This window comes from Bradyrhizobium sp. KZN70725 (assembly GCF_055264925.1).
Genome location: NZ_JBUYWT010000007.1, coordinates 56,896 through 114,444 on the forward strand (window position 1 = coordinate 56,896; position 57,549 = coordinate 114,444).

A 57,549-nucleotide genomic window follows, 5' to 3' on the forward strand; every position below is an offset into this window, starting at 1 on the left:
GTGAACCAGCGGTGCGAAAAGGCCGGCGTGTTGGTGCGCCCGACAATGACCGCGCCCGCCTTGCGAAGATTCGCGACCACCGGGCTGTCCTCGGTGGCGATCACGTCGCGGAAGGCCACGACGCCATTGGTGGTGGCGCAGCCGCGCTGGTCGACATTGACCTTGATCGTGACCGGCACGCCGTGCAGCACGCCGAGCTCCGCGCCTGACTTCACCGCTTCGTCCGCCGCGTCCGCGGCGGCCAGCGCTTCATCGGCGAGCACAGCGACAATGGCGTTCAATGCCGGATTGACCTCGGCGATGCGATCGAGGCTGGATCGCACGGCTTCCCGGCTGGAAATCGCGCGCGTCGCGATCGCACGCGCCAGATCGACGGCCGACCAGCTCCACAACTCATTCTCGCGCCGCGTGTCCATTGTCGTTTTCTCCAGGGCGTGATGCAGCAGTCCGCCGATGCGGTTCAATCGAGCCGCAACGGCTGATGAAACACGGGCAGATCGATGCGCCGGTCTTCCGCGGGAACGACCACCGCTTCGGCGCTCAGCACATGATCGAGCATCACGCGCCGGGCGCGCGCGGCATTGCCGGAGCGGAACGCGGCCATCAGACGCTTGTGAAACTCGATATTCTCGCAGGTGAAGCTGGATGCGAATTCCTGCACGCCGAGCTTGCCGATCAGATGCCTGATGGCCTCGTTGACGAACCGGCACACCAGGCCGAGCAGCGGGTTGGGACAGGCCTCGATCAGGATGTCGTGGAAATCGATCTCGGCGTGGCGATGATGTTCCCAATCGGCATCGCCACGGGGATGATGCTCCTGGACCGCGATCGCCTTTTCCAGTGCTGCGAAATGCTCCGCCGTGAGGTGGCCGACCACGCTGAAGGCGAGCTCCGGCTCGATCAGCCGGCGGATCTGGTAGATCTGCGCGGTGCTGGTCGACTGGAAATAGAAGTAGTTGCTGAGCAGGCCGACGATCCGGTTGATCGACACCGGCGCCACCCGCGCGCCGCCGCCGGGACCGGTGGTGTTCTGCACCAGCCCCTGCACCTCCAGGGACTTGAGCGCCTCGCGAATGGTCGAGCGGCTGCAGCCGAACATCTCGATCAACTCGCCCTCCTGCGGCAGCCGGTCATTTGGCTGCAAGCCGGCCTGGAAAATGTGGCTGCGGATCAGGTCGGCGACCGCGTCCGAGCGCTTGCGCTTGATCGAGGCGCGGCGCGAAGGGTCGAGGGACGGGAGAGCCGATTTATCCATTTTATGATCATAAATAGGTCGGGCACGGTATGGCAAGACGTTTCCGCCGGCCGCCCGGGCGACATCGGTCAATAGTCCCGTTCCAGGAACGCAGAAATCGACGCTGCGGACTCAGGATCGATCAACATCTGATGCCTAGAATGCCACGGCAAATTCCAATGAGGCCGGCATGACAGGCGACGAAGTTCGAGATCAGGCTCAATCCGGTGGCGGCGTGGGACTGTCCGACGAAAACCTTGCGCTCCACCGAAGCGCCATCCAGAGCCGCATTACGTTTCAAGGCCTTGCGACCCGGCCATTCGAGGGGCTGTCGTGGGACTACTTCCTCGCGGATGTCGAGCTGGAAGCGCGCGCTGCGCGCATCGGGATGCGCGACACGACCATCGGTCGTACTGCGACACCATACAGTTGCTGCCTGCGGCCGCGATCGTCCGCCTGGATGCAGCGCTTTCCGTCTACTTCCTGCCTCCCGAGCCCGAGAGCGAGGCTCACGTCGATTACCTCTTGCGACCGCTGGACGCCGCGACGGCAAAGCGGATGCGGCAGCGTCGTCATGCCGTTCACGCCATGCAGGCCGTGGCGCAACAGCAGGAAGAGGCCAGAAAAAAAGCGGCTGCGCCGGACGAAGAACTCAAGTCGCAATATTGGCCGTGTCCGCATGCGGCGCTGAGTACCGAGCCCGACGACTTCCTGCTCTGGATCAAGGATCAGACGCCCGACACCTGGCACGTCATCGTCGAGAGCTGGGATCACAACAGCGACGATCGGGATAGCGTGATCGAATGGATCTTCGAGCAGCCGAACTGCGACCTCGGCACGGCCGCGCAATACTTTTTCATCGCGGCATTGGGGCTCGCCAACGAGGAGCCGGCGCAACTCAGTTCCGGCTATCGGCGCAAATGGCATCTCATGAAGCGCGTGGCCGACAACTGGCAACGCGGACATTATCTGCGCAATGAATTGCAGCCCTCAATTCAGCCGTCCGACGTCCAATACTACGACGAGTTGGTGGCGCGCCGGGAGGCCAGTGGTCGTCCGCTGCCGTGGACAGTGCCCGGACCGAAACTGCGCCGGTTTGGCGGACGGCAGGCGAATTCAGCGTATTTCTACGAGGACTGCCATTTGAGGCTGGGCTTTACGGCTTGGAAACAGCAGCGCGAGCAATTCGGGTGCGGCAGGGACTTTCCGCGCTGTTGCCAAGAATGATCACGCCTCCTCAATTCGACAGGCGCTGCGCCTCGAGGCCGCGGCTGTAGCGCGACATCGCAAAGCAGAACACGAAGTAGATCACGCCGACGAACAGCGTACCCCCCGGTCGCTTGGCATCGCCCCGAGGCAAAGCGCCTACGCGGTCAAAGGGCGACCGGACGCTGGACGATGGTGATGACGAGGAGCCCGCGGAACCGAGGCGGCGTCTCGCTTAAAGCGGACTATGGTTCACGGTGTGGCGCATCTGGCGACAAAAGCCCTCCACGAACTGCGCGAGCGCCTCGAAATTGACCAGCAGCCTTTCGGCCTGCTCCCGGTCAACCGAACCAGGGGCAAACGATTCCGCCAGACGCCGCTGGCGATCTGCGCGATCCCGGCACGCTGCGGCCCTGCTTTCGGCAAACTCCAGTTGCTCATGTCGGCGGCCGAGCTTGTCTTCTTCCTCAAGCAGCCGCTTGTTGAGCATCGATCTCGTGTTGGTTGGAACGTCCGGGCGCTTCAGCAGATCCAGATAGTGGTCGATGTTTGCGCGCGCGGTATACTCGTTCACGTATGTGCCTCCCGCCAGTCGCAGTCTCGGTCGGCGAGGCTTGGCTTCAACATTCAGGAGTTGCTCGATCTCCGCCAGGAGTTGGCGAAGCTCATCGGTCGAAAACCCTTGCAGGGCATCGTGGACCTGGTTTCGGGTACTCTCGGGATAGGAGGCGTTGTCTTCGGCCATTGGCGCACGGCAAAAATCAAAGTAACGCCCTGTCAGGGCCGAACCAAATCAACAAATCAACGGCAGCATTTGCGTTCAGTCCAGATCGAACGATGCCCGCGCGAACAATGATTTCTGTCATCGCGCGCGCTCGCGAATCCAATGGCGCTCAAGATAAGTTACGGGCGGAACATCGCCTAGTGCACTCTGTGCCAGCCGCGCCTTTGCGCCAAGCATCGGCCAAGTCTTGGTTGCCGCATCGTTAAAGCCAGAACAGGCCGCTCCAGAAATCAAAGCAGACGGCCGCGGATGCGAACAGGCGGCACCGAAGGATGCAGCATGTGAGGGAGGCAAGCGAGCGATGGGCCGCTATTGTGAAAACGCCCAGTAAAGGTGCTTCTCGTCTTCCGACAACAGCCTCACATGGTTGATAAAGTCCCAGACCATTTCTCCGAAGGCACTGCCGCCGCCCTGGCTCGACTTGGCGGATACCATATCGAGCTCGTACCAGCCCCTGTACATTTCCTCGTCGATGCCTTCCAAGCGGTCCTTCATGGCCTGAGCATTGAAAGCGCCGCAAGATTCGGTGAACAGGCTTCTGACCGGATGGATTTGCCACATGCCGCGATGGCGCTCTTCGCTGCCCTGCTGCCCGTAGACACCCGACTCTCCACTGAACGGAAACGCGCCGCGCGTCGCCTTGATCATCTCGCGGCGCTTGGCGTTGCCTTCCTTGATGTCGACATACACCGATATGACCATATCGTTGTAGTACCAGAGGTCCAGGCACGCCGGATATCCAGCGTTCAGGATCACTTGCACGAGCTTTTTGATACGCTGCCCCTTGTAGCCCTTCATGCCCTGCACAAGCGCAAGCAGGCGCATCAGAAACGTCTTGGCATCATTTGGAGTCCAGACGCAGATATCCTCGGCCTCGAAATCGATCGGATCATGATCGACGGGCGGGATGTAGATGATGCCGGGATTGGCCGAATTGCTGAACATCCAATTGTTGCCGCTAGGGCTGACTTTGACGCATCCCACATAGTGGCTGAGGTACCAGTTCACGACATCGGGTTCGTCGGTCATGAAGTTGAAATAGATCAGCTCCTTGACTCCGACACTGAACTTCTCGGCGACGGTGTGCCAGTCTTCCTGAGGCCGGGTATCTCCCGGTCGGACGGGCCCGTGGGGCCGGTAGGGAATGCCGCCTTGCATCAATCCCCAATTGCGTGGGACGGGCATGCCCTTTGGCGGTCGCTCGATCGGGTGAGGCGAGCGTTTCGGGGGCGCCATGGCATCGATCTCCTCATATGCGGCGTGATCGCATCACATGAGTGCAAGTTGCCGCTGCCGGGGTTCACACACTCACGGAGATGTTTTCCACTTTCTCAAGCTTGTCCGGATGGGGCATATCAGGTTCCGCGCAAAGCGGATCGATCCATCACGGCAGGCTCCAAAAACGTCCCATGCGACGAAGGAAAATGCGATGCGACCCAGACAAACGCATAGAGGTCGAGGCTTCGCGCTCGAACGTGATCACCACCTCAGCCGTGCGCGCGCTGCGCCTCGAGGCCGCGGCTGTAGCGCGACATCGCAAAGCAGAACACGAAGTAGATCACGCCGACGAACACATAGACCTCGACGCTGAAGGCCTGCCAGGCCGGATCGACGATCGCGGTCTTGGCGGTGGTCAAGAGATCGAAGATGCCGATGATCAGGACCAGGCTGGTGTCCTTGAAGAAGGCGATGAAGGTGTTGACCAGCGGCGGGATGACGTGGCGGATCGCCTGCGGCAGCACGATCAGCGCGTTCTTCTCCCAGTAGGACAGCCCGAGCGCGTCGGCGGCCTCATATTGTCCGCGCGGCACCGCCTGCAGACCGCCGCGCACCACTTCCGCAAGATAGGCGCCGGCATAGAGGATAAAAGCGATCTGGGCGCGCAGCAGTTTGTCGATGTTGACGCCGTCGGGCATGAACAGCGGAAACATGACGCTCGCCATGAACAACAGGCTGATCAGCGGCACGCCGCGGATCAGCTCGACATAGAGCACGCAGAGCGAGCGGATCGCCGGTAGCTTGGAGCGGCGGCCGAGCGCGACCAGGACTCCGAGCGGGAAACCGAACGCCAATCCGAAAGTCGCCAGGATCAGCGTCACCGGCAGCCCGCCCCAGCGGTCCTGCGTGACAAAGGACATGCCGAGAAAGCCGCCCCACATCAGGCACCCGATCGCGATCAAGGCCGCAGCCCACAGCAGGAACAGCTCTTTGCGCCAGAAGCTGCGGCGGCTCGAGACCACGAACAGCGCAATGAAGAACACGACCGCGAGCGCCGGCCGCCACTGCTCGCTGAACGGATAGGTGCCGAACAGGATGAAGCGGTACTTCTCGGGGATCACCGCCCAGCAGGCGCCGACGCCGCGCAGCGCGCGGCAGGCGCTGGTGTCGTTGCCGGAGACGATCCAGACCGCGTTGGCGATGCCCCATTGCCAGAGGCCGATGCACGCCTTGCCGAGCACGAACAGCAGCAGCAGCGTCATGATGCTCGACGTCACGGACGCGAACAGGTTGGCGCGCAGCCAGGCCACGATCTGGCCGCCGAGCGTGCGCTGCGCGCGGCGCCGGCCGATCGGCAGCGGATCCTGCGGGAGATGTGCGACCGAGCTCATGTCAGCGCTCCACCAGCGCGATCCGCGCGTTGTACCAGTTCATGAACAGGCTGATGCCGAGGCTGATGGTGAGGAACACCATCATGATCAGCGCGATCGACTCGATCGCCTGCCCGGTCTGGTTCAGCGTGGTGTTGGCGATCGAGACGATGTCCTGGTAGCCGACCGCGACCGCAAGCGACGAATTCTTGGTCAGGTTCAGATACTGGCTGGTCATCGGCGGGATGATGACGCGCAGCGCCTGCGGCAGCACGATGTGTTGCAGCACGAAGCTGCGCTTCAGCCCGAGCGCCTTGGCGGCGTCCGACTGGCCGCGCGGCACCGCCTGGATGCCGCTGCGCACGATCTCGGCGATGAACGCCGAAGTATACGTGACCAGCGCGATCAGCAGCGCGAAATATTCCGGCGCCAGGGTCAGCCCGCCGACGAAGTTGAAGCCGCGCAACTCGGGCAGCATGACGCTCCAGCTCGCACCCAGAAGCCACGACACCAGCGCCGGCAGCGCGATGATGAGGCCGAGCGCGTAGGGCCAGGCCGGCCGCGCCTTGCCATCGAGCATCTGCTGCGCGATCAGGCGGCGCCTGACGATGAGGAAGACGATCACGCCGGCGACCAGCGCAGCGAGCGTCCAGCCATTGGCCTCATGCAGCGGCACCGACGGCAGCACCAGGCCGCGGTTGGACAGATAGACCCCGTCGACCGGCTTCCACGCCTGGCGCGCCGCCGGTAGGCCCTGCATCAGCACGTACCAGAACAGGAGTTGCAACAGCAGCGGCAGGTCGCGCAGCACCTCGACATAGACGGCGGCGAGCCGCGCCAGCAGCCAGTTCGACGACAGCCGCGCGATACCGACCAGCGTGCCGATCACGGTCGCCAGCACGATGCCGATGACCGCGACGCGCAGCGTGTTGACGACGCCGACGATGAACGCGCGCAGATAGGTGTTCTTCGGCGTGTAGTCGATCCAGCTGTCGGCGATCGGCATGCCGGCTTCACGGCCGAGGAAGGCAAAGCCGGTCGAGATGCGCCGCACCGAGAGGTTATGGACCGCGTTGGACCACAGCCAGGCGACGACGGCGACTGCGATGGCGACCACCAGGATCTGCCAGAACAGGCCCGCGACGCGGGGATCGCTGAGCGAAAGCCGCCAGGGCCGGGCGGGAGGGCGTTTCGGCGTCGATGTCGTCACAGCACAAGGACCCCAGTGAGAAGCGATCTTCTGCCATGCGCAAGAGCGTTTTCGAGCGAAGCCTGTCCCGGACTTGATCCGGGATGGATACCCGGTTCGCGTGAAGAAGACGCGTCAACCTCAAATCCTGCGCGCGTCATATGTTGCACCAATTTAATATTTGTGCAACATATGTTTCATGGCCCAGGCCCAGCCGAAACCATCGCCCCTGAACGAATTGTGCAGCGCACTGCCGTCGCTGCCGATGCGCTTGCAGGAGGTCGGCCGGTTCGTCGCCGCCAATGATTACGACGCCACCACCCGCTCGATGCGCGAGCTCGCTTCCGTCGCCGGCGCTGATCCTGCCTCATTCACCCGTCTTGCCAAGGCGCTCGGCTATTCCGGCTGGGACGAATTGCGCGCCGCACTCACCGAGGCGCGCCGGCCGGCGCAGGGCTCGCCGTTCTCCGGCCGCGCCAGGAGCCGCCGCGCCGGGCCGAATGCCGATGTCAAACTGGTGCACGACAAATTGGAGGCCGAGGCCGCGGGCCTTGCGCGGATTTCAGCGAGCGCGATCGCGGAAGCCGCGCGTGCGCTGCACTCCGCTGACAGGATCTGGATATCGGGGTTTCGCAGCTGCCGCAGCGTCGCGGAACTGCTGACCTATCAGCTTCGCCTGTTCCGCCCCGATGCCGTGCAATTGGTCGGCGGCTCCGGCCCGTTCGATCTCGACCACGGCGCCTTCCGCTCAGGCGACGCCGTGGTCGTGATCGGCTTTGCGCCCTACACCCTGGTCAGCGTCGAGACGGCGCGCGCGGCGCATCAGGCGCGTGCTGCGCTGATCGCGATCGCCGACACCATCACAGCTCCGATGGCCGAAGGCGCCGATCATCTGCTGCTGTTCGAGGCCGCCTCCTCCCCCGGCTTCTTCCCGAGCCTGACCGGCGCGATCGCAGTCGCCCAGTCGCTGGCGGCCGTCGCTTTCACGCTGGGCGGCGCGAGCGCAAAACGCAAGCTGGAGGAGACCGAGGGCCGGCTTGCCGAGATGTCGCAATATTTCGTCGAGAAAGGATGACTGTCATGGCAGCCAACAAGAGCCGCGTGATGCATCGCAGCCTGCGCGAGACCCCGCCGAAAGCGGTCGGCGGCGACGGCGTCTGGCTGATCGCGGAGGATGGCCACCGGATTCTGGATTCCTCCGGCGGCGCCGCGGTGTCCTGCCTCGGCCATCAGCATCCGCGCATCCTGGCCGCGATCGCCAAGCAGGCTTCGAAGATCGCCTATGCCCATACCGGCTTCTTCTCCTCCGAGCCCGCGGAAGAGCTCGCCGAGCGGCTGGTCGGCCACGAGCCCGGCGGCCTCGGCTATGTCTATTTCGTCAGCGGCGGGTCGGAGGCGATCGAGGCCTCGATCAAGCTGGCGCGGCAATATTTCATCGAGCGCGGCGAGCGGAAGCGTGCGCGCTTCATCGCGCGCCGCCAGAGCTATCACGGCAATACGCTCGGCGCGCTGTCGGCCGGCGGCAATGCCTGGCGCCGCGAGCCCTACGCGCCGCTGCTGTCGCCCTCGTTCAGCCATGTCACGCCGGCCTTCGCCTATCACGAGAAGCGCGACGACGAATCGGAGGCGGCGTTCGTGGCGCGCCTTGCCGCCGAGCTCGAAGCCGAATTCCAGCGGCTCGGCCCCGATACGGTCGCGGCGTTCATCGCCGAGCCCGTGGTCGGCGCCACCGCCGGCTGCGTGCCAGCGCCGGAGGGTTACTTCAAGGCGGTGCGCGAGATCTGCAACCGCCACGGCGCGCTGTTGATCCTCGACGAGGTGATGTGCGGCATGGGCCGCACCGGCACGCTGCACGCCTGGGAGCAGGAAGGCATCTCGCCCGACATCCAGGCGATCGCCAAGGGGCTCGGCGGCGGCTATCAGCCGATCGGCGCGATGCTTGCCAGCGGCACGATCGTCGACACGGTGCGCGACGGCTCCGGCGCGTTCCAGCACGGCCACACCTATCTGGCGCATCCGCTCGCCTGCGCCGCCGCGCTCGAAGTGCAGAAGGTGATCGCTGAGGAGAAGCTGCTCGACCAGGTCAAGGAGCGCGGCCGCCAGTTCGAGCAGCGGCTCACCGAACGGTTCGGCAATCATCGCCATGTCGGCGACATCAGGGGCCGCGGCCTGTTCTGGGGTATCGAGCTGGTCGCCGACCGTGCCACGCGGCAGCCGTTCGATCCCAAGCTGAAGCTGCATCAGCGGATCAAGTCCGCCGCCTTCGCCGGCGGGCTCGGCTGCTATCCGTCGGGAGGCACCGCCGACGGCCAGCGCGGCGATCATGTGCTGCTCGCCCCGCCCTATATCGCAACGTCCGGCGACATCGACATGATCGTCGAACGACTAGGCGCCGCGGTGGACAGCGCGCTGAAGGATATCGGTCACGGAGCATGATCCGGAAAAACGGGCACCGGTTTTCCCGCGACAAACGCGAAGCGTTCGCGCAGGGATCATGCTCAAACGTTAGGAGGAGGAGGAAAGCATGCTGAGGGGTATCATCACTCTAACCGTTCTCGCCGCGGGCATCGCGGGCGCAAGCGCCGCGACGCTCGACACCGTCAAGCAGCGCGGCACGTTGGTGTGCGGCGTCTCGACCGGCTTTGCCGGATTCTCGGCGCCGGATTCGCAAGGCAACTTCAAGGGGCTCGACGTCGACTATTGCCGTGCGCTTGCCGCCGGCGTGCTCGGCGATCCCGCCAAGGTGCGCTACGTCGCGCTGACCGCGCAGAACCGCTTCACCGCGCTGCAGTCAGGCGAGATCGACGTGCTCTACCGCAACTCGACGCAGACCTTTCTGCGCGGCACCACGCTTGGGCTGCGGCAGGGACCGGTCAATTTCTACGACGGCCAGGGCTTTGTCGTGAAGAAGGACCTCGGCGTGAAGGAGCTGAAGGACCTCAAGGGCGCCACCGTGTGCGTCGCCCAGGGCACCACGCATGAAGTGACGCTCGGCGACTATGGCCGCGCCAACGGCATCGACTGGAAGCCGCTGGTGTTCGACCGCGTCGACACCATGTACCAGACCTTCTTCGGCGGCCGCTGCGATGCCATGACCCAGGATGCTTCCGCGCTCGCCGGCGCGGTCGCGACCGCAGCCCCGAAGGCCGATGACTACGTCGTGCTGCCGCAGACCATCAGCAAGGAGCCGCTCGGCCCGTTCACCCGCAACGGCGATGAGGTCTGGAGCGACATCATCACCTGGCTGCATTACGGCCTGATCGAGGCCGAAGAGCTCGGCGTCACCCAGGCCAATGCCGACGAGATGGCGAAGTCGCAGGTCCCGGCGATCCAGCGCCTGCTCGGCGCGTCTGGCGATCTCGGCTCGCGCCTCGGCCTCGACAACAAATGGCTGCTCGCCGCGATCAAGGCCGGCGGCAACTACGGCGAAATCTTCGAGCGCAATGTCGGCAAGGCCAGCCCCTTGAAGCTCGAGCGCGGCCTCAACGCCACCTGGAGCAAGGGCGGGTTGATGTACGCAATTCCGTTCAAGTGACCGAAGTTACCTCGCCCCGCCTGCGGGGAGAGGTCGGATTGCGAAGCAATCCGGGTGAGGGGGCGCCTCCGCATACCCTCCTCTCACCTGTTACGACGATAGAGCCCCTCACCCCAACCCTCTCCCCGCGAAACAGCGGGGAGAGGGAGAGCAAGAAACATCGATGCGCATCACGCTCATTCACGCCCTGAAACACTCGATCGTGCCGATCGAAGCATCGTTCGCACGGCATTGGCCGGAGGCGCGGTTGATGAATCTGCTCGACGATAGCCTGTCGGCGGACCTCGCGCGCGACGGCAAGCTCACCGAGCGCATGACCGAGCGATTTCTGACCATGGGCCGCTATGCGGCAAGCACCGGCGCCAATGGCATCCTGTTCACCTGCTCGGCGTTCGGGCCGTGCATCGAGGCGGTGGCGCGCGAGCACGCGCCGATGCCGGTGCTGAAGCCGAACGAGGCGATGATCGAGCAGGCGGTGGCGAAGGGCAAGCGGATCGGCCTGCTCTCGACCTTCCCGCCGACGCTGGTGTCGATGCCGCCGGAATTTCCGTCACAGGTCACGCTGGTGCCAAAACTTGCCGATGGCGCGCTGGCAGCGCTCGACCGCGGCGACCGCGCCGAGCATGACCGCATTGTGGTCGAGGCGTCCAAGGAGCTGCGCGACTGCGACCTGATCGCACTCGCGCAGTACAGTATGGCGCCGGCGGCTGAGCGCGTCGCCGAAGTCACCGGCCGCGAGGTGCTGACGACACCCGACAGCGCGGTGCTGAAGCTAAAGGCGATGCTGGGGGTTTGATCTCCGTCATTGCGAGCCACCCGGTCGGCGCGAAGCGCCGCCGGATGACAGGCTCCGCGAAGCAATCCATTTCACCGCATACGCGGATCGATGGATTGCTTCGTCGCTTCAGCGCAAAATTGCTTCGCAGTTTTGTCGCGAGCTCCTCGCAATGACACAAGGTCGCGGCTCACGCCCCCGCGTCGTGCACGTTCAGATCGACGCCTTGCGGATCCCTAATCGTCGACACCGTGATGAGCGAGATCAGCGACAGCACCGCGATGTAGACGCCGACGCGCCAGGACTGGCCGTAGGTGCCGATGATCCATTGCGCGATCATCGGCGCGAAGGCGCCGCCGAAGATGGCGCCGAGCGCATAGCCGATCGAGACGCCGGAATAGCGCACCTTGGCCGGAAACAGCTCGGCATAGAGCGCCGCCTGCGGGCCATAGGACAGGCCGAGCGCGATGGTGAGCCCGACCGCGCTGACGAAGAACAGCAAGAGGTTCTTGCTGTCGATCAGGAACCACATCGGCACCGCCCACAGCACCATCAGGGTGTAGCCGATCTGGAAGCAGCGCACGCGGCCTATTTTGTCGCCGAGGATACCGCCGAGCAGCGTGAAGATGAACCAGCTCACCGCCGCGAGCGTGCCGATCAGCAGCAGCTGCTCCGACGGCATCTTCAGCGTGTTGGCGCCGTAGCTGATGATGAACGCGATCAGGATGTAGCCGGCTGCATTGTTGGCCATGAAGATCAACGCGGTGCGCAGGATCTCCTTGCTGTGATTGCGCATCAGGTCGCGCAGCGGTGCAGAGGATTCCTTGTGCCGCCGCTGCATCGCCTGGAACACCGGAGACTCTTCGACCGTGCGGCGGATCACGATGCCGACGACGATCAGCACGATCGACAGCAGGAACGGAATCCGCCAACCCCATTCGATCATCGCCTGCTTGCCAAGCGTCGCGGTGAGCACCCACAGCACGCCTGTCGCCAGGATCATGCCGAGCGGCGTGCCGATCTGCGGGAACGAGCCGAAGAAGCTGCGCTTGTCGACGGGCGCCGATTCCACCGCCATCAGCGCCGCGCCGCCCCACTCGCCGCCGGCCGAGAAGCCTTGCAGGATGCGCAGCAGAATGAGGAGTGCCGGCGCCCAGGCACCGATCTGCGCGTAGGTCGGCAGCAGGCCGACCAGCGCGGTCGCCGCCCCCATCAATAGCAGCGTGACGACCAGCATGTTCTTGCGCCCGAAGCGGTCGCCGAGATGGCCGCAGACGATGGCGCCTAACGGGCGGAACAGGAATGAGAGGCCGAGCGTCGCGAACGAGACGATCTGCGCCAGCAGCGGATTGTTCGCGTTCATCGGCGCGAAGAACAGCACGCCGAACACCAGGCCCGCCGCCTGGGCGTAGACGAAGAAGTCGTACCACTCGATGGTGGTGCCGACGAGCGTTGCGGTGAGGACCTTGCGCTCCTCATCCGACAGTTCAGCGCCGCGCGAGCGCGCGGACAGTTCGATGGACATGTCGCCTCCCCAAAACCCGTTCTTGAACCTGTTCTTGGCCGCGCGGGCGTGGTCGGCGGCGATGCGCCTGCCCCGCACGGATGCTGGGCCCGGGATTAGCAGAGGTTTCCGCACCACACGAGCAAAATAGTTGCAGCCGCAACGATATTCGGCGAATTGTGCTTTTGGCCCCGGTTCCCCGACCCCGCTACCTCGACCGCGATCGGCGGGCAGCTATCCCGAAACGCCGATTGTGCATCGCAGCAAGATCGCTACGATGCGAGGATTCCCAAGAGGTTGCTAAGTGTCTGACATCAATGCCGATGCCTGGGTTTCCTCAGGCCACCGCCCGATGGGCTTTCCGGAATTCGTCGTCGTTATCGCCTCGATCATGGCGCTGAACCCGCTGGCGATGGACATGATGCTGCCGGCGCTGCCGAACATCCGCTCCGCGTTCCAGATCGGCGACGCCAACCGCCCGCAGATGGTGCTGTCGATCTTCCTGGTCGGCTTCGGCGTCGGCCAGTTCGTGATGGGCCCGCTATCGGACCGCTTCGGCCGCCGCCCGGTGCTGCTCGGCGGCATGACCGTCTACACCATCGCCGGCCTGCTCGCGATCATGGCGCCCTCGTTTGAGACGCTGCTGCTGGCGCGCGCGCTGCAAGGGCTCGGCACCGCGGCAACCCGCGTGATCGCGACCTCGATCGTGCGCGACTGCTACGCTGGACGCCGGATGGCGAGCGTGATGTCGCTGGCGATGATGGTGTTCATCGCAGTCCCCGTGATCGCGCCGTCATTCGGCCAGGCGGTGATGCTGCTGACGCACTGGCGCGGCATCTTCGTGCTGCTGATGATCTACGGCGTGATCGCGCTGGCCTGGAGCGCGATGCGGATGCCGGAGACGCTGCCGCTGGAATTGCGCAAGTCGCTGGCGATCCCGGAAGTGCTATCCGCGTTTCGCCAGACCGTCACCAATCGCCAGACGCTCGGCTACGCGCTCGCCGCCGGCGGCGTGCAGGGCTCGCTGTTTGCCTTCGTGTTCTCCTCGCAGCAGATCTTCACCGAGATCTTCAAGCTCGGGCATTACTTCCCCGTGGCGTTCGCGGCCTGCGCGGTCGGCGTCGCGATCGCCGGCTTCCTCAATTCGCGCATCGTCGGCCGCATCGGAATGCGCGTGATCTCGCACGCCGCGCTGACCGGCTTTGCCGTCGTCGCAGGCGCCCTGCTGCTAGCGGTGAAGACCGACACGCTGTCGCTGCCGCTGTTCATGGTGCTGTCGGGCCTGATGATGTTCGCGTTCGGGCTGATGATGGCGAATTTCACCGCGCTCGCGATGGAGCCGCAGGGCAAGATCGCCGGCACCGCCTCCTCGCTGTACGGCACGATCACGACGCTGCTCGGGATCGGCGTCGGCACCACGATCGGCCAGGATTACGACGGCACGCTGGCGCCGTTCGCGACCGGCTTCTTCCTCTGCACGCTGGCCGCGCTCGCCGTCGTCTTGGTGACGGAGAAGGGCCGGATGTTCCGGCCGCATCATCATCCGATTTGATCTTAGTAGCCCGGATGCAGCGCAGCGAAATCCGGGACGCTTTTACCTGCGGCACGAACCCCGGATTACGCGGAGCCTGTCATCGGGCGCGCGTTCGCGCGACCCGTTGGCTCCATCCGGGCTACAATTCTGACTGGTTGCATCACTGTAGCCCGCATGAGCGCAGCGATATGCGGGGCTGCTGTTCCCGGATATCGCTTCGCTCATCTGGGCTACAATTCTGACTGGTTGCATCACTGTAGCCCGCATGAGCACAGCGATATGCGGGGCAACTTTTCCCGGATGTCGCTTCGCTCATCCGGGCTACAATTCTGACTGGTTACATCACTGTAGCCCGCATGAGCGGAGCGATATGCGGGGCTGCTGTTCTCGGATGTCGCTTCGCTCATCCGGGCTACAATTCTGATTGGTTACATCATCACTGTAGCCCGCATGAGCGGAGCGATATGCGGGGCCACTGTTCCCGGATGTCGCTTCGCTCATCCGGGCTACAATTCTGATTGGTTACATCATCACTGTAGCCCGCATGAGCGGAGCGATATGCGGGGCCACTGTTCCCGGATATCGCTTCGCTCATCCGGGCTACGATTCTGAGATCGCGTCAGGCTTCGCGAGTCCGTCCGACGCTGCTTTGCGCCCGGGCGGGCGCCACCGCACGCCGCGTCGCCGCAAATCCCTCCATCCCGAGCTGCCACTGCAAGCCCACGATCGCGCCCTTGGTCGGCTGCAGCAGCGCGAGCGCGCTGAACAGCGTGAATGGAAGCCAGATCGCCAGTTGCAGCCAGGCCGGCGGCGCGTAGTTCATCTCGAGCCACAGCAGCGCCGGCACCACGACGTGGCCGACCACGACGATCACGAGATAGGCCGGGAAATCGTCCGCGCGCTGCGGGGTGAAGTCCTCGCTGCAGACTTCACAGTGATCGGCGACCTTGAGGAAACGGCCGAACAGATGGCCACGCCCGCAGTTCGGGCACTTCATGGTGAAGCCGCGCCACATCGCCTTTGGCAGGGAAACCGTCTCGGTCATCGTCGTTTTCCTTTCGCCGTCGTCCTTGACCTGATCTGGATGATCCATACAATATGCATTCGAGCACCTACAATCAAAGATAAAGCGTCGAATTGCATGGATTGGATCCCTACAGTTTCGGAATGGCACGGCCCGATGTTTCTGCGCATCGTCGATGCGCTGGCCGCCGACATCGCGAGCGGCCGGCTGGTGCGCGGCCAGCGGCTGCCGACCCATCGCGCGCTGGCGTCAGCGCTCGATATCGATCTGACCACGGTGACTCGCGCCTATGGCGAGGCGCGGCGGCGCGGACTGCTCGACGCCCGTGTCGGCCAGGGTACGTTCGTCTCGGAGACCACCGCGCGCGCCGCGTCCGACCTGCCCGCGCCCGTCAACATCGACCTGTCGATGAACCTGCCGCCGCAGCCGGTCGAGGCCAATCTCGACCTGCGCATCGCGCAGGGACTTGCGACCATCCGCTCCGAAGCCGGGTTCTCCGCCTATCTCGGCTACACGCGTCCGGGCGGCACCACTGCGGAGCGCGAGGCCGGCGCCGCATGGCTCGCGCCGCGCGTGCCGCAGGCCTCGGCCGACCGCATCGTGATCTATCCGGGTTCGCAGGCGATCATCTTCAACACGCTGTTGGCGCTGACATCGCCGGGCGATGTCGTGGTGACGGAGGCGTTGACCTTTCCCGGCATCAAGGCCGCGGCGGCGCGGCTCGACGTCCGCCTGGTCGGGGTTGCGATGGACGCCGAGGGCGCGCGGCCCGAGGCGCTCGACGAGGCCTGCCGCAAGCACAAGCCGAAGGCGGTCTATCTAGTGCCGACGCAGCAAAACCCGACCACGGCGACGATGAGCGCGATCAGACGCAAGGCGGTCGCCGATATCATCAGCAAGCGCGGCTGCGTCCTGATCGAAGACGACGTCTACGGGCCGCTCGAACCGCAAATGGCGCCGATCGCTACGCTCATTCCGGAGCGCACCTACTACGCCGCGAGCATCGCAAAATGCATCGCGCCGGCCCTGCGCGTCGCCTATCTCCTGGCGCCCGATGCCGCCGCCGAGCAGCGCATGCGCGCCGGCATGCAGGCCACCATGCAGATGCCGCCATCGCTGATGGTCGCGCTGGTCACGCAATGGCTGCGTTCCGGCGTCGCCGCCGACATCATCCGCGCCATCCGCAACGAGGCCGCGGCGCGCCAACAGCTCGCGGCCCGCTTCCTCAAAGGCGTCAGCTATGCGGCGCGGCCGGCGAGCCACCATCTCTGGATGCCGCTGCCGAAACATTTCGACGGCACCGACCTGCTGTCGCATCTGATGCGCAACGGTCTCGCCGTGGTCGGCGAAGACGCCTTTGCGGCAGGCGATGCCGCGCCGCGCGGCCTGCGCGTGTCGCTGGGTGCGGCACGCAACCGCGCCGAACTGAGCCAGGCACTGCAGGTGTTGTCGAATGCGGTGCGCACGCCCGTCGGCGCTACCCAAATCGTATAATTCCGGCGATCGCCGGGAATAAACTCGCCCCAAAATGATTATGGTGCGCGGGAGCGCGCGCCGCTAAAACTCTGCGCTCAGGGCATCAGGCAGGGGCAGGCTTTTCAATGTCGTGCGGGTATGATCGGGCAGTCCACCGTGCTGTGCTGTCGCTTCGCGGAGCAGTGACCGCGATCGGTTGTCTTGCAGTTGTCATATCAGGCGCGGCGCGCGCCTCCGATGCCCCTGCCCCGGCGCCGGAAAAACTCGCACGCATCACCGCATTCTTTGACAACGAGGTTGCGACAGGAAAAATTCCGGGCGCAGTCATCCTGATCCAGCAGCACGGCAAGCCGGTCTACCTGAAGACCTTCGGCTATCGCGACGTCACGACCAAGTCGCCGATGCGGCCCGACACGATGTTCGCGCTGCATTCGATGACCAAGCCGATCACCAACACCGCCGCGATGATGCTGGTCGACGAGGGCAAGTTGTCGCCGCAGGATCCGCTGTCGAAATACATCCCGGCCTTCGCCGACGTGAAGGTCGCCATCGAACCGGACGGTGGAAACGATCCGGCCAAGGTTGAGCTGGTGCCGCCGATCCGGCCGGTGACCATTGAAGATGTCATGCGGCACACTTCGGGCATCACCTACGAATATATCGGTGCCGACTGGATCCAGAAGATCTACCGCGCAGGACATCTGTTCGACGGCAAGTTCGACAACGAGGAATTCGTGGCACGGCTGGCCAAGCTGCCGCTGTCGCGACAGCCCGGCACGCTGTGGCGCTACGGCCATTCCACCGACGTGCTCGGCCGGGTGATCGAGATCGTCTCGGGCAAGACGCTCTATCAGTTCGAGAAGGAGCGCCTGTTCGATCCCCTGAAGATGAACGACACCAGATACGTGCTCGATGCGGAGACCGAACGGACAAGGCTCGCCGAGCCGCTGCCCTCGGACACCATCCTGATCGAGGGCGAGAACGACCGGCGCGCGCATCCGGAATGGGAATCCGGCGGCGGCGGCCTGGTATCGACCATCCTCGATTATGCGCGCTTCGCGCAGATGCTGCTCAACGGCGGCGAGCTGGACGGCAAGCGCTATCTCAACCCCGCAGCCTTCAAGACCATGACGACGGACCATATCGGGCCGGGCTCCGGTGTCGGCCGCGACTATTGGTACTTTCCCGGCGACGGCTTCGGCTATGGCTACGGCATCGCCGTGCGCACCGATCCCGGCATTGCCAAGCCACCACCGCCCGGCTCGATCGGCGAGTTGAAATGGGACAGCGGCAGCGGCACCTATTTCGGCGTCGATCCGAAGCTCGACATGATCTACATCATGCTCGAGCAGACCCAGAACGAGCGCCAGCGCATTACGCCCGCGTTCCGCAAGCTGGTCTACGACGCGTTCAGCCCGGATTGAGTTCCCACCGTCGTCGCTTACGCTCCTCGCAATGACGCGGAAACCTTCCCGCCTTACGACTTGCGCCGAACCGGTTCCTGCCTGCGCCGTGCTGCGGCCGCGATCAGGCTCGCGGTGCATTCGTCGCAGACGAACGCACACCCGTCCGTAAACAGGCCGACCCGTGCATCGAGGCCGATCGCATCGTCGTCGACGATCCCATCGATGATGCCACCGCGACACACGCATTGGTGGTGCGACGCCAATTCCCGTTCCATGACGCGCTCTCCAGCCGTCGCAGCTTCCTCTCCCCTGCTTCCCTCGCGCTATATACTATCGTATATATCGCGACGACAAGGCAGGCGGGTGAACAATCCGGTCGGGAACCCTGCAGACAACAACCATCGACCGGAGACGATCGCCAAGAAAATCCTGCCTGGTCCAACCAGGTTCATCGAGGAAACGCGATCATGATAAAAAACAATGGCGCCGCGGGACGTCCGCGCGCAACGGGAGAACTGCTCAAGATCCGCCGCGCATCGCTAGCGGCCATCATCCTTGCGCTCGGTGCGGCCGGCGCAGTGCGCGCCGAAACAGCTGCGGTCGGCGTTCCCGACAAGAGTTTTCCGGAGAGCGTGACCTCGACTTCCGACGGGACGCTCTACGTCGGCAGCTTCAACCATGGCGGCGTGACGAAGATCTCGGGCGGCAAGGCCGAGCAGCTGGTCAAGCCGGGCGCCGCCGACAGCCGCTCGACGCTGGGCGTGCTCGCCGACGAGAAGAGCGGCACGCTCTATGTTTGCTCCAACGACATCAGCGCTATGGGCGTGGCGGGGCCGAGCGACACCAAGGGCGCCTGGCTGAAGACCTTCGATCTCAAGAGCGGCGCGCCGAAGGGCAGCTTTGCCCTGAGCGATCCGAAATCGTTCTGCAACGACATCGTGGTCGGGGCCGACGGCACCGCCTATGTGAGCGATTCCTTTGCGCCGTTCGTTTATAGCCTGAAACCCGGCAGCACGGCGCTGGCGACGTTCGCGACCGATCCGCAGCTCGCGCCCGCCAAGGACGGCGTCGGGCTCGACGGCATCGCGATCGGCGCCGACGGCAATCTTTATGTCACGACATTCATTCCGGCAAAACTGTTCAAGATCGAGATGAAGGACGGCAAGGCGGGCGCGGTGACCGAGTTGAAGCCGTCGCGGCGGCTCGACCACGCCGACGCGTTGCGTGCCCATGGCGGCAGCTTCCTGCTGATCGAGGGCAACGGCAAGCTCGACAAGGTCACGGTGAAGGGCAGCGAGGCTACCATCGACACCATCAAGGATGGCCTCGCCGAGCCGGTCTCGGTGACGCAGGTCGGCGATGTCGGCTGGGTCGCCGAGGGCAAGCTGTCCTACGTGATCGGCGACAACAAGGGCAAGGACCCCGGCCCGTTCAAGCTGACGCCGGTGGCGTTGCCGAAGTAGCGGCGGGCTGGGTTATGCTTCGCAGCAAACTCGGTGTATCTCCCCGGCTTGCGGGGTCGAGACGAGCGAAGCTCCTGTTAGGTCGGGTCGCATCGATAGATGCGATCCGACTCCTCACGGCGTTCGTGCTTAAAGGCCGCGCCGTACTGGATGCCTGTGCGGGGTATGGCACCGGAGAGATGAGAGCCCGCGGCCCCTCCAACACGTCGTCCCTGCCTAGTGCGCATTTGCGCACGGGAGCAGGGACCCATACTCCGCGGCGGACCTTGTTGAAGGAATTCGTCGTTCCAGCATCGCCCAGCAATTGGCATTTGTGGTTATGGGTCCCTGCTTCGCAGGGACGACCATGCCGGCACGATTTCTGAATAATGGAAAAGTACCACTGATTTGCCCGACGAGTCAAGTTGCCGTGTCCGCCGGTTGCCGTGTCCGCCGGCAGCCACCGGCTCCTTTGCATGGGGTTGTTTTCGATATTTTGGCAGTGCGCCCCTGCGTCTCGGCACCGATGCGGTCGCCCCGCCGTCACCACGTCATCCGCTAGATCACATAGAACCCGTGCGTGCCGTCGCGGCGCAGCTGCTCGACGAGGCCGTACTCCCAATCGAGATAGGCCTGCATCGCCTGCTCCGCGACGCCGGTGCCCTCATAGGGTCGCCGGTAGCAGTGCGCGGGATCGGGCCGCGGCACGATGCGCGGCGGGCCGACTTCGAGCCGGCCGTCATAGCCGCCGTCGAGCACATAGACCTCCCAGCCCATCTGCGCGAGCCAGGACGCCGTCATGTCGGCGCGGATGTTTTTGTCGTCGCTCAGCACGATGCGCGCGCCGCGCACGGGCGCGGCCATGTCGATTTCCTGCACCAGCTGGCCGCCGGCATAGTGGCGGAAGCCGGCAAGGTGACCGGTCGTGTATTCCTCGGCATCGCGCACATCGAAGCGATACAGCGTACGGTGTGCGTCCTCGTCCAGCGCAGCGAGTTCATCGATCCCGATGTGACGGACGCCGGCGCGATAGGCGACGTCGCGCGCATTGTCGCCTGCGCCCTCGAACGGACCGATGCCGCCGCGCTTGCCGGCGCCGTGCTCGAGATCGTGCTTCGCCAGCGTCCAGCCGATCGTGCCGTTGCGCAGCGCCCGCACCTTGTTGGGCAGTCCGGCATTGATCAGCGACTGCGTGCCGATGATCGAGCGGGTGCGGCCGGCGCAGTTGACGATGATGGTGGTGTCGGGATCCGGCGCCGCGCCGCCGGCCCGTAGCACCAGCTCGGCGCCGGGCACGCTGACCGAGCCCGGGATGTTCATGGTGGCATATTCGTCGAAGCGACGGACATCGAGGATCGCGATGTTGGCCTTGTCCGAAATCAACGCGGCGACCTCGTCAGCACTCAGCGACGGCGTGTGCCTGCGCGACTCGACCAACTCGCCGAACGCCTTGGCGTAGGAATTGACATCCTCGAACACCTCGTAACCGGCCGCCTTCCAGCCTCCTAAGCCGCCGGCGAGCGCGGCGACATTGCCGTAGCCCAGCGCCATCAACTGCTCCACGGCGGCAGCGACCAGCCCCTCGCCATTGTCATAAAGAACGATCGGCACGTCCTTGCGCGGCAATCGCAGCTCGGCTTCGAGCGCGATCCGGCCGGCCGCCATGTTGGCGGCAAACAGCGGATGGCCGGTGGCGAATTCCGCCTCATGCCTGACGTCGAGCAGCGCGATCTCCCGGCGCAGCAGCAGCGTTGCGCGGATGTCCTGGGGCGTGACGGAAGCAAGTGTCATGGAATGCTGGCCTGACAGAAGAAAACGGCAGGCTTGCTCTAGGCCGAAATCACGTCTCGTCAATAGCTTTAACCGGCCCGCAACCCCGATCTTCACGAGCGGGGGTCCGGGGAACGAAAGCCCGCCATCCCGCTTTGCTCAACCGGGATGCACTTGCTACGTTCCCAATCGGCCCCGTTGGCGCCCGATCAGGCCTTCCGGACAAGAGAAGGTAGCGGGGCCAGCCCGAAGTTCTGGGAGGATGACCATGAGATCCGTCGGAAATGAACCCTTGTCGCGTCACGCCCTCGCCTTCGTGCTGGCCGGCGGACGCGGCAGCAGACTTCAGGAGCTCACCGACAAACGCGCCAAGCCCGCGGTCTATTTCGGCGGCAAGTCGCGCATCATCGATTTCGCGCTATCCAATGCGGTGAATTCGGGCATCCGCCGCATCGCGGTGGCGACCCAGTACAAGGCGCACAGCCTGATCCGGCATCTGCAAGGCGGCTGGAACTTCTTCCGGCCGGAGCGAAACGAGAGTTTCGACATCCTGCCCGCAAGCCAGCGCGTCTCCGAAACGATGTGGTATGTCGGCACGGCCGACGCGGTCTACCAGAACATCGACATCCTCGAAGCGCACGGCACCAAGTACATCCTGGTGCTCGCCGGCGACCACGTCTACAAGATGGATTATGAGATCATGCTGAAGCAGCATGTCGAAAGCGGCGCCGATGTCACGGTCGGCTGCCTTGAAATGCCGCGGGCTGAATCCAGCGCCTTCGGCATCATGCATATCGACGAGACCGGCCTGATCCAGTCCTTCCTCGAGAAACCCGCCGATCCGCCACCGATGCCCGGCAAGCCCGACAAGTCGCTGGCCAGCATGGGCATCTATGTCTTCAATTCGGAATTCCTGTTCGACGAGTTGCGCCGCGATGCCGTTGACCCGAACTCGGCCCACGATTTCGGCAAGGACATCATCCCCTATATCGTGAAGCACGGCCGGGCGATCGCGCATCAGTTCAACGATTCCTGCGTCCGCTCCGGCGACGATCCCCGCTCCTACTGGCGCGATGCCGGCACCGTCGATGCCTACTGGGGCGCCAATATCGATCTCACCGACGTGGTGCCCGAGCTCGACCTCTACGATCGATCATGGCCGATCTGGACCTATGCCGAGATCACCCCGCCCGCCAAGTTCGTGCATGACGAGGACGGACGACGCGGCCAGGCGGTGACCTCACTGGTCTCGGGTGCCTGCATCATCTCGGGCGCGTCGCTGCGCCGCTCCTTGCTGTTCACCGGCGTGCACGTCAATTCCTACGCCAATATCGAGAATGCGGTGATCATGCCCTATGTCAATGTCGGCCGCGGAGCACGGCTCCGAAACGTCGTGATCGATCGCGGGGTGAGGATTCCGGAAGGGCTCGTGGTCGGCGAGGATCCCGAATTCGACGGCAAGCGCTTCCGCACCACCGAGAGCGGCATCACGCTGATCACGCAGTCGATGATCGACAGGCTGGGGACATGACGCCCATCCGCGTCCTCGCAGTCGCCTCTGAAGTCTACCCGATCGTCAAGACCGGCGGCCTTGCCGACGTGGTCGGCGCGCTGCCGGCGGCGCTGAAGCAGCACGGCGTCACGACGCGGACGCTGGTGCCCGGCTATCCCGACGTGCTCAAGGCGCTGGCTTCGGCGGAGACGCTGCTGCACCGGCCGGAATTCTACGGCGGGCCGATCCGCGTGCTGGGCGGCACGCATGATGGCCTCGATCTGTTCGCGCTCGACGCGCCGCATCTCTATGCGCGGCCCGGCAATCCCTATGTCGGCCCGGACGGACGCGACTGGCCGGACAACGGCATCCGCTTTGCCGCGCTGTCGCGGATGGCGGCGGAGATCGGCCAGGGCGCGATCACCTCCTTCGTCCCCGACATCGTGCATGCGCATGACTGGCAGGCGGGCCTCGCACCCGCCCTCCTGCATTATGCCGGGCAACCGCGGCCCGGCACGGTGATGACCGTGCACAACCTCGCCTATCAGGGCCAGTTCTCGCCGGACATGCTTGCCGCGTTCGGCCTGCCGGGCGAATCCTACGCGCTCCATGGCGTCGAATATTACGGCACCATCAGCCTGTTGAAGGCCGGCCTGCAATTCGCCGACCGCATCACCACGGTGTCGCCGACCTATGCGCGGGAGATTCAAAGCGACGAGGGCGGCATGGGGCTCGGCGGCCTCCTGCGCGAACGCGCCGATGTGCTGAGCGGCATCCTCAACGGCATCGACATATCGGTGTGGAATCCGGCCACCGATCCCGACATCGCGGCACGCTTCAGCGCCGAGCAGCCGGCGGAGCGCGCGGTGAACAAGGGAGCGCTGCAGCGGCGCTTCGGGCTTGATCCCACACCGGATGCGATGCTGCTCGGCGTCATCAGCCGGCTGTCATGGCAGAAGGGCCTCGACCTGCTGCTCGAGAACATTCCGACGCTGCTCGGCGAAGGCATTCAGCTTGCGCTGCTCGGCAGCGGCGATCGCGACCTGCAGGATCGCTACGCCGCGCTGGCGCGCGACAATCCCGGACGGATCGCGGTCGTGATCGGTTACGACGAGGCGCTGGCGCATCTGATCCAGGCCGGCGCGGACGCGCTCGCGGTGCCGTCGCGCTTCGAGCCGTGCGGCCTCACCCAGCTGTGCGCGCTGCGCTACGGCGCGGTCCCTGTTGTCGCCAATGTCGGCGGCCTTGCCGACACCGTGCTCGACTTCGACGAAGTCGCGATCACCGGCGATGCGCCGACCGGCGTCAAGTTCGCACCCGTCACCTCGGATGCGCTCGCCCACGGCTTGCGCAAGGCAAACCTGCTGTTCAACGACAAGGTGACATGGTGCCGGCTGCAGCAGGCCGGCATGGCCACCGATGTCTCCTGGCACAATCGCGCCGGCCGCTACGCCGCGCTCTATCGCGAGCTCGCGACGACGCGGCGCTAAGCCGCCGCGATCAGTTCAGCAGATCGCAGGACGCGATGCGGTTGATGTCGGCGAGGCGCCGGTCGGGATTTCCCTTGAGATCAAGGCTTGCGACGAGATCGAGCAGCCGGCCATAGGCGCGGTCGGCGACCGCGACCGGCAGCGGCTCCTCGTCGAAGGTTTCGACGTAGTTGCCGACGAGTCCGCTCAGCAGCCGGCAAACGCCGCGTTGCTCCGGGTCGTCCTTGCTCAGAATCTCGAGTTTTTGCTGGAAGGTCCTGAAGGTTCGCAACCCATGGGGCTGTTGCGAAAGCCAATTGTGCAAATCAGGATACAGATCGGTCATATCAGCCTCTTCAAAATGGAGAAGAAGCTACCGGCTTATACAGCTCATCACGGTTCCGCGCCATCGCGATTTTTGCATGCATCCTCTGCCCTGCCGCGCAGGCCGTGTCATTGGACTGGCACGTCCTGCGATTAAAGTCGCGCGAGGGCCGGCAAGATCCTGTAGCGCGCGATCTCGTGCGGATAGTCGCCGCGATTGGCGAGCAGCACGATGCCGAGCCTGCGCGCCGGCACCAGGCCGACATAGGCTGAGGCGTTATTGAGACCGCCCGGCTTGTCGATCACGGTGATGCCGTCCAGCCGCACATGCTCCCATGCCATCGCCTGGCCGAACTTTTCGTCGACGCGAAAACTCTCCCGCTCGGTCATCTGCAACGCTGCGCGCAATTCGGGATCGATCACCGCGCCGTCGAGGCAGGCGCCCAGCAATATGCCGAGATCGCGCGCCGATGAGAACATCTGGCCGGTGCCTGGAAAATCGTAATAGCGCTGCTGATTGCCCGGCGGACCGATCGCCGTGCCGTCGTGGGAGTAGCCCTGAACCACGCGCTGCATCAGCTCGGGCGCCATCCTCGCGCGGTTGTCCTCGCTGCGGTCCGGAACGAAGGTCGACGTCATTCCGAGCGGATTGAGGATGCGGCTCCCGATCAACGTCGCGATCGGCATCTCATAGCGCCGCTCCAGCACCAGCTGCAGCAGGACATAGCCGGCATGGCTGTAGATGCGCTGCTTGCCCGGCTGCTCTCCTGCCGGCGGCGTCCACGCGTTGAGCATCGCGATGAACTGATCACGGCTGAAGGTCCCGACCGGCCATGGCGGATGATCGGTCGGCAGCAGCAGCCCCGACGTATGATTGACGAGTTCGCCGATGGTGACGCGGCTGACGTAGTCGCCGTTGAGCTCGGGCAGATACTTGCCGACCGGATCGTCCAGCCGCAATTCGCCGCGCTCGGTGCCGAGCGCGACCAGCGTCGCCTCGAACAGCTTGCGCAACGAGGCAAGGTTGAACAGCGTGTCCGGGGTGACCGGCCGCTTCGCTGAGTCATCAGCGAAACCGTAGTTGAAGAACGCGACCCGGCCACCGGCGTAGACCGCCGCGGCGAGGCCGCCCGGGTCGGTCGCGGTCGCGGTCGGCGCGAGTTCCGTCGTGACGATGTCCCTGATCTGCGCGTCCATGTCGGAATCCGCGCGCGCTACCCCAAGCACGCTACCAGCGACCACGAACAGGACGGCCGCGATCCGGACGGTGAGCCATTGTCTCATGAAGAACGAAATCGGCACGATGTTGCGATGCGACCTGCAGACAATCTGTTCACCATCGATAGATGGCGACATCACGATCCTAGCGGTGGAACCCAAGCGTCCGAATTCACGATTGCGCGTCTTGCGCCGTTACCCGCCCGGCTGGGGACGGGGCGGCCCGATCGCTGTTCCGGTGGTCACTTCCGGAAGCCGCGATCGCGACCGCCCTCCCACTCCAGCCACGGTGCGGGAACTGCAATCGAACTAAAAAATGCGGGACGTCTGAAAATGACGGGAGTGGGCTTCGACGAAAAGGCAAGATCGGCGCTTACCGATCGGGCCAAGGATATTTCTGACTTCGTCACATTCCGCTCCCAACCGGGGACGTTTCTTCCTAGCAACAATTCGTCAATCGAAGGTTGCATAAGCCGGTCGGATTCGATTTTCAAGACACGGTCATCCGCGACGTTTTGTCCTGTTCCAGATGCCGGATGCGCGCGATGCCTCGTTAAACATCGATTAACCATCGATCGCGCCGCGCGAGCCTATGTGGCGCGCAAGCGGACGATCGACCGCGGCAACGACGCCAACAGCAGCACGAGACAGACGCAAAGCAGCACGATGTCTTTGAACAGGAACTCGCCGGCCAGGTTCCAGCCCATCGGATCGGTCGACAGGCTCCATTTGACCACCCCCGGCGTCGTGAAGAAGAACGACCACGTCACCGCAAAGGTGATGACGCCCATCAGCGAGCCGATCGCCGAGAGAAGCGGGCTGAACGCGCCGGCGGCGAGCAGCGCCGCAATGCCGAACTCGGCGACGCCGAGCACGTAGGCCTCGCCGCGGAGGCCGAACACCGACAGCCACGAGATGAACGGGCTGTTGCTGATGAACTGCGCGATGCCTTGCGCCGATTGCAGCGTGAACTTCTGCATGCCGAACGACACGAAGATCACGACCATAACCCAGCGCAGGATCGCGAGCGCTCGATAAGACCCCTCGCCCTGTTCGGCGATGTTGAACGACAGATTCATGCGGTTGTTTCTTCCCTCGCTGCGATGCCATCATCGGCCGCTGTTGCGGCGTTCGTGGCAAAACTACGCAGCGTGCCGCGCGTGCGTTACGCGCGGGACAACGTCTCGGCCTTCACGATGATGTGCAGACGAGATGAGGAATAATCGCTGCGAGAGATGTCTTCGGCGCGAAGCCGCAGTGCGCGCCGCGTCGGCCTCACGCGCGCTGGCGCAGCGGCCGCGCGGCGTTCTTTGCCGGCACCGGCATGGTGAAGCCGTACAGGAACAGGTCCACCACCATGTCGGCGAACTCCCCTGGATCGATCCCGCCCTTCGGATCGTACCAGGTGTGGCTGAAGTTCAGGATGCCGAACAGCATCATGCTGTAGATCTTCTTGGTCCGCTTGACGATCTTGCCTTCCTTGTCGAGCTTGACCAGCAGATCCGAGACCGTGTCGACCAGCTGGCGCTCCAGCGCCTTGATCGCATCCTGCTCGGTCTCGCCGAGGAACGAGAGGTCGTTGAGGATCACGCGCTGCTCGTCGCTCGAACGCGCATTCAGCGCGACGATGGCCTGGATCGCGGCGCGGAACTGCTCCAGCGTCGTCGCCTTTTCGGCCATCGCGGCTTCGACGTCCGCGATCATCTCGCGGATATGGGCGTCGAGGATCGCGAACAGGATCGCTTCCTTGGAATCGAAATAATGGTACAGCGCGCCGCGCGACAGCTTGCAGGCATCCGCAAGGTCGGCGATCGAGGCACGCATGTAGCCCTGCCGCGCGAACAGGCCGCAGGCAGTGGTGAGAATGTTCCGCTGAATCTCGTCGTAATTCTCTGAGCGCGTCCGCGCCATTGCCGTCTCTCTCATGCACCATCGGCGCCGCCGGAATCGGGCTACTGCCTCTCTCTATACTACCGCAGCCCTAGGCTCTCCTCCCCTTTGCGGGCACCATCCACCAGAACTCTTCGATCGCCCGTGCGACGAGCGACCTGCGTCAAAAAATAATTTGAACGACCGGTCGGATTATAATAGACTGCCTTCCATCAAGCAAGCGGATTGCGCACGCCGGGAGCAACCCGGCGGCATCGCGGGAGGTTGCGCGTGGATTCTCAGAGGATCGATGCTGTCGTGATCGGAGCCGGTGCCGGCGGGCTGTGTGCCGCGGCGCGTCTCGCCCATGGCGGGCTGCATACGCTCGTCGTCGACGACAAGGACCGGCTCGGCGGGCGCGCCTCGACCGAGGAGATCGATGGCTTCAAGGTCAATATCGGGGCGATCGCGATCGAGTTCGGTGGCGTGTTCGAGGAAACCTTCCACACCGTCGGTGCCCCGCTCGACATCCGCGCGCCGGAGCCCGCGAGCTCGTTCTTCATCGACGGCAAGGTGATCGATGTCGGCCGCGGCGGCTGGTCGCTGCTGCTCGGGCAACTGACCAAGCAGGCCTCGCGCATCCTGGAGAAATTCGCCGACGCCCGCTCCGGCAACCTGCCCGACGGGCGGCAATCGACCGAGGACTGGCTGAAGGGCTACACCAGCAACGCCACCGTACACGCGCTGTTCCGCAATCTTTGCGCGGCGATCTTCGCCTGCAACGCCGCCGAGCTGCCGGCCCGCGCCTTCCTCACTTATTTCACCAGCAAGGGCGCCTTCAAGAAATTCGGCTTCTGCCCGCAGGGCACGATCGGGGTCTGGAACAGCCTGGGCAGCGCGATCAGGCGCAACGGCGACATCTGGCTGGAAACGCCGGCGACCACGATCCACACATCAGACGGCCGCGTCGAAGGCGTCACCGTTCTGCGCAATGGTGAACTGGTGCGGATCGACACCGATCTCGTCATCAGCAATGCCGGGCCAAAGGCCACCGTCGCGCTCGCCGGCAGCGAGGCGTTCCCGGCGGATTATATCACCAGGGTGAAGAACGACCTTCGCCCGGCCGCCAACATCGTCATCAATGTCGCGAGCCGCGAGCCGCTGATCGGTCATCCCGGCATCGTCACCTTCGGCAAGACGCGCCGGCTCTGCAACATGGCCAACCTCTCCGCTACCTGTCCGGAATTGGCGCCGCCCGGCTGGCACCTCTATGTCGCCTATGCCGTGCCGGTACCCGCGCTCGGTGACTTTGACTCCGATGCAGAAGTCCAGCTCGCGCTCGAGGATCTGCGCGAGCAGTTCGCGAATTTCGACCAGGCAAAAATCCTGTCGATCCGGGTGATGCGCGACGACTGGCCGGCACAACGCAGCTGCGCCGGCTACGATTTGCCGCGCGAGACCGGTATCGAGGGCCTGTGGTGCGTCGGCGACGCGGTGAAGCAATATGGCAATGGCGGCACGCAGGCCTGCGCCGAGACCGCCAAGCTCGTCACCGATGCGATCCTCGCCGCGCGCCCTCGCCGGTCAGCAGGCGGGGTCTGAACGCGATGCCGACGACCATCCCGCATCCGACGCCGCAAGCAGCGCCGCAGGCCGCGCCGGCGCAGGATGGCTTGCTCGAATTCCGCAACATCCGGATCGTCTACGACAATGCGATCGAGGCGATCCGTGACATCTCGATCGCGGTGCCCGAGGGCAGCATCGTCGCCCTGCTCGGCTCCAACGGCGCCGGCAAATCGACGCTGCTGAAGGCGATGTCCGGCATCCTCTATACCGAGGAAGGCGTGATCGAGAACGGCAGCATCCGCTTCCGCAATGACGAGGTGCATCGCCTTGCACCGGACGAGCTGGTCCGCCGCGGCATCGTGCAGGTGCCGGAGGGCCGCCGCGTGTTCGCGGCGCTCACCATCGACGAGAACCTGCAAATGGGCGGCTACACCAGGACCGGCGCCGAGGCGCGCGAGCGCCGCGACAAGGTGTTTGCGCTGTTTCCGCGGCTATATGAGAGGCGCGACCAGATCGCCGGCTACATGTCCGGCGGCGAGCAGCAGATGCTAGCGATCGGCCGCGCGTTGATGACCGATCCCGTGCTGCTGGCGCTCGACGAGCCGTCGCTCGGGCTCGCGCCGCTGATCATCGACCGCATCTATGAGGTGATCGTCCGGCTGCGCGACGAACTGAAGATGACGGTGCTGCTGGTCGAGCAGAACGCGCAGCGCGCACTCGACATCGCCGACTACGGCTACATCCTGGAGACCGGCCGCGTCGTGCTCGACGGCACGGCAGCGAGGCTCACCGCCAACGAGGACGTCCAGGAATTCTATCTCGGCGTCTCCTCCACCGGTCGCAAGAGCCTGCGCGACGTGAAGCACTACAAGCGCCGCAAGCGGTGGCTGTCGTGACCGCGCTGCTCACGGTCGAGAACCTGTCAAAGCGCTTCGGCGGCCTGCAGGCAGTCGCCGATGTCAGCCTGCGCGTCGCGCCCGGCGAGATCTGCAGCGTGATCGGTCCGAACGGCGCCGGCAAGACCACGCTGTTCAACATGATCTCGGGCGTGCTGCGGCCGAGCGGCGGCCGCATCATCTTCGACGGTATCGACCTCTCGACGATCTCGCCGTGGAAGTTCGCCGCCGTCGGTATCGGCCGCACCTTCCAGAATCTGGCGCTGTTCAAGCACGGCACCGTGGTCGAGAACATCCTGACCGGCCGCCACACCCATCTGCGCTCGACCGTGCTCGATGCGGTGTGGTTCTACGGGCGTACCCGCAAGGAGGAAATCGCGGCACGGCAGCGCGTCGAGCACATCATCGAATTCCTCGAGATCGAGCATATCAGGGACGCCGTGGTCGGCACGCTGTCCTATGGCCAACAAAAGCGCGTCGAGCTCGCCCGCGCGCTCGCCTGCGAGCCGAAGCTGTTGCTGCTCGACGAGATGGTCTCCGGCATGAACCAGGAGGAGACCGAGGACATCGCGCGCTTCGTGCTCGACATCCGCGACGAGCTCGGCATCACCATCGTGATGATCGAGCACGAGATGCGCATCGTGATGGACATCTCTGACCGCGTCCATGTGCTGAATTTCGGCCGCAAGATCGCCGAAGGCGCACCTGGTGCGATCAGGCGCGATCCGGCAGTCGCGGACGCCTATCTCGGCGGTCAGCGCACTGACGCGATGACAAAGGCAGGCGCGTGATGTCGACGCTGGACAGCCTGCGCACCGCTCATCCGCCGCTGCCAGCCAGCGCCGCACGCAGTGTGCCCGCAGCCGGCATCGACGCGTTGCAGGCTACGCTTGCGGATGCCGCCATCACCATCCCGCAATTGCTACGGCAGCGCGCCGCGATGCACGGCGAGGCGCTGGCGCTGCGCGAGAAGGACTACGGCATCTGGAATCCCTATTCCTGGCGGCACTATTACGACACCGCGCGCGCGGTGGCGCTCAGCCTGCTCTCGCTCGGCATCAAGCCTGGCGACCGGATCGCCATCGCCGGCGAGAACACGCCGGAATGGTTTTACGCCGACCTTGGTGCGCAGATGATCGGCGCGGTGGCGGTCGGCATCTATCCGACCAATCCCTGGGTCGAGCTGCAATATATCGTCAAGCATTCGGGCGCCCGCATCGTCGTCACCGGCGACCAGGAGCAGACCGACAAGGTGCTCGACGCGATGGCCAATAATGGCGGCCTGCCGGACCTCGAGGCCATCGTCTGCGTCGACATGAAGGGCCTGCGGCATTACCGGCAATCGGAGCTGATGTCGTTCGCCGCATTGTGCGAGCGCGGCAGGACCTACGCCCAGGAGAATTCGGAGGCCGACGCGACGCTCGACCGCCTGATCAGCCAGGGCGCGCCCGACGACGTCTGCATCCTCGTCTACACCTCAGGCACAACCGGCCCGCCCAAGGGCGCGATGCTGACCCATCGCAATCTCGTCTACGCCGCCTATGCCTACGCCAAAACCGTGGGCACTGCCGACAAGCCGTTCGAGGCGGTGAGCTATCTGCCGCTGTGCCACGTCGCCGAGCGCTGCTACGGCACCGTGACCCATCTCGTGCTCGGCGGCACCGTTTCGTTCGCCGAATCGATCGACACCGTCGCGATCAACATCCGCGAGATCGCGCCGACCTTCTTCGTCGGCGTTCCCCGCATCTACGAGAAGCTGCAGCAGGGCTTTCTGTTCCGCCTCGGCGAGAGCGGCCGCCTGCGCCAGAGCTTCACCAGGGCCTGCCTCGCCTGGGGCCGCACGCTGTCCGACCGTCGACAGGCCGGCAAGGCCAGTATGCTCGATCGTGCCGCCTACGGACTGCTCTATCTCCTGATGTTCCGCAATTTGCAGCGCCATCTCGGCTTTGCCTACAGTCGGCACCGGCTCTGCGCCGGCGCCTCGATCTCGCCGGAGACGCTGCGCTTCTTCGACATCATCGGCCGTCCGGTGTCGCAGGGCTACGGCCTCACCGAAAGCGGCGGCGTCGCCTTCATCCAGACCGCAAGCCATCACCGGATCGGCGGCTGCGGCGTGCCGCTGCCGCAGACCGAATGGAAGTGCGACACCGACGGCGAGATCCTGCTGCGCAACCCCGGCGTCTTCAAGGGCTACTTCCTCGACGAGAAGGCCTCGACCGCCTCGCTGGAGCCCGGCGGCTGGCTGCGCACCGGCGACATCATCGATGTCCTCGACAATGGCGAGATCGCCGTGGTCGACCGCAAGAAGGCGATCATCATCACCGCTGGCGGCAAGAACATCGCGCCGTCCGAGATCGAGAACGCGCTGAAGGATTCCGAATTCATCAAGGAAGCGATCGTGGTCGGCGAGGCCAAGAAGTATCTCGGCGCCATCATCCAGGTCGACTACGACAATGTCGGCCGCTGGGCGCGCGACCGGGCGCTCGCCTACACCAACTACAAATCGCTCTCGCAGCTTCCCGAAGTGAATGAGCTGGTCGAGCGCGTCGTCAACGAGACCAATAAGCGGTTCGCCCGGGTCGAGAACATCAGGCGGTTCGCCATCCTGGAAAAGGAGCTCGACCATGACGACGGCGAGCTGACCGCCACCCAGAAGGTACGCCGCGCAATGATCGAGAAGAAGTTCGCCCGTGAACTCGCCATCATCTACCGGGCGGAGGGCTGAATGCAGTATCTCATCCAGCTGCTGATCTCGGGGCTCGCGATCGGCGCGATCTACGGGCTGATCGCGATGGGCTTTGCGGTGATCTACAAGTCCACCGGGCTGGTCAATTTCGCCCAGGGCGAGATGACCATGATCACCGCCTATACCGCCTGGACGATCTCGACCACGGTCAGCGGCAATGTGTTCGTCGTCGCGGTGGGCGCGATTCTCGCCGCTGTCCTGCTCGGCCTGATCATCGAGCGGCTCGTGATGCGGCCGATGCTGGGCGAGCCGGTATTCGCGACCGTGATGGTCACGATCGGGCTCGCCGTGATCCTGCGCTCCGCCATCAACTTCATCTGGGACGCCTATCCGCACGGCCTCGACATCGGCATGGGCCGCGGCATCGTGCATCTCGGCGGCATCGGCGTGCGTACCGGGCAGATTGCGGTGATCGCGACGCTGCTTCTGCTGATCGCCGCGATCTGGGCGTTCTTCCGTTACAGCAAGGTCGGGGTTGCGATGCGCGCGGTCGCAGCCGACGATCGCACGGCGCTGTTGATGGGCATCAGCGCAACAAGAGTTCATGCGCTGGCCTGGGCCGCGTCTTCGGTGATCGCCGGCATCGGCGGCGTGTTCTTCGCGCTGTCTTATGATCTATCGCCGGCGATGTTCCAGCTCGGGCTGAAGGCGTTTCCGGCCACCATCCTCGGCGGCCTCGACGCCGTGCTCGGCTCCGGCCTCGGCGGCCTCCTGATCGGCATCACCGAAAACCTGGCCGGCGGCTATATCGGCTCCGGCATGAAGGAGGTCGCGGGCTTTGCCATGATCATCATCGTGCTGATGATCCGCCCGTTCGGCATCTTCGGCGAACGCGACATCGAGAGGGTGTGATGCGCACCGGCGATTACAAGCAGAGCTACGGCGAACTGGTTGCGCTGATCGATTCCCCGCCGGTGTGGCTATGGTCGGCCGTGTTGCTGCTGGCGCTGAGCACCGCTCCTTTTGTGCTGAACTCCTACGCGCTGTCGTTCCTGATGATCATCCTGATCACGGTCACCGGTGCGCTCGGACTCAACATCCTGACCGGCTACACCGGCCTGATCTCGCTCGGCCATGTCGGTTTCCTCGTCACCGGTGCCTATGCCTATGCGGTGCTGGTCTCGAAGTACCACATGCCGCCGCTGGTCGGCTTCTTCGGCGCCGGCGTGGTGCCGGCGCTGGCGAGCCTGATCGTCGGCGCGCCCTCGCTCCGGCTCAAGGGACTTTACCTCGCCATCACCACGCTCGCCTTCTCCTTCATCATCAACACCGTGATCCTGGAGATGCGCTGGCTCACCAACGGCGCACGCGGCATTCAGGTGCAGCGGCCCGAGATCCTCGGCATCAGCTTCGACGGCGACGCGGCCTTCACCTATCTCTGCCTCGGCATCGCGGCACTGACGCTGTTCGCCACCCTCAACATCCGCCGCAGCCGGGTCGGCCGCGCCTTTGTCGCGATCAGGGACAACGACACGGCGGCGCGTGTCATGGGCATCAACCTGCATGCCTACAAGCTGTTCGCCTTCGTTACCTCGGCGTTCATCACCGGCATCGCCGGCGCGCTGTACGGCATCTATCTCTCCTTCGTCAGCGTCGAGGGCTTTCCGTTCCTGCTCTCGATCGAGGCGCTGGCGATCCTGATCGTCGGTGGACTCGGCTCGGCGCTCGGCGCGGTGCTCGGCACCATCCTGATCGTGCTGCTGCCGGAGGCGACGCGGATCGTCTTCAGCCTGTTCAGCGCGCAGATGGATGCGACCTTCACGACCGGCGCGCAGGAGCTGAAGAGCATGCTCTACGGCCTCGTCATCATCTTGTTCCTGCGCTTCCAGCCGCGGGGGCTGGTCGGCGCCTGGCACGACATCAGGCGGGCCTGGGTGCACTGGCCGCTGCGCTACTAACAAGAAAAGACGCAACACCATGAGGAGGAGACGATGATCAAACACCTGGCGGCGGCCGCGCTGCTGCTTTCCGCGGCCTGTCTCGCGACCGGCCCGGCTGCTGCCGCCGATCCCGGCATCACCGACAGCGAGATCCTCATCGGCGACGTCGAGCCGCTGACCGGCCCGCCGGCGCTGCTGGGCGTCGCCGCCTCGATCGGCCACAAGATCGCGATCGCCGAAGCCAACGCCGCCGGCGGCATCAACGGCCGCAAGATCAAATATGTGCTGGAGGACGACGGCTACGTCACAGCGCGAACCATCCAGGGCGTCAAGAAGGTGATCGACGTCGACAAGGTCTTCGCGATGCTCGGCATCTCCGGTTCGGGCCAGTCGATCGCCGTGATGCCGGTGCTGGAGAAGTCCGGCATCCCGACCGTGATCGACGTCGCGCCGGTCAAATTCCTGTGGGAGCCGGCGCGCAAGAACGTGTTCGTGGTCGGGCAATCCTACGAGGAGGGCATCATCCACCTCGTCAACTTCCTCGCCGACAGGAACCCCGGCAAGAAATGGGGCCTGATCACCCAGGACGACGATTACGGCATCACCGTGCGCGACGGCTTCGATTCCGTGGTCAAGGCCAAGAAGCTGAACGTCGTCTACAGCGGCAACTACAAGAAGGGCCAGCAGGACTTCTCATCCGACATGCTGCAGCTGAAGGATGCCGGCGCCGAAGTATTTTTGGCCGGCGGCATCATCGCCGAGAACATCGCGATGACAAAGGAGCTCGAGAAATTGAACATCAAGCCGGTGACCGGCATCTTCTGGCCCGGCCGCATCGAGCCGGTGCTGAAGCTGATGGGCCCGGCCGGCGACGGCATCTACGCGGTCGACTATGTCGAGCCGTTCGCCGGCGCGGCGGGCAAGGCGTTCCTCGAGAAGGCCAAGCCGCTGGTGTCGGAGGCCGAGTTCAAGGGCATCAACCGCTACACCATGACCGGCTATGCCGCCGCGAAGGTCTTGATCGCGGCGATCGAGCGCTGTGGCAAGCAGCCGACCTGGGCCTGCACCATCTCGGAACTGGAGAAGACCAGGAATGTCGAGACCGGCGTGATGGCGCCGATCAGCTTCGGTCCCGGCGTCCGCTTCTCCAACCAGAAGCTGCAGATCATGCAGGCCGATGCCGCGACGCTCAGCTTCAAGCCGGTGAACTAGAGAGATGAAGGTCCTGATCGTCTTTGCCCATCAGGAGGCGCAGTCGTTCAACGCTGCACTGCTGGCGCGGTCGGTGGCGGAACTGACCGCGCTCGGGCATACGGTCAGGATCTCCGATCTCTACGCCATGCGGTTCAACCCGGTAGCGACCGCCGAAGACTTTGGCGCGCGGCGGTTTCCCGACCGGCTGCAATATGACCGCGAGCAGAAATACAATCTGCAGCACGGGGCGCTCAGCGGCGACATCGCCGCCGAGATCGAGAAGCTGCTGTGGTGCGACCTCCTGATCTTGCAGTTTCCGCTGTGGTGGTTCTCGGTCCCCGCCATCATGAAAGGCTGGATCGACCGCGTGTTCGTCAACGGCGCAATTTACGGCAGCGGCCGCCGCTACGACACCGGCGGCCTTGCCGGCCGCCGCGCCATGGTCGTGACCTCGACCGCCGCCTATCCCGGCATGTGCGCGCCCGACGGGCTGGTCGGTGCGCTCGATGTGGTGCTGTGGCCGATCCAGAACGGCATGCTGGCCTATGCGGGCTGCAAGGTGCTGCCGCCGTTCGTGTCGTATTCAGTGAACTTCGTCGACGAGGCCACGCGGCACCGCTATCTCAACGACTATGCCGAACGGCTGCGGCGGCTCGAGACCACCGAGCCGCTGTTCTTCCACCCGCTCGCGGATTTTGGCGAGGACTGGCGGCTGAAGCCGGGCATTGCGGCGCAGACTGTCGGCCAGGGCGCTCGTGCCCAGAAATGACATGACCCGGACGGAGGTCTGCTCCCTCGCCCCGTTCTTACGGGGAGAGGGTTGGGGTGAGGGGCCGCATCCGCAGACGCGCTGCCAGAAACGCTCGTGGAGACTCCCCCTTACCCGGATCGCATCTCACGATGCGATCCGACCTCTCCCCGCAAGCGGGGCGAGGTAAGAAAGAGCGCCGGCGTCACATCCTTTTCGCCACTTCCTCCAGCATCACCTCGGTGGCGCCGCCGCCGATCGTCAGCACCCGCGCGTCGCGCACCATGCGCTCGATCGGGGTGCCGCGCATGAAGCCTGAGCCGCCGTGCAGTTGCAGGCAGCCATGCACGACCTCGTGCAGCACCTCGGGCGACAGCGCCTTCACCATCGAGACCTCACGCAGGCAATCCTGCCCGGCCGCCGCGAGCTCGGCGGCCTGATAGGCCAGCGCCCGCGCCGCCGCCGCCTTCGCGGCAAGCTGGGCGAGCTTCAGCCGCACGCCCTGCTGATTCCAGAGCGGGCCGCCGAATGCCTGCCGCGTCTTCACGTAATTCGTCGTCAGCTCGATCGCCTTGGCGGATTCGCCCGCGCAGATGCCGCCGATGCAGATGCGCTCGTTCTGGAAGGTCTCCATGATGCCATAGAAGCCCTTGTTCTCCTCGCCGAGCAGGTTTTCCGCCGGCACGCGCACGTCCTGGAACGCGATCTCGGCGGTGTCCGAGCAGAGCCAGCCATGCTTGTCGAGCTTGGTCGCCGTGATGCCCGGCGTGTTGCGCTCGACGATGAACAGCGAGATGCCGCGGCTGCCCTTGGCATGCGGGTCGGTCCGCGCGGCGACGATCAGGATGTCGCCATAGACCGCGTTGGTGATGAACATCTTTGCGCCGTTGATCACCCAGCTGTCGCCGTCGCGCCGCGCCCGCGTCTTGAGGCCTGCGACGTCGGAGCCCGCATCGGGCTCGGTCACCGCGATCGAGCAGACCGTCTCGCCGCGGATAATCGCCGGCAAATACTTCTGCTTCTGTTCCGGCGTACCGCGCAAGGAGATGTGCACCGCCGACATGTCGGTATGCACGAGGATCGACGAGGTGAAACCGCCGAAGCTGGAGCGCCCCAACTCCTCGGCGAATACCATCGAGGCCAGCGGCCCCATGTCGGTGCCGCCATGGTCGACCGCGTGGCGCATGCCGAGAAAGCCGAGCGCGCCCATGCGGCGATAGATCTCGCGCGGGATCTTGCCGTCGCGCTCCCACGCCTCGGCATGCGGCACTACTTCCTTCTCGACGAAGCGGCGCACCTGCTCGCGCAGCATGCGCAGCTCCTCGGGCAGATTGGGCTGCTCCGAAAAGTGGAACTCGGCCTCAGTGAGCTGGCGCGGATCCGACGTCATGACGTTCATTGTGGCGCCCTCTCATGGCCGATGTGAAGATGGTTGCGCAAAAAAGCTGCCAGCGATGCGATCGCCTCGCGCGCCTGCGAAATCTCCGGGAACATCTGGAAGACGTGGATCATGCCGTCCCACACCTGGAGCTTGACGTCGACACCGGCAGCCTGCGCCCGGGCGGCCAGTTCCGTCGCATCGTCGCGCACGGTCTCGCGGTCGCCGACCTGCACCAGCAGCGGCGGCAGACGGGTGAGATCGGCATAAAGCGGCGAGGCCAGCGGATCGCGGACATTGCCGTCCTTGCCAAGGTAGTTCTTCGCCAGCGCCAGGATCATCGCGCGCTGGTGGATCGGATCGGCCTCGGCCCTGCTCTGATAGCTCGCGCCGCTCGCGGTGAGATCGGTCCAGGGCGACATCAGCGCGGCGGCGGCGGGCAGCGGCAAGCCACGGTCGCGCGCCGCCAGCATCGCGCACAGCACGAGATTGCCGCCGGCCGAATCCCCGGCGAAGGCGATATCCGCCGGATGCAGCCCCTGATCGCGCAGATATCGATAGGCAATCAGCGCATCCTCGAGTGCCGCGGGGAAACGATGCTCCGGGGCAAGCCGGTAATTGATCGAGAGCACGCGGCAGCCGGATGCATCGGCGATCCGTGCGGCCAGTTCGCGATGCGACGCGACCGAGCCGATACGGAAACCGCCGCCGTGAAAATAGAGGATCACCTTGTCGCGCGATGCGCCCGTCGGCACGAGCCATTCGCCGTCGACCCCGCCGGCGGCGACCGGTTGGCGCGTCACCGGCACCGAGCAGCCGGCAAAGGCGGCGTCCCAGTCGTCGCGCATCTGCGCCACCGATGTATCGCGGGTCCAGCTGCGATAGATCGCGCGCAAACGCTCGATCGCGCGATCGACCGGCGTGATTGCGATATCGTCGTCCGCGCTGCCCATTTCAGCCGCCGATGCCCATGCCGCCGGAAACGCCGAGCGTCTCTCCGGTGATATAGGCGGCCTGGTCGGAAGCCAGGAACAGCGCGGCAGCCGCGACCTCCTCCGGCTCGCCGAGGCGGCCGAGCAGCGTTGCGCCGGTCATTGCCTGCAGGATCCTGTCGCCGCCCTTTGCCACCGCCTGCTCCAGCATCGGCGTGCGGATCGGTCCCGGCGCCATCGCGTTCGCAGTGATGCCATAGCGTGCATTCTCCCGCGCGATGCTCCGGGTGAACGAGATCACGCCGCCCTTGGCCGCGGAGTAGACCGCGCCGCCCTTTGAGCCGAGCCGCGCCGCTTCCGAGGTAACGTTGATGATGCGGCCAAAGCCCACCGCCTGCATCGCCGGCAACGCGGCGTGGGTGCAGGCCAAGACCGAGGTGAGATTGACCGCGATCAGCCGCGCCCAATCCTCCGCCGTGGTATCGGTGAAGAAGGCATGCTGATCGATGCCGGCATTGTTGACGACAATGTCGAATGGGCCGTCCTGCGCCATCACAGCCTGCACTGCCGTGGCATCGCTGACGTCTAATCCTGCAACGCCGGCGCCGGTCTCGCGCGCCAGCTCCGAGGCCGCGGCGACATCGAGATCGGCGATCACAACCCTGGCGCCCGCGCCGGCAAAGCTGCGCGCGATCGCAGCACCGATGCCCCGCGCGCCGCCGGAGACGAAGGCGCGGCGGCCATCGAGACGTCCGAATGGCAAGCTCGCCACCTCAGCGCCCCGTGAATACAGGCTGGCGCCGCTCGATCACCGCGGCGAGCCCTTCGCGTGCATCGGTCATCCCCGAGAGTTCCGCGACGGTGCGCGCCTCTTCCGACAGGCATTGCTCGATGCTGGTGCCGGTGCCGGCCCAGACCAGCCGCTTGGTCGCCGCCAGCGCCTTCGGCGCGCCGGCCGCAAGCTCGCGGGCCAGCACGAGCGATGCATCGGCGAGCTCGGCATCGGGCACGACCCTGGTGACGATGCCCATCTGCAACGCTTCGGCAGCCGGGATCACCGGGTTGGTCAACAGGATCGACATCGCCCGCCGCAGGCCGACCAGCCGCGACAGTGTAACGGAGACGCCGGCATCCGGCGCCATCGCCACCCGCGTCGCGCCAGCGAGGAACTTTGCCGATTCCGCCGCGATCACGATATCGGAAGCGCAGACCAGGCCGAAGCCGCCGCCGCCCGCCGCAAAGCCCTGCACCGATGATATGACCGGCGCCTCCAGCCGCAGCAATCCAGTCACCGCATTCTGCAGATACGCCGTCGCCTGACGGATATAGTCCGGCAGCTTCTCGCCCTTGGAGGCAAAGGCGCGGACGTCGCCACCGGCGCAGAAATTGGTGCCCTCGCCGCTCAGCAGCACGACGCGCAGATCGGAATGACCATGACAGACCATGATGGCGTCACACAGCGCGCGGAGCAGCTCGACGCTCATGCCGTTGGCCGCATCGGGGCGGTTGAGCCGCAGCCGCGCGATGCCGTCGGTGATGTCGAGCAGAACGGGGCCCTTGTCGATCATGGCGCGTTTTCCTCTAGACCAGGAACGAAAGCGTGTAGATCGCCTTGTCGTTGTTGACGAGGATGACCTTCTTGGCGGCCATCCGCAATTCGCCATCGACATGGCGCAACCGGTATTCATTGCGCGCCGCCCACAGCGTGTCGTCGCGCAGGCTCGATTCGAAAATGAGGCTGTTGCTGGCAACCGCGATGTCGCCGTCGTCAGGCTGCTCATCCATCAATTCGATGTTGGAGATCAGCCGGCGCAAATTCGACTGCGGCGTCTGGGTGAAGTGCTTGCCGGTCATCAGCTGCCGGACGCGCAGCGCGATCCGCGAGCGGTTGTCGTAGATGATCGACATCTGCCGTTCCGGGTCGATGTCGGCACCGTTGGCCGGCACCCAATAGACGCCATCGTCGGTCCAGAGCTTTTCCCAGGCCTCGTATTGATGCTCGTCCTGCAGCCGCGCCTCGCGATAGAGGAAGGCGGTGATGGCGCTCATCAACGTGGCGCTGCTCTCGCGCGACAGCATCAGTTTGGCTCCATCAGCTTGCGATAATGGGTCCAGATGCCGCGCGACGGCACCTCGTCGGTGACGTGGCCGACCGTGAAGCCGAGTTCGTCCTGCCGCTCGCGCTTCTCGCCGCGGCCTAGGAAGATCCACTCGGGATTGCGCGCCAGCACGCCGCGATGGCAGCGCTCGTACATTTCGGAATCGTCCGCGAGCAGGAAACCGGCCGGGCCGACCGAGCCCATGGTCTGCTGGCGCAGCCTTCGGTTCAGATCGGGCGCGCCCTTGAACTGCAGCGCGGTGACGTGCTGCACGCTGTCGTCGACGCCAAGCGGCTGGATCACGAACATCTGGATCTCGGCGATGAACAGGTTCGGGAAGATCATCACATGCGGCGTGCCGTCGATCATGATCTCCCGCGCGGCGGTGTCGCCATGGGCGGCCTTCATGCGCGCCGTGTAGTCCGGCAACCGGTCCTCGCTGGTGCCGAACCAGCTCATCGGCGCGTCGCGCTTGCGGAACTCGGGCCGCAGGTCGATCTCGGTATGGCCGTTGCCGTAGTCGCGCGTCAGCGCGGTCGAGGCTCCGCCATAGAGTTTGCCGATCATGCTGTCGGCGACGCCGAAGATCGAGGTGTGCACGAAGGCCGGGTGATAGCCGTCGCACTCGTTCTCCAGGATGAACTTCCAGTTCGCCTTGACGCGATGCTTGAGGAAGCCCGCCGTGATCTCGACCTCGTTCTCCGGCGAGGTGCGCACCAGGCGATCGATGGTCTCGGCGGCGCCGCCGAGATGCTCCTTCAGCGTCGGGCCATCGGCCGCGAACGAGCCGAACACGAAGCCGCGGTAAGACTCGACGCGCGTCACCCGCCCGAGCGCGAGCTGCGACTTGTCCTGCCCCTCATAGCCGTCGGGGAAGGCATAACCGACCAGGCGGCCGTCATTGGCAAAAGTCCAGGAGTGGAACGGACAGGTGAACGAGCGGGCATTGCCGCGGTCATAGGAGCAGACCTGGTTGCCGCGATGCGAGCAGCGGTTGAGTAGCAGATTGACCTTGCCCTGCTCGTCGCGCGTCATGATCACGGATTGCGGGCCGATCGACTTGACGACGTAGTCGTTGGCGTTCGGGACCTCGCTCTCATGCCCGACATAGACCCAGGTGCGGTACCAGATGTTCTTGAGCTCGGCCTCGAAGATGTCAGGGTCGGTGTAGAGCGATCCGTGCACCCGGTCGGGCCGGATCAGCCGTTCCCATGGCGGGACGCCGGTCATCATGTTCATCGCTCCGTCTCCCTCGCCGGCCGCTTACCGCGGATGTCTATCGGCCATTCAATAATAATCCGAACGACCGTTCGGTGAATTAGTAGCATGAGCGCCATGGACCGGCAAGCTTCTTCGTGAGCGTCGCCGCTGGTCGCGGAAGGCGTGCAACGATGCATCCCGGCGGCGGTCGGCGACGAAACCACGCTAGCCCTGCGCCGCACCACCGTCGCGCTCGCCACCCGCGATCTGCTGCAGCATCGACTTCGGCGTCGTCGCAAGCTCGATCTTGAGCTGGTCGCAAATCGCCCGCCGCAGCAGGCGCTCGATCTCGGTCGCAGCATTGGGATTAGCCGCTCGTGCGTGCTCCCCGCTCGCCCAGAGCAGAAGTTGCCCCAGCCGCCGGTCGCCATCGTCGCGCAATGCCTCGATCGCGGCAACGTCGGACGGGCCGCCCTGGATGCGCGGCGTCGAAGGAACCTCCGGATGCGTCATGCTGCCGGCCAGTCGCTCGACCATCGCGAAAGTATCGTCCTGCAGACGCACTTGCTCGAGCAGCGGCCCGGCCTTCCAGTCGGCTGCGAGCTTCAGCCCGTTCAGCGCGTAGACTGCAGAGAACACCTGCCCGCGAACGAAATCGTCATTGCTGTTCGGCACGACGTGGCTTTGCAGCGCATCGATTATGCCGTCGATCAACCGCTCGAAGGATGCACTCATGCCGCGGCCTCCAATGCGCGCTCGAAGGCCCGCACGATCGAGGGCATCTGGCTTGCCATCACGGCGAGCCGCATGTCGTTGAAGCGATCGACCTCGAAGGCGCGCACCGCGCACATCTGGATCGCTGCCGCCTGATACAGCGCATAGGCCTCGTAGAAGGCGAGGCTCTTGTCCGAGACGGGAATGCCGGAGGCGCGCTGATAGAGATCAATCACCTCCGTGCGCTCGAGCACGCCATAGAGCTTGCGGCTCCTGGCGTTGAAGGTCGGCAGCATCGCCCAGGCCAGATCTTCATGCGGATCGCCCAGGTGCGTGAGCTCCCAATCGAGGATGGCTGTGATCCGCCCCTTGTGCTCGATGAAGTTCCCGATCCGGTAGTCGCCATGCACAATGGTACGGCGCGGCGGCTGCGGACAATTGTCCTGCAGCCAGCGTCCACCCCAGTCGAGCAGCGGATAGTAACGCGCCGTCGGCCGCGCCAGCGAGGCGCGCCAGCCGGCGATGGCGCGGACTTCGGCACGTTCTCCGCTGTGATGCCGCGATGCGAATGGCGTCGCATCCGCGTCGACCCGGTGCAGCGACGCGAGGATCTCGACGAACTGCCGGGCGACCGCGCGCTTGTGGTCCGGATCGAGTTCGCTCGCCGCCCAGGGCGCCGGCACGTCGCCCTCGACATGCGCGCAGATGAAGAACGGAAAGCCGATCTCGGCGCCATCCTGTTCTGATGACACCAACGCCGGCACCGGTACGCCGCTGCCGGCCAGCGACTGCAGCGCATAAACCTGGGGCAGCACCGAGTAAGGCGCAAACAGCCCGCTCGGTGGACCGACGCGCAGGATCAGTTTGCGGTCGCCTTCAGCCGCAGTGCGGGCCACGAACGCATAGGTGATCCAGGAGAAACCCGATGACTTGCGGCCGAAGCCCACAATCTCCGTCCGGCTCCCGGATATCCGCGACAGATGCCGCCCGAGTGCTGGCCGCACCGCGTCGTCATTGACCACGACCGGGCGAACAGGCTCCGGCACATCTTGATGGGATCGTTTCGCAGCCTCCGGCATCAATTGACCGACCTCGTATAGCCCTGCCACTTCTCCTCGCGCAGCGCCGACTTCATGATCTTGCCGGAGCCGGTCAGCGGCAATGGTTCGAGGCGGATATCGACAGAACGCGGGCACTTGTAACCGGCGATCAAGGTGCGGCAGTGCGCGATCACCATTTCGGAATCGAGACTCCTGCCGTCCTTCGGCACCACAATGGCGTGCACCGCTTCGCCCCATTGCGGATCGGGCACCGCGATTACGGCGCATTCCTTGACGTGCTCGTGCTGGAAGATGGCGTTCTCCACCTCGCCGGAATAGACGTTCTCGCCGCCCGAGACGATCATGTCCTTCAGTCGGTCGACGATATAGACAAACCCGTCCTCGTCCATCCAGGCGCCGTCGCCGGTGTGCAGCCATCCGTTGCGCAGCACGCGCGCGCTTTCCTCAGGCTTGCGCCAATAGCCGAGCATCACGCCGGCGCCGCGGATCGCGATCTCGCCCACCGTCCCGCGCGGCACCTCATTGCCCGCGGGATCGATGATGCGGATTTCAACGCCTGGCGCTGCCCGCCCCGCCGATTTGCGCTTGCCCGCCAGCGGCCCTTCCAGCGCGTGATACTCCCACGGCAGGATGGTCGCCAGCGCTGCGCTTTCGGTCATGCCGTAGCCCTGGTGAAAGCGCCAGCTCGGCAGCACGCGCATCAGCTTGACCAGCAGCGCGTCGGGCATCGGCGAGGCGCCATATTCGCAATCCTTGACGCTGCTCAGATCATATGTGCCGAAGGATGGATGATTGAGCATCATGTTGAGCATGGTCGGCACAAACAGGCAGTAATCCACCTTGTGCTCGGCGATGGTCTTCATCGCGAGCTCGGGCTCGAATTTCGCGATGGTCACGTGCGTGCCACCGACCAGGGTCAGCGCGATCATCGGCGAGGTGCCGGCCAGATGGAACATGCCGGCCGAGTGCAGATACCGGGTATCTTCACGGAACCGGAGCGCATAGATCCAGACCAGCGATTCATAGATGATGTTGGCATGTGACAGCATCACGCCCTTGGGAAACCCGGTGGTACCGCCGGTGTAGAAGATGCCCGCGAGATCGTTGTAGGCGCCGGAGGCGTCCTCGATCGGCGCATGCGCTATGAGCTCGTCATAGCTTTGCATACCGTCGGGCACTTGCCCCTCATCGAGATAGACCATTGCGCTGAGTGATTTTGCGCCGCGCAGCGCGGACGCAATCTCGGCGAAGGCCTTGTCGACCAGCAACAGTTTTGGCGTGGAATCGTCAATCGCATAGGCGTTCTCGGCGACCGCCCAGCGTGTGTTGAGCGGCACCGCGACCGCGCCGGCCCAGGCGACGGCATAGAGCGCCTCGATATAGAGGTCGCTGTTGTGCGCGAGGATGGCGACGCGATCGCCGGCATCGACGCCGAGCCGTCGCAGCCCGCCCGCGGCACAGGCGACGCGATGGCCGATCTCCTTCCAGCTCCGCGACCGTCCGGCGTGGATGGTGCCGGGTGCGTCCTTGCGCAATTGCACCGCCGCGATCAGCGCCTGCGTCAGCTTCATGTTTCCTCCACACCGTCATGCGGCCGCGCACGCCTGCGGATGTTTCCGTCACGCATGAGGCCGATACGCCGTCCGTAGATTCCAGTTGATAATCCGGACAGACGGTCTATTATTGCATAGCCGATGCGAGGGGTAAAGCCTTTCAAGGCTTCCATCGCCGGATCAACCAGCCCCGCAAAAGAGGGCGTCATGGGAGGGGAAGATGCGGAAGCCAATCGTCACGCTTGCGGTGTGGGCGTTCGCGCTCACCGGCGCGCTCGGAACGGCGAATGCCCAGAAGGCCTATGGCCCGGGGGTCAGTGACAGCGAGATCCTGCTCGGCGCCAACGCGCCCTACAGCGGACCGGCATCGATCTATGCGAGCTTCCCGAAAACCATGCTCGCCTATTTCACGATGCTGAACGAGAAAGGCGGCATCAATGGCCGCCACATCAACTTCCTGACCCGCGACGACGCCTATAGCCCGCCCAAGACCGTCGAAGTGACGCGCGCGCTGGTCGAGAACGACAAGGTGCTCGCGATCATGGCGCCGTTCGGCACGCCGACCAACGCCGCGATCCAGAAATATCTCAACAGCAACGGCGTTCCGCATCTGCTGGTGCAGAGCGGCGGTACGCGGTGGAACGATCCAAAGCAGTTTCCCTGGACAACGCCTTACTCGCCGACCTATGTCAACGAGTCGCGGATCATCGCGCGTTACGTCCTGCGCGAGAAGCCGGACGCCAGGATCGGCGTGCTGCTGCAGGCCGACGACATCGGCAAGGACTTTGTCCTTGGCCTGAAGGAAGGGCTCGGTGCCATGGCCGAGACGATGATCGTCAAGGAGGCGATGTATCAGTCGACCGAGCCCACCATCGACTCCCAGATCGTGAACCTGAAGGCATCGGGCGCCGACACCATCCTGATCGCCGCGCAGAACAAGTTCGCCTCGATGGCGATCCGCAAGATCCACGAGCTCGGCTGGAAACCGCTGATCTTCCTCGGCTCGACCGCGAATTCGATCGCCGGCGTGCTGGTGCCGGCAGGCATCGAGGCCTCCACCGGCATCCTGACCACGACTTCCTACAAGACGCCGAACGATCCGGCCTGGGCCAATGACAAGGGCATGACCGACTATCTCGCCTTCGCCGCGAAATATATGCCGGGGATGGACCCGAACGACGTGATCGCGGTGACCGGCTACACCACCGCCCAGCTCGGCGCCATCATCCTGCAGCGCTGCGGCGACAATCTCACGCGCGAGAACGTGCTGAAGCAGGCCACCAGTCTCAGCGGCATCGAGCTGCCGATGCTGCTCCCGGGCATCACGATCCAGACCACGCCGCAGGACTACGCAGCGATTACCGAGCGCCGTTTCGCCCGCTTCGACGGCAAGACCTGGGTGCTGTTCGGCGACATCGTGGGCGCCGGCCCGGCCAAGGACTGATCCCGCGCTACCCATCCGACCGAACCGGCTCAAACACAAGGACAAGAACAATGCTGACAGCCCAGGACGATCTCATCGGCCACCAGACGCCGCAGCCGTTTGCCAAGGCAGGCGGCGGCGATGCAAGGTTCACCGAACGCTACTGGTACACCGCGCATCCGATCGACGGCAGCGAACTGCTGATCGACATCGGGCTCGGCTATTACCCGAACCGCAACGTGATCGACGGCTTTGCCGGCATCACCATCGGCCGGCGTCAGCACAATTTCCGTGCCTCGCGCCGGCTCGGGACCCGTCCGCTGGAGACGGAAGTCGGCGGGCTCAGGATCGAGATCGTTGAGGGGAACAGCCTGCATAGGATCTCGCTCGCCGACAATCCGTCCGGCATCAGCTTCGCGCTCGAATTCAAGGCGAGCTTTCCGGCGGCGCAGGAGAAGCAGAATTTTCGCGAGCGCAACGGTGTCGTCGAGGAAGACCTCGCGCGCGTCTCGCAATTCGGCCGCTGGCGCGGCTGGATCGTCGCCGACGGCAAGCGTTACGAGATCGAGCCCGAGCTGTGGTGGGGGCAGCGCGACCGCTCCTGGGGCCTGCGATCCGAGATGCGCACCGACGAGACCAGGCCGCCGGTCGCGACCCATCGCAATTTCTTCTGGACCTGGTCGATGTTCCAGTTCCCGGAGTCGGCGCTATCGATCTTCATCAAGGAGCGCGCGCCGGGCAAGCCGCATTACCTCTCGGGCACCGAGTTCCACCGCGAAGCCGACGGATCGGTGTCGCATCGCGAGGTGACCTCGCTGGAGCACGAGATCGAGTGGGCTGACGATCCGCTCGGTCAGACCATCGCGATGGCCGATTTCACCTTCGCTTTCGATCGCGGTGAGCCGCGCCATATCAGGATGCACGGACTGCGGACCCGCTTCTATCTCAAGGCCGGCATGTATGGCGGCCTGCAAGGCTGGACCCATGGCGACGACCGCGGCGAGAGCCATGCCGGGCACGACATCTGGAACCTCGACGATACGGCGACGCGCGCCATCGCACGGACGCTGTCGGATCATGTCGTCCGGCTCGAGAGCGGCAACGAGACCGGATTTGGCATCAGCGAATACGGTGTCGCCGCCGGCTATCCGCTCTATCCCGGACCACAGAAATTCCCAGCGATGTGATCGGAATGGACCGGCAACGCAAGCGCGTCGCGGAAGGAAGCGAATTCACTTGCGATCAATGGGACAATCAGGCAGCCGAGGCGCTGGTCTCGCTCGAGACGATCGCCCCGCTCCGCTATCGCAGCCGCTTCGGCGACGGCAATCTCAATGGCCGGTCCTATGGCGGCCAGATCCTTGGCCAGGCGATGATGGCCGCGACCCTCAGCGCGCCCGAAGATCGTCCCGCCGCGATGCTGCAGCTCCTGTTCCTGCGCGGTGCCGATCCCGGCCGCCGCATCACGTTCGACGCGCAGGTCCTGCAGGACGGTAAGCGGTTCTCCTCACGCCACGTCGTGGGCAGCCAGGGCAACGGGCGCACGGTCCTGAGCGCGCAGGCCACGTTCTGCGCAGCGCAACCGGGTCCGCGGCACGCAGCGCCATTCACCCCCTCAGAGGATCCGGAAAGCCTGCCCGATCTGACCATGATCCCCGACGGGCTGATGGCGCAGTTGCGACCGCTCGGTCCTTATTCCCAGCACATCAAGCCCAGCATGGATTTCCGCATCCCCGAGATCGAACGTCAGCTCTCGGCCGCGACGGCAGAGCCGCGACTGCGCTTCTGGATCAGATCCAGGCAGCCGCTCACCACTGCTTCTCGCGCCCAGGCCGCGGTGTTCGCCTATCTCTCGGACTGGTGGCTCAACTTCTCCAGCGTCGGCGGCCATCTCGGCGATCTGCAGTCGCGCGCGCCACTCTATCTGTCGAGCCTCAACCATTGCATCTGGTTTCATCGCACATTTTCGCCTGACGCCTGGATGCATGTCGAAACCGAGAGCCTATGCGCGGATGGCGGCCGCGGGCTGTCGATCGCGCGCGTCCACGACCGTGACGGCGCGATGCTCGCCACCGCAATCCAAGAGACGCTGATGGTCCATCCAGAGGGCGATGCGTAGACGCCACGACGGTTGAGCTGATGCCGCGATCGCGGCTTAGTTGCAGTGCCGAGCTACGGCAAGTTCCACCCGGTGTTGAATCCTGGCAACACCGGCCAACAAAATGAACAAACGTTCAGCTCAGCTCGATCGCGACCACGACTGTGCCGCATCCCTGTCAAATCCTGCCTGCGGGTGGCGCAACAAAAACACTTTGGGGAAAACCTACATGCAGCAGGCACCGCTGGCCGCACGGAGTGCGGAATCGTCTGGATATGTTCTCTACTTCCAGCTCGCCAGCAACGGCACGAGGCGCGCGTGCAGTCTGACGATCCAGGCGGAAAGCGCCAACGAGGCGGCGCGGATCTTTCGCGAGAACTGGGGCACGATCGAATCCATGGCCCGCGACGGCGTGAGCACGGGAGTGGTCGGCAAGACGCCGGTCAGCCTGGCGTTGTCGTGAGGCGCATCGCGCGGCCTACGGCAAACCGTACACCTGAGATGTGACAGGACGACGGCTGCAGCCTTAGGCGACGATCGCACGGCCATTTGACGCGCAGACGCGACAAGCAGGTCACGAGGTTCAGGGCTCGCGCACACGCGCGAGCCCTGTCGTGTCTTAGAATGATTCAAATCCATTCCGGTTAGAGAGATTCAAGTCTGCTCCGGTTCTTTTCGCGCACGCCGACTGCTAGAGGCGCGCCGTGAACGAGTTCGCGTGAATCGGAAGTCCAAGAGTGCCTGTGAATGCTGATGGCCGGGTTGTCGGCGACCGTCGAAATGCCGCCGACAAGGGCCGTACCCATCTGCTGATCGGCGCAGCATTCCTGCTCGCCGATGTCGCCTCCCCGGCAACGCCGGCAAACGCCCAATCGAGCGTCCCGTTGCCGCCTGTTTCGGTCGACCAACCGACGCCGAAGCGCAAGCCGGCTGCCGCCGCGGCAAAGCCGGCGCAGCGAACGCTGGCGGCCGCCGCGGCACGGCAGCGCAGCCGGAATGCCCAACCGGCGCCGCCGACACCGTCGGAGCGCGCGGCAGCTGCCGCCGCGGCGCTCAACGAAGCCAAGCTGCACTACCGCGCGATGCCAAGCCCAACCACGCTGCGCAGCGGCGCCTCGCCGCTGGACACCTCGCAGACGGTCAACGTTGTGCCCGAGCAGGTGCTGAAGGATCAGCTGCCGCGCAACCTCGACGATGCGCTCGCCAATGTCAGCGGCGTCACCCAGGCCAATACGCTGGCCGGCACCCAGGATGCGGTGATGCGCCGCGGCTTCGGCGACAACCGCGACGGCTCGATCATGCGCAACGGCATGCCGCTGGTGCAGGGCCGCAGCCTCAACGCAGCGGTCGAAAGCGTCGAGGTGCTGAAGGGCCCGGCGTCGCTGCTGTACGGCATCATGGATCCCGGCGGCATCGTCAACACGATCAGCAAGCGCCCCGAGCTCTACCAGCATGGTTCGGTGACCCTGCTCGGCTCGACCTATGCCAACTCCAGGACCGGAGCCGACGGCACCATCGACATCACCGGCCCGATCGGCGATGGCGGACTCGCCTATCGCTTTATCGGCTATGGCGTGAGCGAGGATTACTGGCGCAATTTCGGGCGCCATCGCGAAATGCTGGTCGCACCGTCGCTGGCCTGGTACGGCGAGAACACCACCGTCCAGCTCAACTACGAGCACCGCGAATTCATCACGCCGTTCGACCGCGGCACCGCATTCGATTCCGTGACCAAGGCGCCGCTGGCGATCCCGGCGACGCGCCGGCTCGACGAGCCCTTCAACAACATGTGGGGCACCTCCGACCTGATGCAGGCGTCGGTCGAGCACCGGCTGAACCAGGACTGGAAGCTGTTCGCGGCCTACAGCTACAACACCGAGACCTTCAGCGCCAACCAGCTTCGCATCACCGGCGTCAACGCCAAGACCGGCGTCGAGACCCGCAGCAATGACGGCACATGGGGCTCGCTCAGCAATGCCAGCTACGGCACCTCCTATCTGCAGGGCAATGTCTGGCTCGGCAACATTCGCAACGAGGTGCTGTTCGGCGGTGACGGCCAGTACCGCACGATCTACCGCGACGACCTGATCCGGCAGGCGACGCCGAGCTTCAACTTCTACAATCCGATCTATGGGCTGATCACGCCGGGGACGACGGTGTCCGCCGCCGATAGCGCGCAGACCGACAAGCTCGGCCAGTGGTCGCTGTTCTTCCAGGACACGCTGCATCTGACCGAGCGCTTCGCGCTGGTCGGCGGCGTACGATACATGGATTACGACCAGCTCGCCGGCAGGGGCCGCCCGTTCATCACCAATACCAATGTCTCGGCCGACAAGGTGCTGCCGCTCGGCGGCGCCATCTTCAAGCTCACCGACCAGGTCTCGCTTTATGCGAGCTACACGCAATCGCTGAAACCCACCTCGACCATCGCGCCGCTTACCGGCGGCGTCGTGATCGGGTCCAACATCGCGCCCGAAGAGGGCACCCAGTGGGAGACCGGCGTCAAGTTCGACTTCAACAAACAGATCTCCGGCACACTTGCGCTCTACGACATCGACAAGAAGAACGTGTTGGTTTCGCAGCTCAACGCCACGACTGGTATCGTCGAGTACCGTACGGCAGGCAAGGTTCGCTCGCGCGGCGTCGAACTCGACGTCACCGGCAGGCTGACTGACAATTGGAGCATGATCGGCAGCTATGGCTATACCGACGCACGCGTAACCGAGGACCCGACGCTCGCCGGCAAGGCCCTGCAGAACGTCGCGCTGAACACCGCATCGCTCTACCTCGTCTATGATTTCGGCACCACCCTGCCCGGCCGACTTCGCCTCGGCGGCGGCGCGCGCTATGTCGGCGACCGGCCGGGCGATGCCGCGAACAGCTTCGTGCTGCCGGCCTACACGGTCGCTGACGTGTTTGCGACCTACGAGACCAAGGTCCAGTCGTTCCCGGTCATCTACCAGTTCAACGTCAAGAACCTGTTCGACACGGTCTACTACCCTTCGGCCAACAGCATCCTGACGGTCGCGATGGGCGACGCGCGGCGCTTCTCGCTCTCGGCGACGGTGAAATTCTGATGAGTGACGTTTGGCGCCCAATCAAGGCTGCGCTGCTGCAGGTCCATTCCCTGGTTGGCCTCGTGCTGGCGCTGCTGTGGGCCGTGGTCGGCCTCACCGGCGCGACGATGGCCTTTGAGGATGAGATCGAGGCCAGCCTGAACAGTCGGATGATGCGCGTCGAGGCCAGTGCGGCCCGGCGGCTCACGCCGGACGAGTTGATCGCGCGGCTGGCGGCGGCTGGCGATTTCGGCAAGGTCTCGGCCGTGACGATGTCGAGCGATCCATCGGCCGCGCACCGCATCCGTTTTGCTCGCAGCGAAGGCGGCACGCGGCCGTCCTCGGTCTATGTCGACCCCTATGATGGGCACGTGCTCGGCTCGCCGCGCGGCGAGGACTTTTTCGCAACCGTCCGCAAGCTGCATCGCTGGCTGCTGTTGCCGGGCGACGGCAATGGCATCGGCCGCAAGATCACCGGCTCAGCCGCGATCTGCCTGATCGTGATGCTGATCACCGGCCTCGTGCTGCGCTGGCCGCGTCGTGCGCGCAGCGTCAAGATGTGGCTGAAGCCGAATCTGGGACTGCGCGGCCGCGGCCTGTATCGCTCGCTGCACGCCGTGATCGGGACCTGGGTGCTGCCGGTCTATCTGGTGATGACGCTGACCGGCCTGTGGTACTCGTTCGAGTGGTACAAGGCCGGCGCCAACTGGCTGTTCGCGCGGCCTCAGGCCACAGCCGCGGCGAACGCGATGCAGCCCAAACCGCCGCGCGGCGGCGCGGCTGCAGAGAGCAAGGGTGAAGCCAAGACCGAAACCAACGCCGAGGCAAAGCCGCTTGCCTTCGATCACGTCTGGTCGGCGTTCCTGCAGCAGGAGAACAACAGTTACGGAAGGGTCCTCCTGACCATGCCGGCCGGCGCGGGCACGGCCGTGCGCGTGCGGTCATGGCCGCGGGACTCGTCGCGCGAGGCCGTGCGTGACGAATTCCGTATCGATGCCCTCACCGGCCGCGTCGTCTCATCGGATCGCTACTCCGACAAGACGTTTGGCGAACGCGTCCTCGCCAGCGTGCTCGACATCCACCGCGGCGCCATCCTGGGATGGCCCGGCAAGCTCGCCTTCATGCTGGCCGCCGCCATGATGCCGCTATTCGCCGTGACCGGCCTGCTGCTTTATCTGTCCCGTCGCAGGCACCGGCGGCTCGCGCGGCAGCCGGTCGGCCACCTCGTTCCGGGCGAATGAAGCCGTTCTATCAATTTGTCGCTCAGCCGAAATCGCACGCCGCGAGCCGGGCACGTAACTCGGCGTCCGTTTCGGCCGCGAGCTCAAGCAATCCACGATAGGGATCGCCCGATATCCCGAGCACGGTAGCGAACGCAGGCTCGGTCTTGAGACCGCCCGCCCTCAATTCCCTGACGGCTCGCCGCAGCCCTCCATCATCAAGCGCAAGCAGCCGCCGTTCGACCTCGAAATGGATCCAGCCTCGTTGTTGCTCCACCGGACGCAGATCACCGTACAGTTCGAACGGCCAGCCGTCGCACACAAAGCGCGCAATCACCGGCCGCGTTCCCGAGGTCCACCGGAAGAGGACGAAATCATCGCACGCTTGATAGTGAGCCCAAACGATGTCCGCGAATGCGTTCGGGTCGGACGCATGGCAGACGATATCGATGTCGCTGCCGGGCACGGCGAGGCCGAGCGGCAGCGTTCCGACGATACGGGGATCGAACGGCTTCAGCAGTTCCATCACGGCGGAGCTGGTGACGGCGGATGCGTAGTGCCCGACAGTCATCGCGTGGCATGCCCTCAAGATCGCAGCGACGCATTACCACACGGGCGTGGAACGCGCGAACCTCTGCAAATGGCGGGCTCGAGGGGAAGCGGGCCTAAAAAAGTCGCGGGGCGATCTCGACCGCGTTACCGTGGTCGAAAATCGCCCCGCCAAGGCGGACAGGCAAGGCTGCTCGCGCGCCAGCCTGTCCAGCCGATGTCGGAATGATCCGTTCGATCGATCAGCCGAACTGGTTCATCGTGTTGTGGGCGCCACCCGCCTTGAGGGCAGCCTCACCGGCGAAGTACTCCTTGTGATCGTCGCCGATGTCGGAGCCCGCCATGTTCTGATGCTTGACGCAGGCGATGCCCTGACGGATCTCCGCGCGCTGCACGTTCTTGACGTATCCAAGCATGCCCTGCTCGCCGAAATACTCCCTCGCGAGATTGTCGGTCGACAGCGCAGCCGTGTGATAGGTCGGCAGCGTGATCAGATGATGGAAGATGCCGGCGCGCTTGGCCGAATCCGCCTGGAAGGTACGGATGCGCTCGTCGGCTTCCTTCGCCAGCGGCGTGTCGTCGTACTCCGCCTTCATCAGCTCGGCGCGGTTATACTTGCTGACGTCCTGGCCGGCTTCCTTCATCGCGTCATAGACCTGCCAACGGAAGTTGAGGGTCCAGTTGAACGACGGCGAGTTGTTGTAGGCCAGCTTCGCATTCGGAATGACCTTGCGGATGCGATCGACCATGCTGGCGATCTGCTCGATATGCGGCTTCTCGGTCTCGATCCACAAGAGGTCGGCGCCGTTCTGCAGCGAGGTGATGCAGTCGAGCACGCAGCGATCTGCACCGGTGCCGGGACGGAACTGGTAGAGGTTGCTGGGCAGACGCTTCGGACGCATCATCTTGCCGTTCTGGTTGATGATGACGTCGCCGTTGCGTGCGTTGGCGGCCGTCACTTCCTCGCAATCAAGGAAGCTGTTGTACTGGTCGCCGATGTCGCCGGGCTTGTGGCTCACGGCGATCTGCTGGGTCAGGCCGGCGCCGAGCGAGTCGGTGCGGGTCACGATGATGCCGTCTTCGACGCCGAGCTCGAGGAACGCATGGCGGCAGGCGCGGATCTTCGCGATGAACACCTCGTGCGGCACGGTCACCTTGCCGTCCTGGTGGCCGCACTGCTTCTCGTCGGAGACCTGGTTCTCGATCTGCAGGGCGCAGGCGCCCGCCTCGATCATCTTCTTGGCGAGCAGATAGGTCGCCTCGGCATTGCCGAAGCCGGCGTCGATGTCGGCGATGACCGGCACGACGTGGGTCTGGAAGTTGTCGATCTTCTCGATCAGCGCCTTTTCCTTGGCCTTGTCGCCTTCCTTGCGGGCCGCATCGAGCGCGCGGAAGATATCGTTCAACTCACGCGAATCCGCCTGACGCAGGAAGGTGTAGAGCTCCTCGATCAGGGCCGGCACCGAGGTCTTCTCGTGCATCGACTGATCCGGCAGCGGGCCGAACTCGGAGCGCAGCGCCGCGATCATCCAGCCGGAAAGATACAGATAGCGGCGGTCGGTATTGCCGAAGTGCTTCTTGACCGAGATCAGCTTCTGCTGGGCGATGAAGCCGTGCCAGCAGCCGAGCGACTGGGTGTACTTGGTGCTGTCGGCGTCATAGGCCGCCATGTCGGCGCGCATCAGCGCAGCCGTGTAACGGGCGACATCCAGACCGGTCTTGAAGCGGTTCTGCAGGCGCATCCGCGCCACGGCTTCGGCGGTGACGCCGTTCCAGGTGTCCTTGCCCTTGAGCAGCGCTTCGGCCGCCTCGATCTCGCTCTGATACGAAGCCGGTCCCTGGATGGCCCGGTCGCTGATCCCGCGCGGTTGGAAGTTCATGTCCGTGATCCCTTCGGTGACGAAATAACTGCACCGTTTGTGACGCGCGGCGTCATCGGGAGCTAGACCTGGCGCGGAAAACTTGTCATAACTTACAAGAAACCGATGTATTGTTGTAATAACCTTACAAACCTTGGATAAGGCGATGGTAACCTCAAGCGCCCGTTCCGTTTTCATGGGCCCGCGGCTACGCCGGCTGCGGCGCGACCTCGGGCTGACCCAGGCCGACATGGCCGCCGATCTCGAAATCTCGGCCCCCTATGTGGCGCTGCTGGAACGCAATCAGCGCCCGGTGACGGCCGACATGCTGCTGCGGCTTGCCCGCACCTACAAGATCGATCTGGCTGATCTCGCTGGCGATGGCGGTGCCGATCACACCGCCCGCATGCAGTCCGTCTTGAAGGAGCCGATGTTTGCCGACATCGACATCCCCGCGCTCGAGGTCAGCGACCTCGCGGTCAGCTATCCCGGAATGACCGAGGCGTTCCTGCGCCTCTACACCGCCTATCGCGAAGAGCAGCTGGCGCTTGCGGAGCGCAGGGCTCCGGACATGGCGATCGCTTCACCGGGCCAGGAGAACTTTGACGCCAACGATCCCGTTGCGGAGGTCCGACGTTTTCTCGCCGCGCGCCGCAACAATTTTGCCAGCCTCGACGATGCCGCCGAGCGGCTCGTCCACGAACCTGCCGGGCCCGCCGGATTTATCGAGCGGCTTCGGGAGCGACATAAACTCCAGGTCCGCTATCTGCCGCCGAACGTCATGCTGGGTTCGATCAGGCGACTGGACCTTCATCGCAGACAATTGCTGCTGGAGGACTCGCTCGATACCGCGGGCCTCAATTTTCAGCTGGCCAAGCAACTTGCCTATCTGGAACTGGAAAACGAGATCGGCGCCGCCGTCGAAGCCGGCAAGTTCACGACCAAAAGCGCCGAGCTGCTGGCACGCCGTGCGCTTGCGGCCTACGCCGCCGCCGCACTCATCATGCCGTATTCGGTGTTCGCGAAAGCGGTCGAGGCCCGCCGCTACGATCTGGAGGCGCTGGCGCGTCAATTCGGCACCAGCTTCGAGCAGGTCGCGCACCGTGTCACGACCCTGCAACGGCCGGGTCTCGAAAAGGTCCCGTTCTTCCTGATCCGGGTCGATCCGGCCGGCAACATTTCCAAGCTGCTTGACGGCGCCGGCTTTCCGTTTGCAAAGCACGGCGGTGCATGTCCGCTATGGTCAGTGCACGACATCTTCAAGACGCCGCGCCAGATCGTCACCCAATGGCTGGAACTGCCCGACGGACAGCGGTTCTTTTCGATCGCCCGCACCGTGACCGCCGGCGGCGGCGCGTTCGGCGCCATCCGCGTCGAGCGGGCGATCGCGATCGGCTGCGCCGCCGAACATGCGGGCCAGTTGATCTACACGCGCGACGGACAGGGACCGAATGCCGACGAGCCGACGCCGATCGGCGTCGCATGCCGGGTCTGCCATCGGCCGAGATGCGCGGCGCGGTCGGCGCCGCCGATCGGAC

Annotated in this window: 52 protein-coding genes (2 of these 52 cut by a window edge); 26 read left to right on the top strand and 26 right to left on the bottom strand. The window is 64.7% G+C overall.

Going from position 1 to position 57,549, the window contains the following annotated elements; genetic code table 11:
- Both ACZBJS_RS08955 and ACZBJS_RS08960 read right to left on the bottom strand, forming a co-directional pair.
- Positions 1-416, bottom strand: partial view of an amidase family protein gene (locus ACZBJS_RS08955; RefSeq protein WP_316396005.1) — the beginning only. The gene continues 1,003 nt to the left of window position 1, outside the view; only the first 416 of its 1,419 coding nucleotides appear in the window; the start codon lies at positions 414-416; its stop codon lies off the left edge, out of view.
- A 44-nt stretch (positions 417-460) separates the two neighbouring features.
- Entirely contained in the window at positions 461-1,255 is a 795-nt protein-coding gene (locus ACZBJS_RS08960) for a FadR/GntR family transcriptional regulator (protein WP_316396006.1), read from the bottom strand.
- Positions 1,256-1,663: 408 nt separating this feature from the next.
- Here ACZBJS_RS08960 and ACZBJS_RS08965 point away from each other — a divergent pair, with 408 nt between their 5' ends.
- On the top strand, positions 1,664-2,461 hold the full coding sequence (locus tag ACZBJS_RS08965) for a DUF4274 domain-containing protein (protein WP_316396007.1): 798 nt from the start codon (positions 1,664-1,666) through the stop codon (positions 2,459-2,461).
- Positions 2,462-2,471: 10 nt separating this feature from the next.
- Here the strand turns inward: ACZBJS_RS08965 and ACZBJS_RS08970 are convergent, their stop codons facing one another.
- The 5 genes from ACZBJS_RS08970 to ACZBJS_RS08990 all read right to left on the bottom strand — a co-directional run bounded on the left by ACZBJS_RS08970 (position 2,472) and on the right by ACZBJS_RS08990 (position 7,022).
- Positions 2,472-2,594: a hypothetical protein gene (locus ACZBJS_RS08970; protein WP_256520758.1), complete on the bottom strand. Its 123-nt coding sequence runs from the start codon at positions 2,592-2,594 to the stop codon at positions 2,472-2,474.
- 81 nt (positions 2,595-2,675) lie between these two features.
- Positions 2,676-3,185, bottom strand: coding sequence for a hypothetical protein (locus ACZBJS_RS08975; RefSeq protein ID WP_225646334.1), 510 nt, complete (start codon positions 3,183-3,185; stop codon positions 2,676-2,678).
- Positions 3,186-3,533: 348 nt separating this feature from the next.
- Entirely contained in the window at positions 3,534-4,460 is a 927-nt protein-coding gene (locus ACZBJS_RS08980) for a hypothetical protein (protein WP_463438647.1), read from the bottom strand.
- A gap of 251 nt (positions 4,461-4,711) precedes the next feature.
- Positions 4,712-5,833 carry an amino acid ABC transporter permease gene (locus tag ACZBJS_RS08985; RefSeq protein ID WP_463438648.1) on the bottom strand — a complete coding sequence of 374 codons (1,122 nt, stop codon included), beginning with the start codon at positions 5,831-5,833 and terminating at the stop codon, positions 4,712-4,714.
- A 1-nt stretch (position 5,834) separates the two neighbouring features.
- Entirely contained in the window at positions 5,835-7,022 is a 1,188-nt protein-coding gene (locus tag ACZBJS_RS08990; protein ID WP_410469729.1) for an amino acid ABC transporter permease, read from the bottom strand.
- A gap of 178 nt (positions 7,023-7,200) precedes the next feature.
- Between ACZBJS_RS08990 and ACZBJS_RS08995 the strand changes: the two genes are divergently transcribed.
- From ACZBJS_RS08995 to ACZBJS_RS09010, 4 genes are all read left to right on the top strand, one after another.
- Complete coding sequence (locus ACZBJS_RS08995) at positions 7,201-8,076, top strand: MurR/RpiR family transcriptional regulator (protein WP_057018834.1); 876 nt, start codon at positions 7,201-7,203, stop codon at positions 8,074-8,076.
- Positions 8,077-8,081: 5 nt separating this feature from the next.
- Positions 8,082-9,437 (top strand): aspartate aminotransferase family protein, encoded by a 1,356-nt coding sequence (locus ACZBJS_RS09000; protein ID WP_463438649.1) that lies wholly within the window; start codon positions 8,082-8,084, stop codon positions 9,435-9,437.
- Positions 9,438-9,525: 88 nt separating this feature from the next.
- Positions 9,526-10,536: an amino acid ABC transporter substrate-binding protein gene (locus ACZBJS_RS09005; RefSeq protein ID WP_057018836.1), complete on the top strand. Its 1,011-nt coding sequence runs from the start codon at positions 9,526-9,528 to the stop codon at positions 10,534-10,536.
- Between the two features lie 163 nt (positions 10,537-10,699).
- The gene (locus tag ACZBJS_RS09010) at positions 10,700-11,332 is read left to right on the top strand and encodes an aspartate/glutamate racemase family protein (protein ID WP_316396011.1); all 633 of its coding nucleotides are present in this window, start codon (positions 10,700-10,702) and stop codon (positions 11,330-11,332) included.
- A gap of 169 nt (positions 11,333-11,501) precedes the next feature.
- Here ACZBJS_RS09010 and ACZBJS_RS09015 read toward each other — a convergent pair whose 3' ends face one another.
- Positions 11,502-12,836 (bottom strand): MFS transporter, encoded by a 1,335-nt coding sequence (locus ACZBJS_RS09015; RefSeq protein WP_463438650.1) that lies wholly within the window; start codon positions 12,834-12,836, stop codon positions 11,502-11,504.
- A gap of 331 nt (positions 12,837-13,167) precedes the next feature.
- Between ACZBJS_RS09015 and ACZBJS_RS09020 the strand changes: the two genes are divergently transcribed.
- Complete coding sequence (locus tag ACZBJS_RS09020; protein WP_410469731.1) at positions 13,168-14,367, top strand: multidrug effflux MFS transporter; 1,200 nt, start codon at positions 13,168-13,170, stop codon at positions 14,365-14,367.
- Positions 14,368-14,968: 601 nt separating this feature from the next.
- Here the strand turns inward: ACZBJS_RS09020 and ACZBJS_RS09025 are convergent.
- A complete protein-coding gene (locus ACZBJS_RS09025) occupies positions 14,969-15,394 on the bottom strand; it encodes a DUF983 domain-containing protein (protein ID WP_057018899.1) in 426 nt (141 codons plus the stop codon).
- A gap of 135 nt (positions 15,395-15,529) precedes the next feature.
- Between ACZBJS_RS09025 and ACZBJS_RS09030 the strand changes: the two genes are divergently transcribed.
- Together ACZBJS_RS09030 and ACZBJS_RS09035 are read left to right on the top strand one after the other, a co-directional pair.
- Positions 15,530-16,867 carry an aminotransferase-like domain-containing protein gene (locus ACZBJS_RS09030; RefSeq protein ID WP_316396015.1) on the top strand — a complete coding sequence of 446 codons (1,338 nt, stop codon included), beginning with the start codon at positions 15,530-15,532 and terminating at the stop codon, positions 16,865-16,867.
- A gap of 107 nt (positions 16,868-16,974) precedes the next feature.
- Positions 16,975-18,273, top strand: a complete 1,299-nt coding sequence (locus ACZBJS_RS09035) for a serine hydrolase domain-containing protein (RefSeq protein WP_410469730.1) — start codon at positions 16,975-16,977, stop codon at positions 18,271-18,273.
- A gap of 53 nt (positions 18,274-18,326) precedes the next feature.
- Here the strand turns inward: ACZBJS_RS09035 and ACZBJS_RS09040 are convergent, their stop codons facing one another.
- On the bottom strand, positions 18,327-18,530 hold the full coding sequence (locus ACZBJS_RS09040; RefSeq protein ID WP_168859118.1) for a hypothetical protein: 204 nt from the start codon (positions 18,528-18,530) through the stop codon (positions 18,327-18,329).
- A gap of 192 nt (positions 18,531-18,722) precedes the next feature.
- On the opposite strand from ACZBJS_RS09040, the gene ACZBJS_RS09045 reads away from it, so the two are divergent.
- Positions 18,723-19,718, top strand: coding sequence for an NHL repeat-containing protein (locus tag ACZBJS_RS09045; RefSeq protein WP_253640470.1), 996 nt, complete (start codon positions 18,723-18,725; stop codon positions 19,716-19,718).
- A 537-nt stretch (positions 19,719-20,255) separates the two neighbouring features.
- On the opposite strand, the gene ACZBJS_RS09050 is transcribed toward ACZBJS_RS09045, so the two are convergent.
- Positions 20,256-21,488, bottom strand: a complete 1,233-nt coding sequence (locus ACZBJS_RS09050) for a rhodanese-like domain-containing protein (protein ID WP_316396017.1) — start codon at positions 21,486-21,488, stop codon at positions 20,256-20,258.
- Between the two features lie 247 nt (positions 21,489-21,735).
- On the opposite strand from ACZBJS_RS09050, the gene glgC reads away from it, so the two are divergent.
- A complete protein-coding gene (gene glgC, locus ACZBJS_RS09055) occupies positions 21,736-22,998 on the top strand; it encodes a glucose-1-phosphate adenylyltransferase (protein WP_057018901.1) in 1,263 nt (420 codons plus the stop codon).
- Positions 22,995-24,449: a glycogen synthase GlgA gene (gene glgA / locus ACZBJS_RS09060; RefSeq protein WP_463438651.1), complete on the top strand. Its 1,455-nt coding sequence runs from the start codon at positions 22,995-22,997 to the stop codon at positions 24,447-24,449. Before glgC ends, glgA begins: the two co-directional genes overlap by 4 nt.
- A gap of 10 nt (positions 24,450-24,459) precedes the next feature.
- Here glgA and ACZBJS_RS09065 read toward each other — a convergent pair whose 3' ends face one another.
- From ACZBJS_RS09065 to ACZBJS_RS09080, 4 genes are all read right to left on the bottom strand, one after another.
- The gene (locus tag ACZBJS_RS09065) at positions 24,460-24,774 is read right to left on the bottom strand and encodes a hypothetical protein (RefSeq protein ID WP_057018843.1); all 315 of its coding nucleotides are present in this window, start codon (positions 24,772-24,774) and stop codon (positions 24,460-24,462) included.
- 131 nt (positions 24,775-24,905) lie between these two features.
- A complete protein-coding gene (locus ACZBJS_RS09070; protein ID WP_082653927.1) occupies positions 24,906-26,036 on the bottom strand; it encodes a serine hydrolase in 1,131 nt (376 codons plus the stop codon).
- Positions 26,037-26,560: 524 nt separating this feature from the next.
- Positions 26,561-27,049 carry a DUF417 family protein gene (locus ACZBJS_RS09075; RefSeq protein WP_229190951.1) on the bottom strand — a complete coding sequence of 163 codons (489 nt, stop codon included), beginning with the start codon at positions 27,047-27,049 and terminating at the stop codon, positions 26,561-26,563.
- 196 nt (positions 27,050-27,245) lie between these two features.
- Complete coding sequence (locus ACZBJS_RS09080) at positions 27,246-27,881, bottom strand: TetR/AcrR family transcriptional regulator (protein WP_076829047.1); 636 nt, start codon at positions 27,879-27,881, stop codon at positions 27,246-27,248.
- Positions 27,882-28,130: 249 nt separating this feature from the next.
- Here ACZBJS_RS09080 and ACZBJS_RS09085 point away from each other — a divergent pair, with 249 nt between their 5' ends.
- From ACZBJS_RS09085 to ACZBJS_RS09120, 8 genes are read left to right on the top strand one after another with little or no spacing between them, the layout of a single operon-like run.
- Positions 28,131-29,441, top strand: a complete 1,311-nt coding sequence (locus ACZBJS_RS09085) for a phytoene desaturase family protein (RefSeq protein WP_316396021.1) — start codon at positions 28,131-28,133, stop codon at positions 29,439-29,441.
- A gap of 5 nt (positions 29,442-29,446) precedes the next feature.
- Entirely contained in the window at positions 29,447-30,301 is an 855-nt protein-coding gene (locus ACZBJS_RS09090) for an ABC transporter ATP-binding protein (protein ID WP_316396022.1), read from the top strand.
- Positions 30,298-31,092 (top strand): ABC transporter ATP-binding protein, encoded by a 795-nt coding sequence (locus ACZBJS_RS09095; protein WP_463438652.1) that lies wholly within the window; start codon positions 30,298-30,300, stop codon positions 31,090-31,092. The genes ACZBJS_RS09090 and ACZBJS_RS09095 overlap by 4 nt, the downstream gene beginning before the upstream one ends.
- Complete coding sequence (locus ACZBJS_RS09100) at positions 31,092-33,026, top strand: AMP-dependent synthetase/ligase (protein ID WP_253624218.1); 1,935 nt, start codon at positions 31,092-31,094, stop codon at positions 33,024-33,026. Before ACZBJS_RS09095 ends, ACZBJS_RS09100 begins: the two co-directional genes overlap by 1 nt.
- The gene (locus ACZBJS_RS09105; RefSeq protein WP_076829052.1) at positions 33,027-33,899 is read left to right on the top strand and encodes a branched-chain amino acid ABC transporter permease; all 873 of its coding nucleotides are present in this window, start codon (positions 33,027-33,029) and stop codon (positions 33,897-33,899) included.
- The gene (locus ACZBJS_RS09110; RefSeq protein WP_463438653.1) at positions 33,899-34,945 is read left to right on the top strand and encodes a branched-chain amino acid ABC transporter permease; all 1,047 of its coding nucleotides are present in this window, start codon (positions 33,899-33,901) and stop codon (positions 34,943-34,945) included. Before ACZBJS_RS09105 ends, ACZBJS_RS09110 begins: the two co-directional genes overlap by 1 nt.
- A 33-nt stretch (positions 34,946-34,978) precedes the next feature.
- Complete coding sequence (locus ACZBJS_RS09115; RefSeq protein WP_316396025.1) at positions 34,979-36,139, top strand: ABC transporter substrate-binding protein; 1,161 nt, start codon at positions 34,979-34,981, stop codon at positions 36,137-36,139.
- A gap of 4 nt (positions 36,140-36,143) precedes the next feature.
- Positions 36,144-36,890 carry an NAD(P)H-dependent oxidoreductase gene (locus ACZBJS_RS09120; protein WP_316396026.1) on the top strand — a complete coding sequence of 249 codons (747 nt, stop codon included), beginning with the start codon at positions 36,144-36,146 and terminating at the stop codon, positions 36,888-36,890.
- Positions 36,891-37,074: 184 nt separating this feature from the next.
- On the opposite strand, the gene ACZBJS_RS09125 is transcribed toward ACZBJS_RS09120, so the two are convergent.
- From ACZBJS_RS09125 to ACZBJS_RS09165, 9 genes are all read right to left on the bottom strand, one after another.
- On the bottom strand, positions 37,075-38,268 hold the full coding sequence (locus ACZBJS_RS09125; RefSeq protein ID WP_092083745.1) for an acyl-CoA dehydrogenase family protein: 1,194 nt from the start codon (positions 38,266-38,268) through the stop codon (positions 37,075-37,077).
- Positions 38,265-39,200, bottom strand: coding sequence for an alpha/beta hydrolase (locus ACZBJS_RS09130; RefSeq protein ID WP_316396027.1), 936 nt, complete (start codon positions 39,198-39,200; stop codon positions 38,265-38,267). The genes ACZBJS_RS09125 and ACZBJS_RS09130 overlap by 4 nt, the downstream gene beginning before the upstream one ends.
- Before the next feature lies 1 nt (position 39,201).
- Entirely contained in the window at positions 39,202-39,951 is a 750-nt protein-coding gene (locus ACZBJS_RS09135) for an SDR family NAD(P)-dependent oxidoreductase (RefSeq protein WP_316396028.1), read from the bottom strand.
- Position 39,952: 1 nt separating this feature from the next.
- A complete protein-coding gene (locus ACZBJS_RS09140) occupies positions 39,953-40,747 on the bottom strand; it encodes an enoyl-CoA hydratase/isomerase family protein (RefSeq protein WP_316396029.1) in 795 nt (264 codons plus the stop codon).
- A 13-nt stretch (positions 40,748-40,760) separates the two neighbouring features.
- On the bottom strand, positions 40,761-41,258 hold the full coding sequence (locus tag ACZBJS_RS09145) for an aromatic-ring-hydroxylating dioxygenase subunit beta (RefSeq protein ID WP_038387409.1): 498 nt from the start codon (positions 41,256-41,258) through the stop codon (positions 40,761-40,763).
- Positions 41,258-42,517, bottom strand: coding sequence for an aromatic ring-hydroxylating oxygenase subunit alpha (locus ACZBJS_RS09150; RefSeq protein ID WP_316396030.1), 1,260 nt, complete (start codon positions 42,515-42,517; stop codon positions 41,258-41,260). Before ACZBJS_RS09150 ends, ACZBJS_RS09145 begins: the two co-directional genes overlap by 1 nt.
- Before the next feature lie 186 nt (positions 42,518-42,703).
- Positions 42,704-43,213, bottom strand: coding sequence for a hypothetical protein (locus ACZBJS_RS09155; protein WP_253587681.1), 510 nt, complete (start codon positions 43,211-43,213; stop codon positions 42,704-42,706).
- Positions 43,210-44,238: a phosphotransferase family protein gene (locus ACZBJS_RS09160; protein ID WP_316396031.1), complete on the bottom strand. Its 1,029-nt coding sequence runs from the start codon at positions 44,236-44,238 to the stop codon at positions 43,210-43,212. The genes ACZBJS_RS09155 and ACZBJS_RS09160 overlap by 4 nt, the downstream gene beginning before the upstream one ends.
- Before the next feature lie 32 nt (positions 44,239-44,270).
- A complete protein-coding gene (locus ACZBJS_RS09165; RefSeq protein ID WP_076829064.1) occupies positions 44,271-45,824 on the bottom strand; it encodes an acyl-CoA synthetase in 1,554 nt (517 codons plus the stop codon).
- Positions 45,825-46,026: 202 nt separating this feature from the next.
- Here ACZBJS_RS09165 and ACZBJS_RS09170 point away from each other — a divergent pair, with 202 nt between their 5' ends.
- From ACZBJS_RS09170 to ACZBJS_RS09195, 6 genes are all read left to right on the top strand, one after another.
- A complete protein-coding gene (locus ACZBJS_RS09170; RefSeq protein WP_463438654.1) occupies positions 46,027-47,250 on the top strand; it encodes an ABC transporter substrate-binding protein in 1,224 nt (407 codons plus the stop codon).
- Between the two features lie 50 nt (positions 47,251-47,300).
- Positions 47,301-48,416: an Rv3169 family protein gene (locus ACZBJS_RS09175; protein ID WP_463438655.1), complete on the top strand. Its 1,116-nt coding sequence runs from the start codon at positions 47,301-47,303 to the stop codon at positions 48,414-48,416.
- A 5-nt stretch (positions 48,417-48,421) separates the two neighbouring features.
- The gene (locus tag ACZBJS_RS09180) at positions 48,422-49,348 is read left to right on the top strand and encodes an acyl-CoA thioesterase (protein WP_316396034.1); all 927 of its coding nucleotides are present in this window, start codon (positions 48,422-48,424) and stop codon (positions 49,346-49,348) included.
- Between the two features lie 103 nt (positions 49,349-49,451).
- Complete coding sequence (locus tag ACZBJS_RS09185; protein WP_316396035.1) at positions 49,452-49,790, top strand: hypothetical protein; 339 nt, start codon at positions 49,452-49,454, stop codon at positions 49,788-49,790.
- 280 nt (positions 49,791-50,070) lie between these two features.
- Entirely contained in the window at positions 50,071-52,404 is a 2,334-nt protein-coding gene (locus tag ACZBJS_RS09190; RefSeq protein WP_463438671.1) for a TonB-dependent siderophore receptor, read from the top strand.
- The gene (locus tag ACZBJS_RS09195) at positions 52,404-53,624 is read left to right on the top strand and encodes a PepSY-associated TM helix domain-containing protein (protein WP_463438656.1); all 1,221 of its coding nucleotides are present in this window, start codon (positions 52,404-52,406) and stop codon (positions 53,622-53,624) included. Before ACZBJS_RS09190 ends, ACZBJS_RS09195 begins: the two co-directional genes overlap by 1 nt.
- Before the next feature lie 22 nt (positions 53,625-53,646).
- On the opposite strand, the gene ACZBJS_RS09200 is transcribed toward ACZBJS_RS09195, so the two are convergent.
- Positions 53,647-54,174, bottom strand: a complete 528-nt coding sequence (locus tag ACZBJS_RS09200; RefSeq protein WP_057018866.1) for a DUF4269 domain-containing protein — start codon at positions 54,172-54,174, stop codon at positions 53,647-53,649.
- A gap of 220 nt (positions 54,175-54,394) precedes the next feature.
- Positions 54,395-56,032, bottom strand: a complete 1,638-nt coding sequence (locus tag ACZBJS_RS09205; protein WP_057018867.1) for an isocitrate lyase — start codon at positions 56,030-56,032, stop codon at positions 54,395-54,397.
- Between the two features lie 145 nt (positions 56,033-56,177).
- Between ACZBJS_RS09205 and ACZBJS_RS09210 the strand changes: the two genes are divergently transcribed.
- Positions 56,178-57,549, top strand: partial view of a helix-turn-helix domain-containing protein gene (locus ACZBJS_RS09210; RefSeq protein ID WP_076829069.1) — the 5' portion only. It continues 62 nt past the right edge of the window; 1,372 of the gene's 1,434 nt are visible here — the first part of the coding sequence; its start codon is at positions 56,178-56,180; its stop codon lies beyond the right edge, outside the window.

Coding starts and splice junctions, on each gene's coding strand:
- ACZBJS_RS09125 (WP_092083745.1), bottom strand. CDS start 38,268: ATGAACGTCATGACGTCGGATCCGCGCCAGCTCACTGAGGCCGAGTTC.
- ACZBJS_RS09070 (WP_082653927.1), bottom strand. CDS start 26,036: ATGAGACAATGGCTCACCGTCCGGATCGCGGCCGTCCTGTTCGTGGTC.
- ACZBJS_RS08985 (WP_463438648.1), bottom strand. CDS start 5,833: ATGAGCTCGGTCGCACATCTCCCGCAGGATCCGCTGCCGATCGGCCGG.
- ACZBJS_RS08960 (WP_316396006.1), bottom strand. CDS start 1,255: ATGGATAAATCGGCTCTCCCGTCCCTCGACCCTTCGCGCCGCGCCTCG.
- ACZBJS_RS09145 (WP_038387409.1), bottom strand. CDS start 41,258: ATGCTGTCGCGCGAGAGCAGCGCCACGTTGATGAGCGCCATCACCGCC.
- glgA (WP_463438651.1), top strand. CDS start 22,995: ATGACGCCCATCCGCGTCCTCGCAGTCGCCTCTGAAGTCTACCCGATC.
- ACZBJS_RS09075 (WP_229190951.1), bottom strand. CDS start 27,049: ATGAATCTGTCGTTCAACATCGCCGAACAGGGCGAGGGGTCTTATCGA.
- ACZBJS_RS09165 (WP_076829064.1), bottom strand. CDS start 45,824: ATGAAGCTGACGCAGGCGCTGATCGCGGCGGTGCAATTGCGCAAGGAC.
- ACZBJS_RS09170 (WP_463438654.1), top strand. CDS start 46,027: ATGCGGAAGCCAATCGTCACGCTTGCGGTGTGGGCGTTCGCGCTCACC.
- ACZBJS_RS09185 (WP_316396035.1), top strand. CDS start 49,452: ATGAACAAACGTTCAGCTCAGCTCGATCGCGACCACGACTGTGCCGCA.
- ACZBJS_RS09005 (WP_057018836.1), top strand. CDS start 9,526: ATGCTGAGGGGTATCATCACTCTAACCGTTCTCGCCGCGGGCATCGCG.
- ACZBJS_RS09050 (WP_316396017.1), bottom strand. CDS start 21,488: ATGACACTTGCTTCCGTCACGCCCCAGGACATCCGCGCAACGCTGCTG.
- ACZBJS_RS09035 (WP_410469730.1), top strand. CDS start 16,975: ATGTCGTGCGGGTATGATCGGGCAGTCCACCGTGCTGTGCTGTCGCTT.
- ACZBJS_RS09155 (WP_253587681.1), bottom strand. CDS start 43,213: ATGAGTGCATCCTTCGAGCGGTTGATCGACGGCATAATCGATGCGCTG.
- ACZBJS_RS09175 (WP_463438655.1), top strand. CDS start 47,301: ATGCTGACAGCCCAGGACGATCTCATCGGCCACCAGACGCCGCAGCCG.
- ACZBJS_RS08980 (WP_463438647.1), bottom strand. CDS start 4,460: ATGGCGCCCCCGAAACGCTCGCCTCACCCGATCGAGCGACCGCCAAAG.
- ACZBJS_RS09115 (WP_316396025.1), top strand. CDS start 34,979: ATGATCAAACACCTGGCGGCGGCCGCGCTGCTGCTTTCCGCGGCCTGT.
- ACZBJS_RS09150 (WP_316396030.1), bottom strand. CDS start 42,517: ATGAACATGATGACCGGCGTCCCGCCATGGGAACGGCTGATCCGGCCC.
- ACZBJS_RS09010 (WP_316396011.1), top strand. CDS start 10,700: ATGCGCATCACGCTCATTCACGCCCTGAAACACTCGATCGTGCCGATC.
- ACZBJS_RS09030 (WP_316396015.1), top strand. CDS start 15,530: ATGTTTCTGCGCATCGTCGATGCGCTGGCCGCCGACATCGCGAGCGGC.
- ACZBJS_RS09200 (WP_057018866.1), bottom strand. CDS start 54,174: ATGACTGTCGGGCACTACGCATCCGCCGTCACCAGCTCCGCCGTGATG.
- ACZBJS_RS09205 (WP_057018867.1), bottom strand. CDS start 56,032: ATGAACTTCCAACCGCGCGGGATCAGCGACCGGGCCATCCAGGGACCG.
- ACZBJS_RS09180 (WP_316396034.1), top strand. CDS start 48,422: ATGGACCGGCAACGCAAGCGCGTCGCGGAAGGAAGCGAATTCACTTGC.
- ACZBJS_RS09105 (WP_076829052.1), top strand. CDS start 33,027: ATGCAGTATCTCATCCAGCTGCTGATCTCGGGGCTCGCGATCGGCGCG.
- ACZBJS_RS09000 (WP_463438649.1), top strand. CDS start 8,082: ATGGCAGCCAACAAGAGCCGCGTGATGCATCGCAGCCTGCGCGAGACC.
- ACZBJS_RS09120 (WP_316396026.1), top strand. CDS start 36,144: ATGAAGGTCCTGATCGTCTTTGCCCATCAGGAGGCGCAGTCGTTCAAC.
- ACZBJS_RS09100 (WP_253624218.1), top strand. CDS start 31,092: ATGTCGACGCTGGACAGCCTGCGCACCGCTCATCCGCCGCTGCCAGCC.
- ACZBJS_RS08995 (WP_057018834.1), top strand. CDS start 7,201: ATGGCCCAGGCCCAGCCGAAACCATCGCCCCTGAACGAATTGTGCAGC.
- ACZBJS_RS09025 (WP_057018899.1), bottom strand. CDS start 15,394: ATGACCGAGACGGTTTCCCTGCCAAAGGCGATGTGGCGCGGCTTCACC.
- ACZBJS_RS09090 (WP_316396022.1), top strand. CDS start 29,447: ATGCCGACGACCATCCCGCATCCGACGCCGCAAGCAGCGCCGCAGGCC.
- ACZBJS_RS09110 (WP_463438653.1), top strand. CDS start 33,899: ATGCGCACCGGCGATTACAAGCAGAGCTACGGCGAACTGGTTGCGCTG.
- ACZBJS_RS09020 (WP_410469731.1), top strand. CDS start 13,168: ATGGGCTTTCCGGAATTCGTCGTCGTTATCGCCTCGATCATGGCGCTG.
- ACZBJS_RS09045 (WP_253640470.1), top strand. CDS start 18,723: ATGATAAAAAACAATGGCGCCGCGGGACGTCCGCGCGCAACGGGAGAA.
- ACZBJS_RS09015 (WP_463438650.1), bottom strand. CDS start 12,836: ATGTCCATCGAACTGTCCGCGCGCTCGCGCGGCGCTGAACTGTCGGAT.
- ACZBJS_RS09040 (WP_168859118.1), bottom strand. CDS start 18,530: ATGGAACGGGAATTGGCGTCGCACCACCAATGCGTGTGTCGCGGTGGC.
- ACZBJS_RS08975 (WP_225646334.1), bottom strand. CDS start 3,185: ATGGCCGAAGACAACGCCTCCTATCCCGAGAGTACCCGAAACCAGGTC.
- ACZBJS_RS09080 (WP_076829047.1), bottom strand. CDS start 27,881: ATGGCGCGGACGCGCTCAGAGAATTACGACGAGATTCAGCGGAACATT.
- ACZBJS_RS09065 (WP_057018843.1), bottom strand. CDS start 24,774: ATGACCGATCTGTATCCTGATTTGCACAATTGGCTTTCGCAACAGCCC.
- ACZBJS_RS09140 (WP_316396029.1), bottom strand. CDS start 40,747: ATGATCGACAAGGGCCCCGTTCTGCTCGACATCACCGACGGCATCGCG.
- glgC (WP_057018901.1), top strand. CDS start 21,736: ATGAGATCCGTCGGAAATGAACCCTTGTCGCGTCACGCCCTCGCCTTC.
- ACZBJS_RS09195 (WP_463438656.1), top strand. CDS start 52,404: ATGAGTGACGTTTGGCGCCCAATCAAGGCTGCGCTGCTGCAGGTCCAT.
- ACZBJS_RS09130 (WP_316396027.1), bottom strand. CDS start 39,200: ATGGGCAGCGCGGACGACGATATCGCAATCACGCCGGTCGATCGCGCG.